This is a genomic window from Pseudomonas sp. FSL R10-0399 (assembly GCF_009600165.1).
Classification (GTDB): Bacteria; Pseudomonadota; Gammaproteobacteria; order Pseudomonadales; family Pseudomonadaceae; genus Aquipseudomonas; species Aquipseudomonas helleri.
Genome location: NZ_WIWK01000044.1, coordinates 1 through 42913, shown reverse-complemented (window position 1 = coordinate 42913; position 42913 = coordinate 1). Strand labels below are relative to the sequence as shown.

Annotated in this window: 44 protein-coding genes and 2 pseudogenes; 13 read left to right on the top strand and 33 right to left on the bottom strand. The window is 50.5% G+C overall.

Going from position 1 to position 42913, the window contains the following annotated elements; translation table 11 throughout:
- The 11 genes from GHO41_RS30105 to GHO41_RS14500 all read left to right on the top strand — a co-directional run.
- The coding region (locus GHO41_RS30105; protein ID WP_218580260.1) for a hypothetical protein at window positions 1-288 on the top strand (288 nt) is incomplete at its 5' end.
- A gap of 506 nt (window positions 289-794) precedes the next feature.
- Window positions 795-1085, top strand: coding sequence for a hypothetical protein (locus GHO41_RS14545; protein ID WP_178126517.1), 291 nt, complete (start codon window positions 795-797; stop codon window positions 1083-1085).
- On the top strand, window positions 1033-1377 hold the full coding sequence (locus tag GHO41_RS14540) for a hypothetical protein (RefSeq protein WP_153433956.1): 345 nt from the start codon (window positions 1033-1035) through the stop codon (window positions 1375-1377). Before GHO41_RS14545 ends, GHO41_RS14540 begins: the two co-directional genes overlap by 53 nt.
- Entirely contained in the window at window positions 1374-1826 is a 453-nt protein-coding gene (locus GHO41_RS14535; RefSeq protein ID WP_153433955.1) for a hypothetical protein, read from the top strand. The genes GHO41_RS14540 and GHO41_RS14535 overlap by 4 nt, the downstream gene beginning before the upstream one ends.
- 217 nt (window positions 1827-2043) lie before the next feature.
- On the top strand, window positions 2044-2295 hold the full coding sequence (locus GHO41_RS14530) for a hypothetical protein (protein WP_153433954.1): 252 nt from the start codon (window positions 2044-2046) through the stop codon (window positions 2293-2295).
- Window positions 2296-3127: 832 nt separating this feature from the next.
- A complete protein-coding gene (locus GHO41_RS14525; RefSeq protein WP_153433953.1) occupies window positions 3128-3388 on the top strand; it encodes a hypothetical protein in 261 nt (86 codons plus the stop codon).
- A 309-nt stretch (window positions 3389-3697) separates the two neighbouring features.
- Entirely contained in the window at window positions 3698-3940 is a 243-nt protein-coding gene (locus tag GHO41_RS14520) for a hypothetical protein (RefSeq protein WP_153433952.1), read from the top strand.
- Complete coding sequence (locus tag GHO41_RS14515; RefSeq protein WP_153433951.1) at window positions 3921-4889, top strand: hypothetical protein; 969 nt, start codon at window positions 3921-3923, stop codon at window positions 4887-4889. The genes GHO41_RS14520 and GHO41_RS14515 overlap by 20 nt, the downstream gene beginning before the upstream one ends.
- A gap of 473 nt (window positions 4890-5362) precedes the next feature.
- Entirely contained in the window at window positions 5363-5689 is a 327-nt protein-coding gene (locus tag GHO41_RS14510; protein ID WP_153433950.1) for a hypothetical protein, read from the top strand.
- A gap of 92 nt (window positions 5690-5781) precedes the next feature.
- Window positions 5782-5979 carry a hypothetical protein gene (locus tag GHO41_RS14505; protein ID WP_153433949.1) on the top strand — a complete coding sequence of 66 codons (198 nt, stop codon included), beginning with the start codon at window positions 5782-5784 and terminating at the stop codon, window positions 5977-5979.
- Between the two features lie 496 nt (window positions 5980-6475).
- On the top strand, window positions 6476-7504 hold the full coding sequence (locus tag GHO41_RS14500; RefSeq protein WP_017246483.1) for an IS30 family transposase: 1029 nt from the start codon (window positions 6476-6478) through the stop codon (window positions 7502-7504).
- A 28-nt stretch (window positions 7505-7532) separates the two neighbouring features.
- Here the strand turns inward: GHO41_RS14500 and GHO41_RS30755 are convergent, their stop codons facing one another.
- The 8 genes and pseudogenes from GHO41_RS30755 to GHO41_RS14465 all read right to left on the bottom strand — a co-directional run bounded on the left by GHO41_RS30755 (window position 7533) and on the right by GHO41_RS14465 (window position 14993).
- Complete coding sequence (locus GHO41_RS30755; protein ID WP_233971761.1) at window positions 7533-7982, bottom strand: methyl-accepting chemotaxis protein; 450 nt, start codon at window positions 7980-7982, stop codon at window positions 7533-7535.
- 81 nt (window positions 7983-8063) lie between these two features.
- Window positions 8064-8744, bottom strand: a pseudogene (locus GHO41_RS30750) (PAS domain-containing protein); the annotation flags it as partial.
- Between the two features lie 80 nt (window positions 8745-8824).
- Entirely contained in the window at window positions 8825-9082 is a 258-nt protein-coding gene (locus tag GHO41_RS14490; RefSeq protein WP_153433947.1) for an EAL domain-containing protein, read from the bottom strand.
- An 18-nt stretch (window positions 9083-9100) separates the two neighbouring features.
- Window positions 9101-9382 (bottom strand): hypothetical protein, encoded by a 282-nt coding sequence (locus GHO41_RS14485; protein ID WP_153433946.1) that lies wholly within the window; start codon window positions 9380-9382, stop codon window positions 9101-9103.
- Entirely contained in the window at window positions 9379-9552 is a 174-nt protein-coding gene (locus tag GHO41_RS14480) for a hypothetical protein (RefSeq protein ID WP_153433945.1), read from the bottom strand. Before GHO41_RS14480 ends, GHO41_RS14485 begins: the two co-directional genes overlap by 4 nt.
- A 1270-nt stretch (window positions 9553-10822) precedes the next feature.
- Window positions 10823-12631 carry a radical SAM protein gene (locus tag GHO41_RS14475; protein WP_256678774.1) on the bottom strand — a complete coding sequence of 603 codons (1809 nt, stop codon included), beginning with the start codon at window positions 12629-12631 and terminating at the stop codon, window positions 10823-10825.
- Window positions 12549-13610, bottom strand: a complete 1062-nt coding sequence (locus GHO41_RS14470) for a hypothetical protein (protein WP_153433944.1) — start codon at window positions 13608-13610, stop codon at window positions 12549-12551. The genes GHO41_RS14475 and GHO41_RS14470 overlap by 83 nt, the downstream gene beginning before the upstream one ends.
- 39 nt (window positions 13611-13649) lie before the next feature.
- On the bottom strand, window positions 13650-14993 hold the full coding sequence (locus GHO41_RS14465; protein ID WP_153433943.1) for a hypothetical protein: 1344 nt from the start codon (window positions 14991-14993) through the stop codon (window positions 13650-13652).
- A gap of 150 nt (window positions 14994-15143) precedes the next feature.
- On the opposite strand from GHO41_RS14465, the gene GHO41_RS30745 reads away from it, so the two are divergent.
- On the top strand, window positions 15144-15305 hold the full coding sequence (locus GHO41_RS30745) for a tetracycline resistance efflux system leader peptide (protein WP_153433942.1): 162 nt from the start codon (window positions 15144-15146) through the stop codon (window positions 15303-15305).
- 113 nt (window positions 15306-15418) lie between these two features.
- Here the strand turns inward: GHO41_RS30745 and GHO41_RS14455 are convergent, their stop codons facing one another.
- From GHO41_RS14455 to GHO41_RS14395, 13 genes are read right to left on the bottom strand one after another with little or no spacing between them, the layout of a single operon-like run.
- Window positions 15419-16537, bottom strand: coding sequence for a radical SAM protein (locus tag GHO41_RS14455; RefSeq protein ID WP_256678770.1), 1119 nt, complete (start codon window positions 16535-16537; stop codon window positions 15419-15421).
- Window positions 16534-17676 (bottom strand): radical SAM/SPASM domain-containing protein, encoded by a 1143-nt coding sequence (locus GHO41_RS14450; RefSeq protein ID WP_153433941.1) that lies wholly within the window; start codon window positions 17674-17676, stop codon window positions 16534-16536. The genes GHO41_RS14455 and GHO41_RS14450 overlap by 4 nt, the downstream gene beginning before the upstream one ends.
- Window positions 17676-18875: a radical SAM protein gene (locus GHO41_RS14445; RefSeq protein ID WP_153433940.1), complete on the bottom strand. Its 1200-nt coding sequence runs from the start codon at window positions 18873-18875 to the stop codon at window positions 17676-17678. Before GHO41_RS14445 ends, GHO41_RS14450 begins: the two co-directional genes overlap by 1 nt.
- Window positions 18876-18884: 9 nt before the next feature.
- Window positions 18885-19892 (bottom strand): Tfp pilus assembly protein FimT/FimU, encoded by a 1008-nt coding sequence (locus GHO41_RS14440; RefSeq protein ID WP_153433939.1) that lies wholly within the window; start codon window positions 19890-19892, stop codon window positions 18885-18887.
- Window positions 19893-19912: 20 nt separating this feature from the next.
- Window positions 19913-20437: a type II secretion system protein gene (locus tag GHO41_RS14435; protein ID WP_153433938.1), complete on the bottom strand. Its 525-nt coding sequence runs from the start codon at window positions 20435-20437 to the stop codon at window positions 19913-19915.
- Window positions 20437-21597, bottom strand: a complete 1161-nt coding sequence (locus GHO41_RS14430; RefSeq protein WP_153433937.1) for a type II secretion system F family protein — start codon at window positions 21595-21597, stop codon at window positions 20437-20439. Before GHO41_RS14430 ends, GHO41_RS14435 begins: the two co-directional genes overlap by 1 nt.
- A gap of 12 nt (window positions 21598-21609) precedes the next feature.
- Window positions 21610-22107 (bottom strand): type II secretion system protein, encoded by a 498-nt coding sequence (locus GHO41_RS14425; protein WP_153433936.1) that lies wholly within the window; start codon window positions 22105-22107, stop codon window positions 21610-21612.
- A 29-nt stretch (window positions 22108-22136) separates the two neighbouring features.
- Window positions 22137-23900: a GspE/PulE family protein gene (locus GHO41_RS14420; RefSeq protein ID WP_256678769.1), complete on the bottom strand. Its 1764-nt coding sequence runs from the start codon at window positions 23898-23900 to the stop codon at window positions 22137-22139.
- A 2-nt stretch (window positions 23901-23902) separates the two neighbouring features.
- Window positions 23903-24580 carry a hypothetical protein gene (locus GHO41_RS14415; RefSeq protein ID WP_153433934.1) on the bottom strand — a complete coding sequence of 226 codons (678 nt, stop codon included), beginning with the start codon at window positions 24578-24580 and terminating at the stop codon, window positions 23903-23905.
- A 2-nt stretch (window positions 24581-24582) separates the two neighbouring features.
- Window positions 24583-25047, bottom strand: a complete 465-nt coding sequence (locus GHO41_RS14410; protein WP_153433933.1) for a hypothetical protein — start codon at window positions 25045-25047, stop codon at window positions 24583-24585.
- On the bottom strand, window positions 25044-25994 hold the full coding sequence (locus GHO41_RS14405) for a hypothetical protein (protein WP_153433932.1): 951 nt from the start codon (window positions 25992-25994) through the stop codon (window positions 25044-25046). Before GHO41_RS14405 ends, GHO41_RS14410 begins: the two co-directional genes overlap by 4 nt.
- The gene (locus GHO41_RS14400) at window positions 25994-27646 is read right to left on the bottom strand and encodes a type II secretion system protein GspD (protein WP_153433931.1); all 1653 of its coding nucleotides are present in this window, start codon (window positions 27644-27646) and stop codon (window positions 25994-25996) included. Before GHO41_RS14400 ends, GHO41_RS14405 begins: the two co-directional genes overlap by 1 nt.
- Before the next feature lie 11 nt (window positions 27647-27657).
- Window positions 27658-28572, bottom strand: a complete 915-nt coding sequence (locus tag GHO41_RS14395; RefSeq protein ID WP_371928927.1) for a hypothetical protein — start codon at window positions 28570-28572, stop codon at window positions 27658-27660.
- Between the two features lie 131 nt (window positions 28573-28703).
- Between GHO41_RS14395 and GHO41_RS14390 the strand changes: the two genes are divergently transcribed.
- A complete protein-coding gene (locus GHO41_RS14390) occupies window positions 28704-30209 on the top strand; it encodes an HD domain-containing protein (RefSeq protein WP_153433930.1) in 1506 nt (501 codons plus the stop codon).
- A gap of 34 nt (window positions 30210-30243) precedes the next feature.
- Here GHO41_RS14390 and GHO41_RS14385 read toward each other — a convergent pair whose 3' ends face one another.
- The 12 genes and pseudogenes from GHO41_RS14385 to GHO41_RS14335 all read right to left on the bottom strand — a co-directional run.
- Window positions 30244-30720 carry a hypothetical protein gene (locus GHO41_RS14385; RefSeq protein WP_153433929.1) on the bottom strand — a complete coding sequence of 159 codons (477 nt, stop codon included), beginning with the start codon at window positions 30718-30720 and terminating at the stop codon, window positions 30244-30246.
- 4 nt (window positions 30721-30724) lie between these two features.
- Window positions 30725-32077, bottom strand: a complete 1353-nt coding sequence (locus GHO41_RS14380) for a type IV secretion system DNA-binding domain-containing protein (protein WP_153433928.1) — start codon at window positions 32075-32077, stop codon at window positions 30725-30727.
- Between the two features lie 5 nt (window positions 32078-32082).
- Window positions 32083-32769: a hypothetical protein gene (locus GHO41_RS14375; protein ID WP_178126516.1), complete on the bottom strand. Its 687-nt coding sequence runs from the start codon at window positions 32767-32769 to the stop codon at window positions 32083-32085.
- Window positions 32770-33734: 965 nt separating this feature from the next.
- Entirely contained in the window at window positions 33735-34538 is an 804-nt protein-coding gene (locus GHO41_RS14370; protein WP_153433926.1) for a hypothetical protein, read from the bottom strand.
- A 590-nt stretch (window positions 34539-35128) separates the two neighbouring features.
- Window positions 35129-35698 (bottom strand): hypothetical protein, encoded by a 570-nt coding sequence (locus tag GHO41_RS14365; RefSeq protein ID WP_153433925.1) that lies wholly within the window; start codon window positions 35696-35698, stop codon window positions 35129-35131.
- Between the two features lie 90 nt (window positions 35699-35788).
- A complete protein-coding gene (locus GHO41_RS14360; RefSeq protein WP_153433924.1) occupies window positions 35789-36478 on the bottom strand; it encodes a hypothetical protein in 690 nt (229 codons plus the stop codon).
- Between the two features lie 75 nt (window positions 36479-36553).
- Window positions 36554-37777: a DUF3150 domain-containing protein gene (locus GHO41_RS14355; RefSeq protein WP_153433923.1), complete on the bottom strand. Its 1224-nt coding sequence runs from the start codon at window positions 37775-37777 to the stop codon at window positions 36554-36556.
- Between the two features lie 168 nt (window positions 37778-37945).
- On the bottom strand, window positions 37946-39994 hold the full coding sequence (locus GHO41_RS14350) for a hypothetical protein (RefSeq protein WP_153433922.1): 2049 nt from the start codon (window positions 39992-39994) through the stop codon (window positions 37946-37948).
- 110 nt (window positions 39995-40104) lie between these two features.
- The gene (locus GHO41_RS30100) at window positions 40105-40332 is read right to left on the bottom strand and encodes a hypothetical protein (protein ID WP_218580259.1); all 228 of its coding nucleotides are present in this window, start codon (window positions 40330-40332) and stop codon (window positions 40105-40107) included.
- A 156-nt stretch (window positions 40333-40488) separates the two neighbouring features.
- Entirely contained in the window at window positions 40489-41622 is a 1134-nt protein-coding gene (locus GHO41_RS14345; RefSeq protein WP_153433921.1) for an AAA family ATPase, read from the bottom strand.
- Window positions 41623-41945: 323 nt separating this feature from the next.
- Window positions 41946-42197, bottom strand: coding sequence for a hypothetical protein (locus GHO41_RS14340; protein ID WP_153433920.1), 252 nt, complete (start codon window positions 42195-42197; stop codon window positions 41946-41948).
- Window positions 42198-42335: 138 nt separating this feature from the next.
- Window positions 42336-42913 (bottom strand): annotated as a pseudogene (locus tag GHO41_RS14335) (hypothetical protein); the annotation flags it as partial.

The following is a 42913-nucleotide window of genomic DNA, read 5'->3' as shown; positions in this document are numbered from 1 at the left end:
TGTGAGAGCCTGGATTCTACCGGTGGCTGGCTCTCTGCCTCTCGTTTCAAGCGTTGCGCTTATTCTATGAATTCAGGTGTGATATTTCTTACTGGCCTAATGATGTATGTAATCGCGGCCATTTCGTTTTATCACGTTAAAAACGATAAGCTTGACGCAATAACGAGAGCGATAACCTCTACATCTACCATGACCTCACAAAATTTTGACGTGATACGTAAATACCCATCATGCACCAGCATTGAAAATAACGCTTCAGGAGATGGATCATCTGTAGCTGCGGACTGAGCGCTGGGTTTTTGACCATCTTGGGAATCACACAGGCGCTGAGATGAGGGCAGTATTTGGTGCCCCTGATCTGCTACTAGATGTAGTGGCATGAACACACACACACCTGCCTCTGATGAGGTGGGAAAAGTGGCGGCACTACATTTGGTTTCGCTGACCAGCTGATCGAAAACAACATGTAATGGTAGAGGAACACACCGATGAGCAATTTCAACGAAAAACAGCAAAAAATCCTCGATGCTTTCGGTGTTGGGAACGTCGCACGCGCAGCTGCTCCCAAAGAATAGAATCTGTCGCTCGGTAATAAAAACTGTCGCGGTCGCCGCTGATCACCGGTCGTTGGCCAGCGACAGCAGCCCACGGTCGAATCCTCTGCGGAGACAACGCCTGCTAAGCAGTGAGGGCTGCCATTATTTGCACCGGGTTGAATTGAAATGGAAACCGTCACCCATTACCTTGGATTGTTGGCTGCATGTCGGGCCACTTCATTTGCAAAAGGACCAGGTATGAACTCGTTAGCGGAACATTTCGAACGAAAATCCAAATTATGGAGCGTAGCCTTCAACGTCTGCGCGCTCTTGATCGCCTTCAATGCCGTGCTGTTTCTACTATACGTCTTCACCCCGATCAAAGGCCCCTTCACACTGGTATTTGGATTCTCCGCCTACAACCTTTGGATTAGCGTGGGCGCTGCAATGATCGTTGTCCTCGTGGCGTCCACTGCCTATACCAACGCGCATGGGTATGCGCGGCTATCAGGTTGGCGATTACGACTGGTTCGTCGCTACCTCTCCTGAGCAAGCGATGGAGCTGATGCGCGAAATCGGCGGCGATGAAGACTGGGATGCGAGCGACTATGAGGTCACGTTGTCCAGTGATGAGCTGCTTGATAAGCGGTTGCGTGAAGAAGACGTACCCGACAAAGACGCTGGCTCGCTGCGTGAGTGGCTGGCAGAGCCAAATCGCCGGGTTGGATCAACGGCATCGAGCCATGGGAAAAGATCAGCAATGAAGCCTAGCATCAGAGTAATTGCCAGCTACAAACCCTCGGGGTGGTTTTTCCTGACACTAAATAAGGCATTGCCATGAAGCCCAACATGTCCTCTTTGCTAAACACGAAAGCGCGTAGGAAACTGCTGGGCAGGATCAGGCTCCACGCTGTATTAAACTTTACCCGCGATTTGAGCCCGCGAACTATTTTGGCCATGTCAGCTGCGCTGATTGTTCTCATTGTCGTGGGTATTGTAGATGGGTTTGGTGGTCTATTCCTGTTCCTGCCTTGTGTTGCTTTTGTAGCTTGTTACTTGCTCGGCAGAGCGCCGTTGACTTGGAGTGAAGTTTTAGAAGCGGATTTAGCTGGTTATGAACCGCTTGATGTTGAAGCTTTCCGATATTTACAGGCTGATGTAGCAAACGTTGGGGGCATTGAACGGGACGCTTTTGACAGATGGTTTTCCTGTGAGCTAATCGCCCTTGAATCCGTTGAAGGTGCTGTTAAAAACTCACCGAGATATCGTTTTCTTGGCCGAAAATTCTGAGTAAAGCACGTGGGCTTTGGAACGATTACCAACTAGCGATGCGCGACTCCTGGGAAATGTGGGGCCGCGACGAACGAGCAGACAAGTAGGAAAAGTTGCGCTGCACCGGTATGTCAGACTTGCGGAGGGGATGGCTACATTGCCGAACCTCGAACTCCCGGTGTGGACTACCCTGCATGCACCTGACACTCCCAACCAGTAAACGGAAATGCGATTTATGCAGTATCACGCGCCAAGTAAACAATTCACAGTTTCACTGGATAACTTGCAAAGCAGCGCAGGCTGCATGCGTTTTGCAATCAAGATGATTCGGCTGTCCGCAGGTCTGTCGCTCGACGGTGGCGAGCGGCAAGGACCGATGACCAGCGCATGCCATGCTGAACAGGCGATTCTCGACGCATCCCGGATGCTTGGCATTGACCTAGGGGCGACACGGGCTGGCCTGCTGGATGTGCGAAGCACTGACTGACAAGGCACGCTGAAGGAAAATTGATCACGACCGTAGATGGTTTCTTGAGAGAATTTTAACTAAGGATAATTGGATATAGCAAAGGTTAAGAAGCTGGTGAGCCAAGTAATATAGTTTCTTTGCTTGATGTCCTGCCTTCAACCTCAAGTTCTCATATTTGAAATTTAAATAATGGTTGATATTCTCAGCCATGCACATCAAAGCCAAGATTAAGGCATAATTTATGCTCATTGCAGTTATTTTTTCTTAACAATTCTGTGTCTGTTTCTCATCCCAGGTGCTGCTTACGTCGCCGCGAACTACAGTATTGGGTGGGTGATCGCCTCAGCATTCATAGGGCTTTTTGTGTTGGGTTGGCGCAAATCTAAGCAGGCCGAGGACGTAAAAAATGAAATATACATGGACACCATTTATTGCATACATGATCTTCATAACCTTCTATGTTGCACTCCAGTTTTTCACCAGTCCTGATAGCCCTGCCTTGAGCCTGCTTTTCGCTTGGGGTGCATCAGCAGTTGTTGGCGTTATTGGGTGGGGTCTTTTTGCGTTGTACAAATCGAAAAAGCCCAGGCGCTAAAGAGCGAAATAGTATGGCATTGACTGGCGGTGGATATGCGGGCCAGACAGAAGGTGGCGCAAACGCTCGGGCAAAGGTGAAAGCCCGAGACGCTGTAAATGCAAAACTAGCGCCAGAAGCCCCGCTGACGACAACGAATTGATATAGGGAAATTGCCATGTTTATGAAGATAAAAGCTATCACCGACTACCGCGTATTGGCACTCAAAGCCCACTACGTACCGTAGCTAGGAAAATCGCCCGGAGGGCACACTCAATGATTGATGTTGAAAAGTTCGATCTGTCCCATCACCTGGAGGCAGCTGTTCAGGAACTGGATGCCGATTCAATTGGCCTGGCTCACAACATGTACGACGCCACGCTGGAACAGCTTCACGAAGTCGTGGCCTTCGCTGAGCGGTTGAAAGAGGCGGCTTTGGTAGAAATGTATGTGCGGGAGCGAAAGGCCAATGGCGTCGATGCTCGGCATCTGATTTTGCCCCCAAAGGACTATGCCGGATACAACCCCGAAAGTTGAGGGAAAGGAATGAATGTCACACTCAACAAAAAGCTGATTTCTACTTCGTGGCATGCGACAACATAGTTTGGCTCGTAACAACATAGTCTGGCACAAGAGCGGGGCCAAAACGCCCTGCTGGGATCAGCTCGTAGGCTGGAGCCCCCGGACTCACTTAAAGCTTGTGTCAAACTATGTTGTCGGCAACTCGCACCTGAATTAGCCTAAAATCAGATTCATGCCAATCTATGTTGTCTTTGGTTTCGAGATTGATCTCGGGAACCCCCAATGAATTGGGTATATTCGTGCCAAACTATGTTGTCAGCACCCATGAGCATTAATTCCCGGCTTGCAGCACTGAAAATGGTAATAACGGCCCTGGATGAGGTCCAAACTTTCAACGGAAATCTGCCTGCTTATGATGACGCTGGCGAAGGTGGTGGAGCAGCACCTGAAACGTTCATGGCACTGGTGAAGCAATACGCAGGTAATCGAGTAGAAGATTCCGAACTGGTTGAAGTGATTGACTCCATGGACGTACTGTTTCCTGAGTATGAATTTTCTTGGAAGTAATACACGCTGTCATGTAGTAAATCCCGACCTAGAAACACCCGAGGCGCAAGCCAAAAAAGAAACCCGAGTGGTAGAAGCCGCTAAGCACCAGGAAATTGTTTTGAACATTCATCATCTTGCATCATTGCTTTTGTGTACATCTGTTCTGTTATCCGCATGTGGAAATGTAGAAGACGCCAAGAAACAAGAAATCACTGCCCCAGTAAGTGCAGAGCCGGTTGAAGTCACAGTGTTGCCCGCTGAGCCAGTAGTTGAGCTAGCCCCTTTGACCTACGATCATAACTCTCTGTCAAACGTTTTTATTGGCTATGATGTTAAATCATTAGCTACTAAAGCCAAAGAGCTAGGCGTGTTGGAGAAAAAGGAATTTGAGAAAACAGAAGACTTTAAACTACGTAAAGCAGATTTTATTTCTTCTTACTTGAATCTGAATGGTAAACCGACACTTGGCTTCTTCGTGCCAACTATAAGTTTCGTGAAGTATGATGCAGACGCCGAAAAGTTTAATGTCCAGTTACAAACAGGGGGTAATTTTACTGACCTGAATTATACTCATTCCACAACGTTCCCTTTCGCAACAACCGTAAAATACGAAACGGATTATAGTCAGGAACGGCTCGGTTTAAAAGTCGAAGACAGCATAAGTTATAACGTCGCATTTAAAATCAAGGACACGGGAAGCTCATTTATAACTTTCTCGATACCTGTACCCATTGAGAAAGCTCAGCTTCTCAAGGATTCATTATCGGTCGCAGTTGTGGGGAGCATAGTAGACCCAATTGTAATGCACTGGCAGACTTCCAAAATAGAATACGACAAATTCGAACAGAGTACTCACTGGACCTTAACTTTGTCAGGCGTGCAATTCTGGCTATATGACAAGTCAACTCTTGAGGTTCTTGCAAAATTTGATCGCAATCTCAAGATTATCAACACCAAAAACAGGTAAGACACAGAACTCAATCAACCCCAAGGCTAATAGAATTCGAGCCCCAATACTGTACTTGCAGGGGCTCTGATTCAAATCAGGAGGAATCGAGTGGAGCGAAAACGACCACTCTATAGCTAAGGACTGGAGGTATTGATTGGAAATGCGACGCCCAAGTTACCGAAACATTGATAGATTGAATTGCAAATACAGCGTTAATACTGGCAAGCTCCAGGTTCACAATTTTGTAGGATAGTCCGATGCGATACATCCTCAGCGTTGCCAGGCATTATATGACCGGAAAACTCACTACAGAGCATGCGGTATATGCCCTGCGTATGCAGCCAGTGGCTGTCATAAGCAAAGGCAAAACATGGATCATCGATCCTGACTTCAAAGTCTGAAGAAAGTCAGATGCACCACCAGCCCGCAGAATCGCTGGTTTTGCAATTACTAGGGCGCGGCTCTCGCGCCCACAGAATGAGGATAAATCTGTGACGTTAACCCTGCTGGAGAAAACCCTGATCGATAACGCAAGAGCTCATCAGGCGGCGCTGGCCAACTATTATCCGAAGTATCAGGCTCGGCAATCGGAGGGCGACGATCACACTGAATACCTAAAACACTCAGGCGCTCTAACCGATCTGGTGTCACTTACACATCATGATAGTGGGCTAAGCGCGGTCGCTGCCGAACTACTGCGCGAGGTCGAAGCGCAAGACATTGCAGTGTTCAAACTTCATTTTCCGGTAGGCTCCGGTACGACTGAAAGCATCGATGAGCAAGCCAGCACCCAAATCATTCTCAAAGATGACCTTTAAGCCATCGAGCGATTTTGACAATAGCAACTACCTCAAAGAGTACCGTATGCAGCCGGAACAAATTCGCATCGAATTCTACGTAGCTGATTCTGATGACGCTCAAATATAATGGGAAGGCTATGACAATCAATCCTGAGATTTTTTGGTCAGTACTGGCAGCACTTATTGCTTACGGGATCAGTAAGCATGTTTTAGCTGTGGCTTTGGGGCAGCTGTGCGGCAAACGACCTCAAGCGGCAACAAATAACCTAACAGGAGAAATGCAGGACTGCCCATCCGAACACAAATGAATTCTTTGGAATTCATATGGGCATTCGCAGAGATTTAGGAGAAGTCGTCCAGCTTGACGATGAGACTGAGGGGCCGTTTAACCCTCGAATTCTCGCGCCTGATCAGGGGCCGGGGTACGACCAATGCGTGCAGCTGGTGCTGGAAAACTGCAAAGATTCAGCGTGTCGCGAATGGCGGCCGCTGGAGGAACTGCACGGTGAAATGACCCCCTCTGAAGAGCATGTTTATCACGTCTCCGAATGCGCGATCCGAGACGTATCAACCAACCTTACTTAGCTCAACAAGTGACTAATCAACTGCGCGATCTTGCCTAGGAATAATGGCCGAGCCACTGAGAGCACTGGGCATTCCAACTCAAGGAAGTGCCCAATCCTCATTTACTCTGTGTCCTCTGCCATGATCTGTAGTATCGAGGTGTATTTGTGCTCTGGAAATCCAGGGGCGGCCGCGAAAACTGAGTGCAACACCTGACCTTTCCGGTACGGTGCTGCCCCTATGTCCTATTCCGAACTCAGCGTTGAAGAGCGCGCGATCATTCAGCTCAGTCAAGCTCAAGGCTTCACCCTGCGCGGCATTGCTCGCCTGATTGACAGGTCGCCCTCGACCATCAGTCGAGAGCTGAAGCGCAATCGAGGCAGTAGTGGTGCTTACTCGGCCCGCTGCGCCCAGCGACAGATGAGCATTCGGCGCCAGGTTTGTCGCCCTAAGCGCAAGCTTCTGCCGGGCAGTGAGCGCTTCGAGTTGGTGACCCATATGTTGCGTGAGCGTTTGTCTCCTGAACAGATTGCCGGCAAGCTGCGCGGCATGAACATTCCCAGCCTCAGAGATGCCTACGTCTGTCGAGAGACGATCTACAACGCGATCTATGCCTTGCCGGTCGGCGAGCTGCGCAAGGAGCTGATCATCTGCCTGCGCCAAAGCAAGGCGACGCGCAGACCGCGCTCTGGCGGCGTGGATCGGCGCGGCCAGATTCCGGAGATGGTCAGCATTCACGTGCGCCCGCCAGAGATCGAAGACCGGCTGATGCCGGGGCATTGGGAGGGCGACCTGATCAAGGGTAAGGCCAACGCCTCGTCGGTAGGCACGTTGGTGGAGCGCACCAGTGGCTACCTGATGCTGGTGAAGATGAACGACGCAACGGCGACCTCGGCGATGGAGGGCTTCAGTGCAGCGCTCAACGGCATGCCGCTGGCGATGCGCAAGAGCATGACCTACGACCAAGGCCGGGAGATGGCGCGGCATGCTGAAATCACCCAGCAGACCGGGGTCGCTATTTATTTTTGTGATCCGCACAGCCCATGGCAGCGCGGCAGTAACGAAAACATCAACGGCCTGATCCGCCAGTACCTGCCCAAGGGGACTGACTTGTCGGTACACAGCCAGGAGCAACTGAATGCCATCGCCCTGCAACTGAATATGCGCCCCCGTAAGCGCTTCGATTTCAAATGCCCGATCGAAGTCATGGGAGAGGTGATGCAGGAAGCCTTGGCTATGCGGCATGATGCTCCGGCTTCAATTCAATAACCGTGTTGCACTCAGCTCCTGCAACCGCCTAGGGTTTCAATGCTTCAACCATTGACACGAGTTCACTGATACTCACATTCACACTCTCGATAGCTTTTTCGACATGCTCGATAGATTCATGACCTTTTTTCGCGATCACATTTATCTCTTTTAAACCGGTGTCAATTTTATCAATGAGCCCCGCGTTCTCCTTTACGACCTCCGCAATGTCGGAGGTTGCGGAAGCCGATCTGGCGGCAAGCTTTCTTACTTCGTCTGCAACAACTGCGAACCCTCTGCCGGAATCTCCGGCTCTTGCAGCTTCAATCGCCGCATTAAGTGCCAATAAGTTTGTCTGATCTGCAATAGAACGTATGGTGGTTACTATTTCCTGAATATTCTTTGATTTCAGATTTAGCTCTTGACCAACTTGTGCAGTATTTTCAACCTGTGATGCGATTTGAACACTGGTATTCACGCTGTTATCCAGCTCTCGCATTGCCATTGTTGTTAACGCCGATGTCTTTTCGGATGTTTGCGCCGCGAGGTTGACTGTATTAATGGCATTATTGACGCGCTCAGAAATATCTGACGCAAATTTTATCACTTTATAGACTTTACCTTGCCCATCAAGAATGGGGTTGTAAGTTGCTTCAAGCCAGACGCTCCTGCCAGACAGACTTCTTCTTAGAAATCGACCTGTCTGATAGTTACCGTTGGCCAAGTTGCGCCAGAAGTTTGGGTTATCACGATAAAAGTTTTCATCACAGAAAATGTTGTGCTGTTTACCCTTTATCTGTTCCAGTTTGCAATCCATAGCATTAAGAAAATTCTGGTTAGCATTGGTGATTGTGCCATCAGGGGTGAATTCAATTACAGCCTGTGAGCGGTTAAGTGCCGTAAAAACAGCATTCTGCGACGCAGATTCGTTATGCTGCGCGGTGACATCAAAAGCCAATTTAACAACACGATACACCTTACCTTGTTCATCCTTAATTGGCACATAACGTGCGCCGACAAAGATAATTTCTCTATTCTTCTTTATATATTTAAAGGTATCTCGCTGCGGTTTGTCCTCAAGGAGATTTCGCCAGAAGGTTGTATACTCGGGCCTCGATGTATAGGCAGTCTCAAACAAAATGCGGTGATGCTGGCCCAGAAGTTCCTGTTTACTGTACCCCATAAAGTCAGCAAACTTCTGACTCACTTCAAGTATTTCGCCTGAATGATTAAAAATCACCATCGCGGTAGCGTTTAACATGGCATTAAAGAGGAGTTTTTCATCAGAAACTTTTAGTGGTTCTGTTAAAGCGGGTGTTTTCTTTAGAAAGTCGAACATAATCAGTATTCTCTTTTATAGCTCAAAAGTAATTTTTCAAACTGCTCAACAGAGAGAGGTTTATCGAAGTAGTAACCTTGCCCCCAATCACAACCCAGTTCTGCCAGTAGCGTCGCAATTTCTTGAGTTTCAATTCCCTCAGCAAGAGTTTTCAAGCCAAAAATCTTTGCTGTTGAAATAATGGTTTTAACAATGGCGAGGTTTTTCTCATCTTCAAGTATTGACTTGATAAAGTGGGCGGTTGCAGGAGCTGAGTGCAACCGCCAGGCTTAAAAAGGCTATTTCAATTTTGATTTCAAAAGTGCTCTCATTGTATTTTTTGAACGCGCTATGAATTGGTCCTCGGTTTCTTGTTCGGTAGGATCACCAATGTCATCACTTAACTGTGCAAGAAACTCTTTATCACTTACAAGTGCAACAACCTCAACAGCGAACTCGCTGGCTTTTGTGTCCCCTAACGTAGCAACTGCTGCTAATTTTACAGCAGCATTTACACTTTTCAGCGTATTATCAAGAACTGGTACGCTAGCTCTAGTAGCCAAGTAATTTTTTATGCTCATGCCTTCTCACCACCCTTGCTTTCATCATTCTTTGATGACTTATATTGCTGACGAAATATATCTGTAAACATATCAACAATCGAATCTATAATTTTATCTTTAGTTTCCTCGGGGAGCTTTGTCCACATACCTATTAGTGACGCAAAAATGGCTAGTATTTTTTCCCACATAGTAGGTCTCCTTATTGAAATATCATTACCGACCAAGCTTTTTAAGGCTAAAGCATTAAAGTTATTCGGCAGCCAGTGCAAAAACTTTAGCCATTTACTTTGGACCCATCGAGGGTCCGCATGGCGCTCACTGGAATTCTGCTGCACCACTACCCAAGAGTCGCGTGCTGAACTCGATTTCACGACAAGGGCGGAACTGGAGCAATGCCGGACAGGCAACAGGTGCAGCCCGCTGCCGTGAGCTACACGAACTGCACCGAGTTGGATAACACGCAGCTCGATAAAATAGTAGATTGGGTTGGGCTTCAGTGAATGTGATCTGAACCCCTACACAGCCACCCTACACCTCGCCTTGACAACCGGGCTGGGCCAGTAGAAGAGGCTCGATTAAACTGAATCCATAAAAAGGGAAAGCTATGACAATCAATCCTGAGATTTTTTGTTCGGTGCTGGCAGCGCTTTTTGTTTACGGGATGAGTAAGCACGTTGTCAGTGTGGCTATGGGCCAACTCTGGGGTAAACGGCCTCAAGCGGCACCCAGCCACCTAACAGGTACTGAGCAGAGTCACAGCTTTGTCAATCAAAAGTGAACGAGTAAAAAATGATCAATCGCCAGCCAGCATATTCGCTGGCTTCTACATTAGGTTAGACGGCGTTACACGCCCGGCAGATTGGTAGCTTATATGTGAGAACAGGTAAACTGTACGTCAAAGCTTTGCATCTCCAAAATTTGAATTTAATCCACAACTATTGAAACCAACTACAAGGTATATATATGATTGATTTCTTACTCGCCAGCCTTAGTTTCATGGCGATAGTAGGCTTGAACTACATGGTTTACTACTACAAGCTCGGGGACTTTTTTGTCTTCTTGATAATACTACCCATACTTCTTTTTGCTAAAATTTTGCCAAGAGCTCACAAACTCCTATCAAGGATATTTCAACCTGAGCTTCTAATGTGCTCAGTTTGGCTTATTTCTCTAGATGCTTTCCTCTTCATATTAATGACCCCTAATGGCGAAGATGAAGCTACCTTTTTTGAAACAGTTGCTCAAAGTAGAATGTTCGATTGGCCCACGCCATATTGGCTAGTTCTTATAGCTGTCAGTATTTGTCTTTGGTCAATCATTGCTAGAACAAATAAACAGCGACGAGGTTAGTTGCTGTGCTACTGCTGACTTAATCATACCTAACCACCCCTGGTACTGCGGCGCGGTAATTCTCCCGCCCCACCCGCCGCAGTACTAATTCATCAAACACAGAAATAATCAGATTTTTGTATCACTCGAACTCAACAAGCGACGCGACATTCTGTCCTCGGATGATAACCGCAAAATCGTGGCACCTATAACCGGGTCGATAGCATCGAGACCAGTGTAGATTGCGTGGGCGCGTCTGTTTCGCAATACCCAGCGCAATAGCTCCGCGTTGTGGGAAGCAGTAATCAAATTGTCTTCCACTGCTCCGCTTTCAACATGGCTAGATCCTGACTCAAGCAGATCAGCCAGGGAATCGCCGGCATTCCTATCCACCCACCCCCACACCAGCGATTTGCATAGAGTCAGGTGGTAGAAGTCATCGAAGACCATGTGTTCGACCAGCATTCTTCTTTCCGAAGGGGTCAGGCATTCGAATCCATCAGCAGAAAGCTCACAAGACACTCCCACCGCTTGGTAGGCCCATAGACGCTGGATAACAGGCTTCTTGAAGCTGTTATCGATGGAAAGTCGAACACGCTTACCAGCGGCACGCTTGAGCCATTGATCGAACGCAAGGTTAATGCCTTCTTCCTCCGCGATGCACGAATCACTTTGGGCCTGCGACCCGCCCACAGTGCGTAGTCGGCTCAGAGCATCACGGTGAACTTGGACTGCTCGATCAAATGCCCCGTAGCTGTTCTTGATCTTGCTCCAGAGCTTCTTGTAGCCAGGGCAGTCACCACTGTCCCAAGCGCGAACATCCTCGGAGGCAGCGGTGCGATAGTGATACCACCCCCCGGCGCAGTGCGAATGGAACTCACACTGAAAACAGTAATCGTGATAGGCAGAGAGCTTGTTATCAAGCTCTTGGGTGTTGTCCGAAAGCACCTTCCACTTCCAGTCAGGGTCGTCAAGATAGATCAGCCCAGCTCCAAGCGAAGCCTCATCCGTAGTCTGGTTTGCGTTGAATGTGGTCAGACCATCAGGCTCAATCGCGAGGTCGTACCTAAAATTGCCAATGCATTGGTAGCTAGTTCCTCGAAAAACGGCGCTGCTCATTTCATCTGCTGGCGTGAAGGTAATACCTTTCGGCACGATTTCAAAAAGACGCGAGAGGTAACTACTCATGCGCTCAAACTCGATCATGTTCGGCTGCCAAAAGGTGCGCCCAGACCCATATGGACTGATCATTTTGATAGAGAAGTCCTTGATACCTAGTGGCAGAAACGTCTCCAGCAAGTATTCCGGGCCAAGCTCTACAACGGTACGAGTAAGGATCACATCTAGGATTTTTTGATCGACCTGGGCGTCTTTAACCGTTTCCTTCCAGCGTTCGAACAGGGCCATGTTTTTGCCGAAACGATTAGTTTCTGGCTCCCACGATGTGTAAAGGCACATTTCTGGTCGCCGACCGTACTTACCGAACAGATCGAGGTAGTCCCGACGCTTTCGCTCGTCCGAGAAGATCAAGTTTGACAACACGTTAATAGAGCCAGGGGTTTTCAATACACTATTGAAGTCGGCGCACTGGTCCAGGGCGTATGGAAGATTCTCTTGCCAATACTCAACCGGAAGGCTGGTTATTTCACCGCCAATCAACTCCCATTCGATTTCCTCAAGGCCCTGATCAAGCGCAAGCAACTCGCGCATGCGCGGAAAAATGGCTTTGAACGTTTCATGGCTCATGAACGAACGGTTGGCCAACTCTTTAGGGTCGATGTAGCAATGGGTGCATCTGCGGTTGCACCAGCGTGTCGCGGTGATACTGACGTTTGCCTGATTAAGCGTTCGAGCTTTATGCACAACTGGACTCCAGAAGCTGATCCCATAGCCCTCGCCCGCCAGCGCACTCACCTGAACCATCAGTAACTGGTACATGTGAAGGTCCGCCTTTACAGTAGCTGACATGCTCGCAGCGCCGGCAAGGAGCTACCCGCGTACGGTCGGCCATGATGCGTGACTTCCTACGATGGGAACTCAGGATAGGGTCCATGCCTGCCTCCAAAACATTACCTAGAAAGGTTCCTTGGAGGTCGGAATAGAGGGGATTGGTTGTGACGTTTCCGTCAGGATTCAAGGTGAGGAACCGGCTCTCACAGGCAACATTGAATTGATTGTTGGGTTGCCCGATCTTTTGCTGAAATGCACCTATCGCTATGCCGGCATCTTCGAATGCTTTCCCCCATCGGGATTGCAGCTCACGCAGAAACGACCAAGCCTCGTTATACGTAGCGGTCAACGGCAATGCAGGAACACTTTGGGCGCTGTATACAGGAGCAGCCAGGAAAGCATGGAAGTCTACTGAAACATCGAACTCCCATACCCTGCATTGGGATTTAAGAATGACCGCGGCGAGTGCATCGACTCCTGCTCGGATCGTCTCAACGTTCAATTCGACATTCACTGGGCATTCGATTCCCGCTGCCCAAAACTTGTCAAGCCCGGCCATGAATTTCCGCTGATAGTGATCCTCATCGCCGGCCAGAGAAGCCTTTCCAGCAAAGGCATAGGTTGTCTCGACTGAGCCCGCAAATTCCTCATGGGAAAGATCAATGAGCCAGTTAGGCACATTGAAGCAATTCGTCACCATGGTCTGATTCGCGTGCGGAAGAAGACTCCTAGCTGTATCGCAGTAAGTTTTCATCTGCCCATGGCCAACTAAAGTAGGCTCGCCACCCTCCCAGATGAGAGCCACTGGTCTCCCCTTCCAGAAGGTGGTGTCTAGGAAGGCTTCGAGGATTACTAATGGCAGGCGTTCTTTTGCGGCCCTGTGCGTCTCGGTAAGGTAGCAACGCTTGCAATCCACATTGCACTGCCGAGTGACATTGATAAAGCCAACGGCTTGTTTCGCTTCCATAACACCTCAGTGCGCACCTAGAAACGGTGCGCAACTCGATCAGCCGACAGCAATGATGACGTTGCTTCCCGCCCCGGCAGCTACAGGCTCGGGAACAGGCTTAGGGCGCTCAAGCCCAATCTCACTGATCGCGCCGCCAACCTTGAGGACTGAACCAATAATGCCGACAAACTCCGCAGCGGCGAGCGCGGCGACCTTGCCTTCAACGCCCAATGTCTCAGCGGCTCGCAGAGCTGCATCACTGGGCTCAACAACCCCACGGTCAATGTCTACTAGCTTGTTGAGTTGAGATTTGTTGCACAGGCTTTCCCAAGCCTCTACCAGTGCTTCTGGACTGCCAAAGCCACTAGCCAAAGTACCAACTAGATTCTTTGCAAACTCCTTCTGAGCGAGGCTTGGAGCATACTCATCGCCTTCTTCGCCATCAGCTTTGGGAAGGTACTTGTCGAGGACGGTATGGACAGCATTTTTCAACTCGTAGATGAAGCCGCACGCATCCACAAGAGAAAGACCAGTCATTTCTTTTGTAGCACGGACTAAATTGGGAACCGGCACACGAGAGTCCAATTCATCCTCAAGCATCTTGACGCGTGCAGCTCGCATTTCGGATTCTTTGAGTTGGATCGCACCACCGAGCTTTTGCATTTCAGCCACGAAGAATTCATCACCTCCCAACTCTTTCTGGATCACTACATCGAGGCGGGCCTTGATATGGTCCATTACCTCCAGGGGCACCTCATCAGTGAACAAAAGCTTCATTTCCTGATTGTTGGTTATGTCCTTTGGGGTGTGTCCAACTGCTACAGCGAATTTGTACTCAAGGTAGCCATCGAGTGGGGTCAAGCTGTAACCCGCATGCGAGTTCGAAAGCCAAAGCACTGAATAGCGTTCAAGACGCTCAATGTAAGCCTCCACCGACTCGATGGTGGTTGGGTCGTTTGGCAACATCAACCGAACGTTCAGAGTTTGCGCTTCGGCCTCATCGAGTACGACCTGCGGATCAACTGTGCAGTCTGCCCCAACGTCTATCGTGCTTCGACTCAGCGTGCCAGTGGCCAGCAGCAAGCTGAAAATGAAAGCCTCATCCAATTCAGTCGGGTCAACGTCGCTGGCACGGACTTTCAAGCCAAGCGACAACGCGTCCAACGGGATACGCTGTAATTCGGTATCACACTCGACCAAACCATAGTGAACATGGCGTACGAAATTCTTCGTCGGTTCTGCTGTTATTGCATCGGATTGGCTTTGAAAAATCGCGTCCAACTCTGATGCTTTTTTGCCAACAACAAAAATCTCGTCGGGCAGGCTTTCTTCAATGGTTTCTGGGAGCAACTGTGGGTCAAAGACCTGCACGTCTTGCTCGGTTTCGGCTGCTTTATCCATGGTTGATTATCTCCAACCACGCGAACCGTGGCATGCACCGTGGCAAGCACCGTGGCAAGCTGTATGGCAATAGCCCCAAGCGCCAATGTCAGTGGAGTCGCGGTCTTTCGCCGTGGCGGTCGCAGCCAGCAGTAGGTTGTCGATACCTTTGTGCTCTTGGCTTACAACCAACCCCTTGAGCGCATCCTGGAACTGATCAACCACGGGTTTGATAGGATTCAGCTCAAGCATGGTTCTGTATCGTTTGATTTCGCTGTCAGAACTCAACTCAGCAGCAGATTTGTCGAGCGTGATTCTCGTCGATGCCTGTGAGTGCTGCGCGAAAACAGCTGCACTAACAGCCAAGCCAACCAGAATTCGGTTCGCTGATTTGCCTTTCATACCTACCCCTACTCCAATTTTTATGTGGCCGTCAGGCCATCAGTTCACCCTGCGACTGCGATCAGACTGGGACTTTCAGCGGACGCTATACACGCATTCAAAAGTTTGAAAGCCTGGAAGCCACCAGCACATTCCCCCGACTCATCGGTCTTAGGTGTAGCCATGCAACCGCTTGAGCAGATTGGCTTGTATCGGCAGTCCTGACAGGAAATCTGGCGCTCTTGCCTCACTTCTACCAATACCGTGGCCTCAACGACTGAACCCCCCACAGCATTCCGATTACTAACCTCGGAAGTCAGGGCGGTACATGCCGAGTAGTACCCGGTCTGATCAAACGTGTGAAAACGTGTGTCGCATTTGCCTGACAAACATCCGTACCCACCAGCTTTGCCATTTCGGAGGCGATGAACGCTGTCGATAAGGCCATCAAGCGGCGAAATGTTAATTGGCTGCAACCCGGCCCTTTCCTCACGGATAAAGCGCATATAGGCCACAGCAAATCTACCAATCCACGTACTGTATTCTCGGTTCGATACCCCAATCCAATCCCAATTGGTAATGGCGTAACCGGTCTTCGTCAGCCGCTCGAAATGCACCAAGCTGATGCCTTTCTCAAGGAGGAAGTCAATCAGGTCGCGAGGGTTCCTGAACTGCTCAATAAGCGGCTTGGTCGTCGTAATGACCATGTAAGGGGAAATCCCTATTCGTTGCAACTCAACTACGTGCGTCCAGAACACCCTCTCGAATTCTGCGTTTGTTTCAGGGCGGCCTTTACGCATCATTCGGATGCCGGGGTCCCATGAAACCCCAACCTGCGAATCGAAGAATTCGCGGTAGAGCTCTGCCCAACGCAAGTCAAAATTGACCAAGTTCGTTTGGATGCTGAACCTCACTGTGAAGTCATCAAGTGACTCACGGAGAAACACGCAAACCCGGCGCATGAACTCCACGCCAACAAGCGTAGGTTCACCACCATGGAATTGGAAAAGCAGCACCTGACCTGGAGCAGCAAAACTGCGCACGCGGGACGGGATCGCTTCAATGTCTGACCACCGCATCCGCTTAGGGTTGTTTGGGATGAAGCAATGAGCGCAATGGAGATTGCAAGCCTCGATCACGCGGACGTAAATCATGTGATCAAAGTCTTTTTCTGAATCGCTCAATTGATGCGCTCCAGACCGTACGTATAGGGGTCAAAAGCTTTGTGACCTGCGGCAGTCAGGTAAGCCGACGCATGCTGACGGCCAATCGGCGAATCCACGTAGGCATGGACATGGTGTAGATGAGAACGATAGCCGGCGCATTCACCACTTCCTGTGTGGACCTGATGTTCAGTGATTGGGCAGCCACTCTTACAGAAACTCCTGAACTGGCAGGTCTTACAGTGGTTAGCAACATGATCAATCATCTGGACCTTGATCCAGTTCTTGCGCACCGGGCTCGACTGGAAAGCGTCAATACCATCCTGAGCCTTTGGCCAATCATTCTGCTCGTACTCGATCCGGTCAGGACAGGTGTTGAGCGACCCATCGGGATTGACTACAAGGAAATCACGCTGGCACTTTCCACCCCACCGCTCGCCGGGCTGGCCATGAAGAACGCCACTAATGGAAGCAGCAACAGCGTTATTGGCAACGAATGGACGCCCAGCCGCAAGATCGGCCATGCCTAGGTCAAACAGCGCTTTCAAAAACTCACTATGCTGCTTGTTGTCCGGCCTGTCTGAGCCTGCTCCATAAGCGTTGTATCGCTCAATGTTGAAGTAGTCGAAGCCGTGGTCCTTGAACCATTCATAGACCCTTGCCGGATCAGCCGTCTCGTTGGTCGTGGGCACCATAATCGGACCAACTGTGATGCCATTAGCGCGTGCCAATGACACCTTTTTGAGCCACAAATCCACATACTTCTCGTTGGAACCATTGAGGGTGCGCCCGGTGAAATCCAGAGAGGAACCAACAAAAGAGTCACATCGCTCCTGTATGAACTTCACGTGACCTTCCCTGAGTGGGATCAGGCTAGTCTGAACTGTCTCTTGGATTTCATACCGCGATAGACCAGAGCGAACCCGATCCGAATACCAGAACAAAGTCTCAGGGTTCAAACTCAATGGTTCGCCGCCGTGATATAGGATCGCAATACGTTCGTGGCCCTCGCGCAAAGCGAGTTGATTTATCAACTCAAGCGTAGCGTCAAGTGTCTCAGGGGTCATACGGCTTTTATTAGCTCGAACGTCCTCTGGCAGATAGCAGAAGTCGCAACCCACGTTACAAAAATTGGTCGGCTTCAAATATACAGTCAGCATCAGGCAGCCCCGCGACTTGCTTCGACGCGGTAACGAGCCGAAACAGGGTCGATACCAAGGCGGTACAAGAAAGGATCAGCTTCGCCGGTCACTACTGACTCCTTGAGTCGGTCGAACACCATTTTCCAAGATTGGCAATAAGCGAACTTCCCCCCCATGCCTCGCTCGAACAATACGGCATCCCGTGCGCATCCCCCCTGGCACTCTTCAAAATGGCGGCATGTCTTACAGTCTGGTGGAACGTTTCGATTGCGCCCGATGATTTCACGGGATGCAGGGGAAGAAGCTAGAGCTGGAACAACGTCAGCTCCAGTATAGAATTTGACCTCTACTGGCTGTGCGGAAACCTGCACTCCCCCGGTCAGTATGTTGCCGAAACGATGGGCAGGGTCGGCGAGGTCACTGAACTCAGAGCAGTTAAAGACACTACCATCTGGGTCTATAGTCAAGAATTTTCCACCGCAGGATTTAGTCCATGGGCAGAGCAATGTGCGGAACCCTGCAACCTTGCTTAGCATCTGGTCCAGCGGCGTAATGTTGAAGCTCGGGACCTCTTTGAGCCATCTGTCGTAGAGGTCGATCAGCATTTTCCCGTATGTCTGCGGCTGGATGAGCATGCCTGACTCACGCGCCCTGCCCGCTGGGTACGCGTAGTTGAATCGAATATCGAACCCATAATTACCGTAGGCCTTTGCTCGGTCAAAAATGTTCATCGCTCGGTCAGCTGCACCCTCGTCGTAGACGCCAATAACAAGAGGTCTGAATCCATCGGCGATCACGTCATCCATTGCCCGCCAGAACATTCGGTCATAGGTGTCAGCCTTGCCCTTTATTGTGCGGTACTTCTTATAGGGGTCGAAGCTGGTACTGATCCGGCCTTCGAACACATTTTCGAACACGTCGCGCCAGCGAGCGGAGTTGTACCCGAGCAGGTTTGTCTGTATCGCAAAGTTCAACTTCACGCCCTGGGATTCTGCATATTCCGCGCATGCGCGGAAAAACTCTGGCCCCATCAGCATTGGCTCTCCACCGTGCCAAATCCAATCGACCTTCGGGGTGAGATTGCCTTTCAGACGGTTCAAGATGATTTTGAAGTCATCAAGCGACCACTTATCAGCACCATCAGGTGGCGCAGAGCAATAAGAGCAATCCGCATTGCAGTTCTTGGTTGGTTTGGCAATGACTACTGAATAAGGCATATGCAGGCCTCAGTCCGTGTAGTAACAAAAAACATCGACAAGCGAGTCGAGGTCTTGATAGTCAGCTGAGTATCCATCGGCAACAGCAGTAACAATCCAGTAGCTCCCACTAGTGGTCAATTTGTAGTTGATACCATAACGACCAACGTAGTCAGGATCGTATGACCCAGCATAACCACCGCGCATAGCAGCAGGTCGCAACGCAGCCTTGGGCACACCACCAGAAGGACAGCTAGGCTGAGTCACAAGCCAACCATCGCGAACAATGTAGGTGCCGATCTGAACGAAATTGGGCATCCCGCTGGAAACTGGACGGTTGTTGCGACTGCGGATAATTACGTCATCAACCGTGAGCGTCTGACCCGCTGGAATGATGATCTGTCCGTCTTGAGCACTCAGGGTTAGGCTGCCAGATTGAGCGGTCAACTTAGGGTTAGCCTGAGAGAAATTTATGTCCCCGGCCTCGTTCACCTGATTACCATCCATGTACAAGGTGGTCTTCATGCGGTTGTCTTCGGGGTCGCCAGTAGCAATACGACTCAGCTTGTTTCGCAAGCCCGGTTCACTGCCTGGAATGCCAATCCTGGACGTAATCTGAAAAGAGCCAGCATTGGTAATTTCTGTCCCGGCTATGGTGTTGGTCAGGTAGCCATCCCAGTCTTTAACCGCTTGCTGCTCGACGTTGAACATCTTCGCATCGCAACTTGTCTTGATTGCGTTGTTGTAGCGGTTAGTCGTACTGACGGCAGAAAGATAGCCTTCCGTTTTGAGAACAGTGATCGCGTTCGAACAATTGGTTGCCCCGCCCGGCCAAGCAGCGTGGTTGCTGACTCGGTAACTGCGAGCAGCATCCATAATCGCGGTAGTATCCTCAGCCGTCAGGTTGGCTCTGCGGACGTTCAAATCCTCCATGAATTTCGGCGTTGTAATGGCCGCGAGGATGCCCATGATTGCCAGGACAACCATCAATTCTATGAGGGTAAAGCCGCGCTGGTTGCCGGCAATTAGATTGTTCATTCTGAACTTCACTCTTTAAATTACCTGATGATTTCGCCGGACAAAAATCTGTTCTGTTGCTGGACCCATCCAGGCCCTGCCATCTTTCTAACTGACGTGCCAACGACTATCCGTGTTCTGGTGCCAACTGTTTCAAGCTCATAACCCTCCCAGCCGTCTATCAATTCGTCTAACTCAACCGCGACGGAACATGAGCGTTCAGACATTTTGAAATAATAAGGCCGGCCAAATGGGTTTACGGTAGGCACCGCATAATCTGTCGAAAGCTGGGCCTTGATAACAGTGGCATCAGTCCAACTTGGGTAAAGGGGGCCGTATACCTTTGTGACTTTTTGACTACTAGGATCACGACTCGTTGAAACTGGAGTGACACGCACCAGATCGCAAGCCGCCACTACTTCTTTAGCTTGGCCAACAGCCCCCCTTATCTTGGCTTCGTGAATAGGTTGCCAAATGTTCGGAACCAAGAACCAAGTAAGAATAGCGATTACTGCCAACGTGATAGTCAGCTCGATCAATGTAAATCCAGCTTGACGCTTTGCCATTACATGACCATCCGCATCGTGACCATAGGCATGTAAAAACCAAGCGCAAACATCAGGAGCGAACAGACAAGAGTTAGCATGGAGATACGGCCCAAGTTATCTGAAATAGACTCAGAATACTGAACAAACATTTCAGTCAGCGCATCGGAAAGGTTCGTTAGAATTCGCGACCGCCCATCAAGATTTTGTTTCTCAAACCCTTTGAGGTTCTGTGAAATAATTTTAGGCCAGTCTTCTGTTTCCAAAACTGCACCAAGCTCACGTCCTTCCGAAGTCTGAGACATGGCATCTGAATATATCTCACGCTGCCTCCCTTTCGACCGTTCGAACAAGAACTGTAAGACCTGAGGGTTTGTAAAGCCTGACTGCGTGAGAAGCTGATAGGTCTGTACAAATTCGAGCGCTCGCTTGCAGCGATTCCGGTCATCAAATTTGTTGAACAGTGGCCACCTACGTATTGCGTTCCACAATCGGGCTCGAAGAACAAAAGCCACGACTAATAAGACAATAGCCAGTGGCCACACCGTAGTGTAGAAATGCTGGAGCGCCATTAGTACGTCGCTCATTGAATTTTTGGTAATCGGAAATTTTTGCTTATTAATAAATTCGTCGAGCATGCCTCCACCAAATAATGGGAAACCAATACCTGCTGAGGTGCCGACAATGAAGTTTACGACAGCCTTTTTCATAGGCTTCGCAAACTCCTTCTTGGTTTTATTACGCTCGCGAATAACATCAGCTGCACGCTTAAGAGAATCAGACAGATTCCCCGCCCTGTCGCCAGCGTCAGCCAAAAGAATGGCTGTTTCATCAAAGCGCAAGAGTTTCAAGAAATCACAAGCTCGCTCACAACCAGCCAAATCAGCCGGAGTGAGGTCGAGTTTTTTAAGATCGACTGATTCAACAATTGCGCGCCCAGGCGTCATGCCGGCTTCTAACTTAGAGGCGATGGTCACAAGCGTGACCACCTGCTCACTTTCAGGAAGGCGCTTTTCAGTCAGCGAAGCCCTGATTGCCCCAAAGTGATCAACTTCTACACTCTCAATATTCCGAGCATTGAACCCAGACTTGGAAATGGCTTCATCCCTAGTTAATGCCTCTATCGGCTTTGAAAGAATACCGCCTTCTGGGCCGACGAATTTAATTACGAAGTAAGCCATTTCCTAACCCTTTTAGTTGCAGCGGTACGCGACGACGATCTGTGCGGCGGTGGAGGTCACAGACTTGACGTTTGGAGCGCCGGTAAGAGCGGTTTTCAAATCAGTGGCAAGAGCTGGGTCATCAAGGTCGAGTGGGTAAGTAACGGTAGCCGTGTTGCCACCGGCTGTGGTTACGGTCCATTTCTGCCCGAACACGGTTTCAGGTTGCATCCCGCGCTCAACCAGCTTGTCGTAAGTAATAGTCGTGTTGGTGCACTTGTTGGTCATCGTTACCAAACGAGTAATGCCGCCTGGGAAATCCTTGAGCAACTGGGTTTTCACGCCTTGAATCTTGGCATCTTCTTTAGACTGAAAGAGGCCAGGCATAAGGACGAACATCAGGATTGCAATAACGGCCATAACGATGATCAGTTCGACCAACGTGAAACCCTTCTGCTTACGTGCGCCTTTCTTCCCCATTTTCATTTTTGGGGTTTGTGATGTTGGCAGGTCAGATACTGCTTTTTGCATTGTTACTCTCCAGGTTTGTAAAACAAGTTTCAGAGCGCCGCGAGGCTATTGGATTCTTGCCTGATCGGTATCGGTTGAGCGGTTTGGACAGGTACTGAAACAGCTTGTCCTGAACCGAGGGTTGAGTTCATCCCAACTCGTTCCATTTGGTAGGGCTTAAGAACAGCCTCCAGCTGATCGAACGCGATGGTGCCTTCTGCAACCAGTCGCAGTCCGTCATCCCAGAGGTCTTCGAAGGTGCCGTTCGCAATATGCTCAAGGCGCAGAATCGAGGGATTTGCTCCCTTCAAAAGCTCTAGCTGAATCTGAGGCGTAAACTCCAGAATCTCGATGATTCCGTGCCGACCTTTCTGCCCGGTTTTTCCGCAATGGTCACAGCCACCAGGGCTTATCCTGTACAGCTTGGTTTCACCCATAGCTGGTAAAAACGCCTTGTTCTGGCCATATTCCCGCAAACGCTTGGCATCGTCCTGCAAACGGTATTCAACCTTGCAGTGCTTACAGAGGCAGCGGACTAGGCGTTGTGCCAGCACCGCCGTAATGTTCGACACGATCAGGTCGATGCCGATGCCCATGTTCATCAAGCGGCCAATAGATTCGTGCGAGTTATTGGTGTGAAGCGTCGATAAGACAAGGTGGCCAGTCATAGCAGCCTTGAACGCAAGGCCCGCAGTCTCGTCATCACGCATTTCACCCACAAGAATCACATCAGGATCTTGTCGGAGTAGAGCCCGCAGCGAGTCGGCAAAACTGAGGTTTCCGTTGACCTCCGTATGGCTCATGCCTGATTGCTGCATTTCGCAAGGGTCTTCGACCGTATGGAAGTTACGGTTGGGGTTCGCGTTCTGCATATCGATCAGCTCTGCGTAGAGCGTCGTCGTCTTACCGCTACCCGTTGGCCCAGTCATGATGATCATGCCGTTCGGGAAGTTTCCGTAACGGACCATGCTGTTGTAGTTTTTTTCGGACAGGCCTTGGCGCTTTAGGTTAGCCAGTGCTGTATTGTTCCCGAGAAGTCGCAACACCATCTTGCAGGACGACTCAGACCTGCGAACTACCGGAAGCGTAGAGACACGAAGATTGATCGACTTGTTACCGTTGATTGCAAGCTCAAACTTACCGTCTTGTTGCTTGTTGATCTGATAAGCAACTCCACAACGACTCTCCATCACCGCACGAATCATTGCGTGGTAAACAGTAAGGTCCAGCTTCTTCTGAGTCTTCAAAACACCATCTATTCGGAATTGTAAATCCACCTTATCCGTCTGGGTCGGCACAAAGTGAACGTCACTCGCGTCAATACCTGCGGCTAGACGCACTATGTCGTCTACTTGCGCCAAGGCGCGCTCGTCGTTAACCTCTGAGCCGAATTGTTCTGTATCGTCACTGTGTACAGTTCTCAGCTGCGCAAGGTAGGTGTTCGAAATCACTCCTACCCACTGATATGGGATTTCATTTTTTCGCGCCCAAGCAGTCGCCTGATCCACCAACTCCTTGTCGAAAGGGTTGTTCACACAAAGATGGTCGCTGTAGGCCAGCCATCCATCCTTTGGGCCGGCACAGGTAATCAGTAAACCTTCTTCGGCATGTACAAGATGGAATAGCTTTGTGGCAGCAGCGGCTGCCTCTGCAACTGCGGTATCGTCTTTCGCAATTCGTATTGCGTCAGCCAAGATCGTGGCCATGGACTCCGAAACAGGCTGGCTTTCAGCAATCTGATGCGAGACGCGATTCTTGTCTACGAGGTACTTATAGACCATGGACTGGGCGATTTTGATTTGCTCATAACTCATGATCAGTCATCCGAGTAGCGAACAGATTTAGTCCAGTCGATACGCACGGTCCGACTCCCATCCTTACCTTTGAGCGTCACGCTATCGGCTCCAATGTGAGTGAGCTTTTGGTCATAAACGCTCTGCCCAACTGTCATTTCTTTGAAGCCATCATTGGTGAACATGGTCGCGCTATTACCGCGTAACTCGACCAGTCTCAGGACTTGCTTGCCTTTGGTTTTTTCGCTGTCGGTTGGCTTACCAACTACTTCAACCTTTCCTGGATTTGGTTCTTCCTTTGCAGGGGCCGCAGGCGCTGGAGCAGAACTAGGGAAACCAGCATCGCCAAACATTCCCTGGCCGGATGGCATAGGGATCACTGGTGCTGCACCCCCAAAAGGGTCAGACGGGTTCGTGCTAGCGTTAGCCTGCATACCCCCCCGATTGAGCATCTGAAGGGCAAGCACCTCCATGTCGCCACCAATGCCCATGGGAACGCCCTCTGCATCAACGAGGACACCGGCTTCTTTCATATCCTTATAGGACTTGGCCATGTCGGCCCGTAGCACCAGCTTCTCAGCTTTGAACTTCATGTCGCTGAGGACGCGATTCCGCTCCAGCAGATCATCGACACCATCCGCGTGTGCGCCAGTCGAAAGGGCAGCCCCCAAAGCGAAAGTGATACAACTCAGTTTGTTCATGATCAAATTCCCACGACTGACAAATACAACTTGAACTCCCCGTCAGCCATGCTGTAGTCGAGCAGGAAGACAGGATCGGTATGCTGAATCTTCTTTATTACGGCGAGCACCAGCTTGGCGTCTCCACTCACTGAGCCGCTCCAGTGTTTTAAAGGACCTTCGTAGGTACTGACACCACTACTCATGCTGCCGTCATCGGGTATAAGTTCGAGCCCGGCCAGTTCAAGAGTCGAGGAAACTTCTCGCCAAGAATCCTTTAACGGCGCAAGTACAGGAGCTGCTACCAAGTTCGAAATCAAAGCTTGGGATTCGGAAATATCCTTATCTAGGCGGTCAAAATCGCGTGGTAACTCGCGACCGCTCTGGAGCTTCAACGTACAGAACACGCTGAGCACAACAGTCGCTAAGACGGCAGCAATCATCCCGCTGCTTATTCCGCCCAAGATGCCAATATTTAACTTCTTCATTGCTGTGAGCCCTCATCTAGAGCTATCTGATCACTTTCCTCAGGCGGGCCAACTGTGACGAGATATGAGAGGTCAGGTTGCAACTCAGTCTGCAAGCCGGAAATAAACTTGGCCGGATCGACAGGCGACTTGTTGGGGGTGATGAGCATGTGTTGAGCCGTGAACCCAATCTTCAAGTCCTCCTTGACTGACGGGGTTATCGCTTTCGGATACATGTCAAACACCCTGAACAACTGGGAAAGCATCACCGAGTCGTCTGGTCGTTTAATCAGTCGTTCCCCTGACAGGGTTCTAACTCGACCATCCAACTCATCAATCAAGCTGCGCTTGGTGCTGTAGTCAGCCATACGACTTTTGTAGATCGTTTGAAGGCCATAGTTAACAGCTAATGCACCGACAGCCAGCAACCCACACAGCGCACTTACGACATACCAACGTCGCTTGTTCTCGGCCCTCATCTTTTGGGCGAGCTCGGAGCGTTTGTATGCCGGTTGGGGCGGAAGACGAAGCTCCATTAAATCCACGTCAATGACGGTGGATTTATTCAAGTCGAGCTCAAACTGACCAGGGACGAAACCGTTGACGTACTCGCCAGAGGACGCAATGTCAGCAGGCGAACTACTGGCAGCGGCGTCCTTCATCAGCAGGTATAGCCCCCGCTTTTCCTCCAGCGGGAATAGCGCCAGAGGCTCACCGAGCTGAACGACATTGTTGAAGAACAGCAGCTGCCAAAGGCCGTAAACCTTTATGCCCGGATAATCATCACGAAGCTTGTCGAGGTCATCTTCGGATACGTAGATTGCAGGTCGCCCATCTACCCCCCTGGGCTCAACAATGGAGTAAGTGTCAGTGCCTTTGTCAGTCTGCAACGAACCCAACACGTCCCGAACGACCACAATTTCTTGGCCACCGATAGTGATCGGTTTGCCAAGGCTGAATTTGGCCATTAGCGAGTACCCTCAACCACCGTCGGAGTAACCACAAGCACCAACTCGCGGCGTTCAAGCTGATTGTTCAGGTTCTGGAAGAACGGATTGATCACTGCCTTGGTGAAAGTGTTCTGCCATGGCAGACGCTCTAGAGCCTTCTCCAGCTTTTCGGTGATCAAGCCACCCAGATGCACCGACTCGCCGGAGTTGCAAATGAGCTGTGTGGAGAATTCTTTCAGCGCAATGCGCGGCGTTTCAAAGCTGTATTCGCCGATGGCAATGGTGTCGTAAGTATTGAGGTTGGAGATAACCGGGGTCACATCCACAAGCAGGCGCTCGTCATCGAGCACACGGACAGTCACAGCAAGGGTCACACCGACTTTGAGTCGGGCAAGCTTAGGTGTAACAGTGGTGTTACCGTTTTCGTCCTGACTTTGCTCCACATCGGAGATATAGGTCAGTTCTTCACCGGCATAAATCTGAGCAGGAACACCGTTTCGGACTGTCAGGTTAGGCTGGTCTTGCAGCTCTACACGACCAAACGTTTCAAGGAAGCTCAGGAACGCTTTGGCATTGCCGCGATCACCTTCGATCGTACCTGTCAGGTTCCAGAAACCACCACCCGAGAGGACCTGGGACGTGTTACTCAGGCCAACATTGAACAGGTTGCCGGAAATGCTTCCCAGCTTAAGGGCATCCCAGTTGATACCTTTCTGCTTACCGTTGTTAAGCACAACGTCATACGCCTGAACCTGGACGTTTACGATCTTGGTCGCATCGGCGACTGCTTTTTTTAGGTAGAGGTCGAGGATGCGCATTTGCGCAGGCTTGCCACCAGCGGTGACGACACCAACAGAGCGGATACCTTCGATGAAGGCTTGGCGACCATCGCTCAGCGGTTTTGCGACTTGCTCAACAGACGGGCCAAAGTTCAAGCCGACCATGGTGCTTCCGTCAGGCATGCGAGTGGCACCAGCAGGCATCCCACCAGCGCCAACCGATGTACTGTCAGCTGAGGCGCCGCTCTTTGATCGGCCCGCTTCATCTGGCTTTGGAGCACCGATGATGCGGCGAGCACCGTCCATGATTGTTTTCCATTCGTCTTCGCTCAGGTTGACTGCAATGGATGATCCAGTCGTCTGGCCTTCTTCCTCTTGCTGATCGTCACCCGCCTTCGCTCCCCGAGACTGCTTGGAAGTCACGATGCTGTTGATGTTGCGGGTAGTCGAAAACGCCGCGAGGTTCCACTGTTTGGTTTCAAAGTCGGAGACGTAAACGCGGCGCCCATCAAGCTGAATGCTGAGGTCGCGAGTGCCCTCCACGTACTCGATAAAGTCTTTGAGGCTCATGCCCTGAGAGGAAACGTCTATCGGGTCATTGAGGTTCACAGCCCCACGCGGAATGATCGCGTAACCGGGCAGCACTTCTTGGAGAACAGAACGCAAGGGCTTGTTCGGCGCCGTCAGAAAGATAGGGCGCTGCATAGCAAGGTCTTCGGTCTTAATTTCACGAACGAAGGTCGTGCCGCGTGCAGCCTGCATTTTGTTCTCACGACCCGGTGACATATCACCGTATTGGGTTTCAGGATCAATTTCGAACTGGTTAGCACAACCACTGAGTGCGCCAGCAAAAGCAATTGCCAAGCTGAGTCGAGATTTTTTCAAAATCATAATGTAGTCCCTTACTTGGCTCGGTCTGTGATCAGGAGCATTGGCGCGGGATTGCCGTTCGAATCGGTCAAATCCCAGAAATAGGCGAACCGAACGCGTGCGTCACGGACAGAAGCCGTCAACTTGCGCAATGCGAGGTCACGCGGGTCGGTTGAAATAAACTGGTAGCGGCGTTCAGCCAGTTCAGGCCGGTTGCTGAACTCCACCTGGATGCGCCAACCTTGAGGCATCATCCCGCTTGCGATTTCTTCCATCGTCGCGGACTGGTACTCAGCCTTTACAGGCTCATTGAGCACCACAGTTGGGTCGATCCGTTCCATCTGGACACGCTTTTTAGCAGCGGTTTCGATTGCCACTGCGCTGCTTTCAGCCATCATCAGGATTTGCTGACTTTCCTGTTTGATGAGTGCGACTTGATTGGCCCCTTCGGTCTTCATCATCGAAGCCTCGACCATCGCTGAGTCGTTCAAAGCAAGCGCTTGATTGATCCTCACCTCTTGCTTCTTGATTTGAGCTAGTTGGCCCTCGATAGAGGTCCGTTGCGATTCAAGGAGATTCACGCGCTGGTTCGCTTTTGCCAGTACCTCGGCATGTGCGGATTGAACAACACGCTCAGCCTCGGCACGGGCAGCGTCCAGTCGCACGCGGTTCTTATCCAAGTCAGCGAGTACGTCGCGATACTTACGTTCGGTAGCTGTTTCTTCAACAGATACGACCGGAGCATCCAGAGACAAATCAATGACCGCTGCCGGCGTGGGTTGGGTCTGCTGGAACTTCACGGTGCCGGTGACGCTCTGCGCCTTGCCGGCCTCGTACACGCGGTCGAACACAGAAAGCCCTTCGGTGCTCGCCATCGCCGCATCGCTGTATGCGTGTGCGTTGGCCGCAGTGAGAGCGATGGCTAGGCCGATTAGAGTTTTCTTCACAACTACCTCGAATTAGTTTCTGGGGTGTATATCTTCTAGTGCGCACGGGGAGCCCCCAAAACGGCAGGTAGTTGAGTGGAATCTAAAAAATATTTTCACCACCATGGGCTCATGAGATTTCAGGAGGCTCCATGGCTACCAAACCAACGGTTCAACAAAACACAGGTCTGTTTGCAGCAGCGTTCTGCTGCGTTGCGCTTGTGCTTGGCTACACCTACTACCTCACACACACCAATCAGCAGCTTGATATTCAGGCGATAGCCCTTGCCCAGAATTGGTATCAGATCAAACCACTGTGGGCTCGCCAGCTAATCTCGGCAGGCGGATATGTAGGTACGCTTTGCGCGGTGATCCTTCTGATGTGTCATGGCCTGCTCTACTGCGTTGTTGCTTTCGGCGCTGCCTACTTCGGCATCAAGCACTTCACCGAGAAGCCAGAACCCAAAGGCATAGATAGAAACCCTCAAGCCAAGGCGGCGAAAGGCGTTAACAATGCTGAAATCCCAGGGTCGGTATTGATGGTCATGCTTCCCAAGTATCCGGGCGCAGCTAGAGGGGAGTTGAAAGGTGGCAACATTGACAAGAATCCATATCAGCAGGACTTCTACCGGATCGAGCAGGCACCCGTCCCAGTAAAAGAAGGGGTTGAAATGACCCCTTTAAAGCGGCTCTACATTGCTGTCTACGGCATGCTCAAAGCGCACCCGGATGTACCAGCAAGTATTGGTGGCCATCACGCAGACGCCCCGCTGTTTGAACATTCGCTTTCAGTTTCGAAAAAGGTCCAGAGTTACTACCAAGATCGTGGCCGCCGCGAACCACTCGCCACAATTGCAGGCCTTGCTCACGACCTGGACAAGCTCCTTGCATACAAGCAAAGCGGAGACCAGTGGGTGAAAAACGTATCTGCCACACACCACAACAAATACGCTGCCTACATCGTTTCCACGCAACCAGAATTCCGTGAGTTAGCAGAGGATGATCGAAATACCTTGGTGCTAGCTCTGCGCTACTACCACGACCCTGAGAACCTGCCCATCGGTGCCAGCAATCGGACAGAAGCCCTTATTCAAGCGCTTCGCATGTGTGACGGCTTTGCGATCAAGGAAGAAAAAGCAGCAGGCGTTCAGAAACTCGATGAGGAACAGCTTGAGTCCATCGAGAAGGCTCTACTCGACACAATCTCAGAGCTAAACATCAACGGCTACCTAAGCAAGAACGGCCATGCTGGGGGCTGGACCACTCCTGCACTTGAGTACGTGATAACCCCAATGTCCACAGTGCTAGAGTTGATGGGCAAACATCTGTCTGCTGACCTGAACCGCAAGCTGCAACTTGATCATGAAACCCGCACATTCAAGCACCCGGCTGTGAAGCTGGTCAGCGAGCGTCTTCAAAAGCTTGGTTTGCTGATGATTACCTACAAGACGTACTCATCAGATATTGGCCTGTACGACTGCCGCATAGGCACCGCCCGGTTCACTTCGGTGTTAATGCTCAGCAAGCAGGAGTTGGAAAAACTCTTGCCTGGGCTTCAAGAAAAATGGGGCACGGCTGCTTACCGAATCCGCATTATTAAAGGGACAGGCGACAATTCGGTTCAGGGTGAGAATGACTTGGAAGATAGCGAGGAATAGCATCCATGAAAAAGGAGGCCAATTGGCCTCCTTGTCAGTCCTTAAGAATGCGCAGCGCGCTTTCAGTTCGAACCGTCCGCCTCGCCCTGTCCACATCGCCGAGTTCGTTCCAGCAATTGTAGGCCTTCTCATAGACGGCATTACGCTCTGCAAGCCGGCACAGCATTACATCCCGCTCATAACCTCCCAGATAGCGCTTGGCGAAGCTCTCAAGCGTACCGTCACGCCCTGTGTCCCAAAGCATCAGAGCTACCGTATCAACCGCCTTCTTTTTCGCGTCACTACTGACACCCAATGACCGGAATCTAAGCTCGCCGTTTTTGTCTCTATACATGTAGGGCGCAAGCAGTTTTTCCGCGCTATCAAAACGCCCCCCCTTTACTGATTGAAACGCTACATCTATCTGCGCCTCGCGCTGCTCTCTGGTTTGTACTGGAGGCGTGGCGAATGGCTGGCTCGTACAACCTACGACACCGATGGCCAGTACGATGGCTATGCAACCCAGCTTCATTGGCCTAGTCCTCTTTGAATTGGCGAACGCAAACGTATTTTCCACCTGCGCTGTATTGACAGTTTTCCCTGAACTCAAGCTGCTTAAGCTGGTTCGGTTTCAGGCCAAACATTCGCTGCATTTCTTTGCTGCTCGACTCTGGTGTCTTGAGCAAGAAGTAGAACGCAAAGTTGCGCAACTGGTCCTGCGTCACCTGATCAGGCTGCTGGACTCCCATCCATACCCCTACACCGAAACCGCGCCCTTCGGTAGCAATTCGGTTCACCGGGCTCAGAGGTTGCTTGGAAATTGCCTTGGCATGCTTACCTTCGTCGCAGACCAGAATGTGGCTCGCAAATTTAGGGTCAATGTTGCCCGTCTTCTTGGTGTTCAGGACGCTCATTGCGAAAGTACGCCGGGCAATGATTTCCATCATGATCTGCTGATGAGCACTGGAAATATTGGTCATGTCGTATACGTTGATCTTGGATTGAGCGACCTTGGACATTTCGCCAGTAAACAACCGGCTTTCAACCATCTGATTGATAGTGTCCCGCAACGAATAAACTGTTTCTTTCGACCAGTGCTCCCATTCCTCTCCCGTACCGTTGCGCTCAAGGTTTTCGAAAGTGAGTTGGCTTTTAACGATCCCAGCAATCACGTCTGAGGCTTCGGCAGCTGTCTCCTGGCAGCCTAAGGAAATCGAGTTTACGTCCTGACCCTCTTCGCGAGCCTTGCGAATTCCTGCAATTGTCTTGCGCTTTGCACGGCCAATCTCGTTCATGATCGAACCAACTGAGCCAGAATCAAGACCGCTCGCTATGCACTGGTAAATCAACGTCAGCTTGTCGTATACGTCCGCAAAGGTTGGGGCCTTATTGACCCAAGTGGACTCATCTTCGTGATCAATGTTGAAGTCGGAATAGACAGACTTGAGGACTTCGCCCAAGTAACTGATCTGCTTAGGCCCGAGCTTCTTGTTGAACATGTACACCAACTCTTTGGCGTTCTCGATGGTCATCACAACGCCACCGCCCTCTTGGCTGCGGGGCACTTGAAGGGGGTTAAGTGACGATCCGCCCTCAAAGTAAGAGAAACTAATGATGTTGAAATCGTCTTCCGAAACGTAGTTTGAAAGCCCGGTTTGAGTGAAGTTTTCTGGCATAAAGTCGCCCTTCACATCGAGGATGTGGAAGGTCGAGCCACGGCGGTAAACCCTTGCAATCATCTGCCTGAGGGTCCAGGTTTTACCCGATCCAGATGTACCCATGTAAAGGCCATTGAAATTATTTAGTCGAGGTGAGCACCAGCTAACAACCTCGCCCTGTGCGTCATAGCCGATCAGAATTTCTTCGTCGAATGGAACGTATGCAGTCATCAAACTTACCTGGAGAGCTGTGCGTGGTGGATTTTGAAGCCCATCACACCTTCGTAAAAAGTAGTAGCAGCGGCTAACTCGGAAGGCAGCTGCTCTTTGGAAATTCTGCGGTACGCCGATTGGCATTCCTGGCAGGTCAGTTCCTCGTTTTTGAGCTTCATGATCGTCGTAGGCGTGTTCGCGACAACCACGAAAGCGGACAGGTCATCGCAATCGCATTCGCAAGCAATGCCGCCTTTTTGGAGTTTGATTGGGCGCTCGTCGAATTCACCTTTCACTTTCGCGGCAGGTTCGGCGTCGGGGTTGAGGTCAAGCACAAGGTCCACCCACTCATCGCCGTGCCCCTTCTCGACACTCACGCCGCGCTCTGCGCAGCGGAGCTCTAGTAAGACATGGGCAATTTCATGCGGGATCACCTCTTTGAAAAAGGTGTCGAAGTCTTGCCAGATGAACAGGCCCTGGAAACGAATTTCAGCGATGCCGTGCTGCTCGCCGTTGATCTCCAATAGCGTGACCTTGGAGGCCGAGTGATCAGCCATGCCATAGTCAAACCGAACGTCTACCCAGACTCGCTTGCAGGGGAAAAGACGCAGCCGCAATATGCGATCTACCTCACGGACAATCTCTGCCTCACGGTTGATCTGAGCGTTGTGCTGCTTAATGGTGGCCGCAATAATTTCAATGGTATCCATACCTACTAGTGGGCCAGCGAAGGGCATCAAATCAAGGGTTCCCTGAAATGAAATTTCCAACTGACTAGCTTAGATACGCATCCCACTCGCGGAAATCACCGCGATTCCCACTGTCTATGAGCCGCTGTAGGTGTACAGCATCATCTAGCTTTTGGATTGACTGGAGTGCCGGAACCATCATGGATGGCCACTTCTTGTTACCAATGGCCCATATCGCTTTATGGAGGCGAACAATTTGAGGGCTGAAAGTTGGTGCTAGTCCAGAGTTCGCTGTGGAGTGGAGTGCTGATTCCCGTGACGAACCACCTGTCTCAGCAGTAGCCGGTGTCTCCCTAGACATTTGATCTGTCGGTGATTTTTCCGCGCATGCGCGGAAATATGGCGACGGATTGGATAACAAGCTCTGTACGGCGGCGTCACTCAATGACGGGTAGAGCAGCCTCCCATAGGCTAAACAATGTGCTGCCAAAGCAATTGCAGCAGCGCGATCTAGCTCCACCTCAATCGCATTCAGATGACCATTTAAGTATGTAGAAGCACTCAACGCGATCACCCGCCTACCATCACGAAAAGTTGCGGTCCCTGTAATCGCCTTCGGAGACTTCCCGGACCGAACAGCACGGTAGCTAGTGCTGTCGTAGTGGCCGACCGCCAAACCATAAAGATCGCCGGCAACGCCTAGGTCCAAATGAAACCCTATGCGAGCTTGGTCGCTGACTAGCAGGTACTTCCCCTGCTCCTTTCTACTGAACAAAAGGAACAAACAGTGGTTTACCCCCACACAATTGCCCACTGCATCAACGGTGTTGTAGATACTCAACGCTATCTGTAACGCGTGATTACTGAATACCTGATGACTGCTCGCATAGAACCCTTTGCGTGGCTCACGGTCATTCGTCGGTGTGTACCGCCAGCTGCCATCCTGTGACCAGCCAACGAAATAGGTTCTGTGCACCGTCTCAAAATCAATCAGCACGGGAGGCCCTTCTAGCAAAGCGGATGCGATGGAATGCAATCAATGATAACGCCCCGAGCAGCCAAACACTGTGAGCTACGCATGCCAGCATATAGAACAAATCACGCACCTTAGAATGTATCCGAAGGCCAGTTTTACTATCAGCGACCACGCGAACGTCAGCACCTGCTTGGTGATACAAAACCACGGACACGCCGTCCTGGCCTAGGTCATCGAAAACGCCAAATCCGTGCCCTACTTCTCCTTCTGGCTTGTGATCTTGGTAGAAACGATACAGCCCATCGATCTGCTGTGATAAAGCAACTGGTAGTGTGCCAGCTGCAACCTGACTCCCATCCCAACAGGTCAGCCCTGCCGATGTACACGCTTCCTGGAACCCAGCGTTGGGGACTGGCAAAACATAGCTATTACCCCAAGCTGCATCCTTAGCCCAAGCGGGTAAAACCTGCTGGACCAGAACGTAGTGGAACAGGGCAAATGTGATGAGAACGCTCACAGCTGAGCCACACACCATCAAGCGGTCCAGCGTACGCCACCGCTTGAACAGCACCAATGTACTCATTATCACTGTCGTGACGAGCATCAAAGCTACAGTTGCGATTTGAGGATTCTTTCCTCTGGGTAGGAATACCTCGCCTAGCCAGAAGTGACCGTCCAGCATGATAAATAAACAGGCACAGACAAGCGCACCGAGCGCTACGCGAGCGTTCAGAGTTCGTTTGAACATCAGGAAAATACAGAGGAATACAGAGAAGAAAATGAGGGTGTGATCGATTTCGGCGAAAGGTATCAAAAGAAAGGCTCCTGTGTGTAATCACAGACTGCCGTGCCCTCCATCCGCGCTGCAACCGAACTACATGCAGAAACGCTAGGGAGCTTGGTGCTTACCCAACCAAACTCCCCTTCGACGTGCCCAGGCGCACGCACAGCGACCTTAGGCGACCATTAGGCCAGCTCAGATAGGTACGCTACCGCTTCTATAATCATCGTAGAACTCTCTATCAGCGAACAACACAAATTCATGGTCGCCGCTGGAGTCGCACTCCACAGGAGGACAATTACCATAGTAACCGCACCCACTGTAAGTCGCTCTCAGGTTGCTGTTCAACTTGGCAATGATGGAGTCGAGTTGATCCAAATCATACTCCGCCGAGTAGAACAGCCGGGGAAGGTCGTAACGCGCAAGCACGCCAACGGCCCCACCGAGAAAGGACGGGAGAAACGTCACACCGATTCCTCGGAGTTGATCTACGTCTAGTTTTACATTCGGTGTCATAGGAGCCTCGCTTACTGTGTGTGTCACCCCAAAGCCGAGTCTTAGGACTGAGCTTTGGGGTGACACACACAGGCCGAAGCTTGTGGTGTCACCGAATGCTAGAAGAATTAGCCAATCATTGAGCCGACCCAGCCAGAGGCTGTGGTGACTACAGCGAACAGCAAGCTACCAATCAGCATGTACCAACCCAGCGCACGGCTGTTACGGCTAGATACAGAGCGATCTTGGTACATCAGGTAGAACTCTCGGTCAGCGGTGTTAGCCAACATAACCTGGAGCTCAATTTCTTGGGCTTGAATAACTCCCAACTCCAATTCAGCGTCGTAATCGAGGCCGAGTTCGTTAAACCGGATTTTCAGCTCGCCAGCACCATGTGCGAAACGAAACACGAATTTCCCGTTTGAAGGGTTGAAAATCTTCAATAGATCACCGCGCTTAGCAAGAAATTTCTCCCCAGCCTTCATGCGGTTGTTGTTGATTCGGCAAACGTGGTCAATAGCGTCTTGAGTCGATACAGAATGTAGCTTGTTGATCGAAGCACCATCGACGTTGACCTTAGCGGCAAAGTAGCGCTGGACCCATTGAGGATCGAGCAACCGCAGAGCACGCCATACAAAGCCTATTAGCTTAACAATGGCTTTTTCGGCGATGTTCATTTGCATAGTTTGAGCTTTCAATTTGTCTCTCCAAAGGCTCTCGGTCGCCTCGTTAATGCACACACGAAGGTGGCTTTGACCCTGCCGCCGAGCGAGGCAGGGTTTTGCTTTTTAGGCAGTTTTAAGTACAGGTTCATCAAAAAAGCTTTCGTCATCAGCGGAATCAGCATCGGTAGCAATTGCTGCCCGAGCCTCAGCACGCTTCTTCTGCATATGCAGACGCTTGGTAACACGCCTCAACGATTCGCCCTTGCGGGATGCATCGAGGAAGTCCTGTTGCGTCATAACAGCAGTAAAAGCTTTCAATAGTTCATACGGGTCTTCTGTTGGCCCAGCCTTGCGGAGGCGATAGCAGAACAACCAATAGGCCCACCGTGGCAACCATGCCCCGGTGTCATCGTAAGATTCGTCCAGTACCTTTTGGGCGCTGGCCTTAATCATGACTTCGGTGCAGTCATGCAACAAAGTGCCCTTATCACCAAATGCACGCGGCCCGATTAGAGGCTTTGTGATCCGGTATTCGTAGAACGAACCATCTTCGACCCATATCTCATTCCTGATCACAGGTGTCATGAAAAGCGCCTGTTCCAATCTGTCGATGGTGGCGTTTTCCGTGAACGATTCCGTGGTGTGGATAGAGGTATCGTCATCATCCAGGGTGGTGAGGTATCCACCTTCGCCCCACATTTTTCGACGGTCCAGCATGACCTTTGCGCGTGGCTTAGGAATAACTGGAGCTTTGGGTTTGGAGATTTTTGGGGTTTCGACAATATCGCCGAACAGATCAAATGCAGCTTGCATAGCGGAGGCCTCTTTCGGGGCGCACCACTCCCCCGTAGGGGCGTGGTGTGCCCATACGGGGTTGAAGGTTGTGGGTTACTCGAACAGCGATGAGCCAGTAAAACCGAAGCCCATGAATGTCGAGCCGCCCACAGGCGTTGCTTCAACTTCAACCTCGTTCGAGGCATCAATATCAGCTACGTCGAGAACTACCGGATCGGCAGCTACGACAGGGGTGGCTACAGCAGCAATACTTGCGACGGCCTGAGCAGCTGGAGCAGCTGGAGCAGCTGGAGCAGTTGCAACAGGTGCCACTTGCGCACCACCATTTGCCACCAGAATCGGAGGCATTTGGCTTACAACAACCAAGGGTTGCTTGTCGCGCAGTCGGGCCAGCAATTCATGCTGGTCAGACATAGCTTCAAGGCAAGCCAGAAGATTGAGGAACTGCGAGGATTGCATTCCTAAGTCTTGCTCCACGCTTTTAGGCATGAAACCCAGCGCATCATCGATGACAGTTGCCAAAGGACGAATTTGCTGGTGAACAAAGGCAAGGCCATGAAGCTTCTCAGTGATCGCACCGATACGAGCGACCGTCCGGTAGTTGATGGAGTACACACCGTGGTGCATCTTTTTCCGATTCAACACTTTCAGGATTTCACCGCTCTCACGGGCGAGGTAGTGAATAAGCCCCCCAAACACACCTTCACGCAATGCAACAATTCCGTCACGCTGAGCCTGAAAAAGAATCGGGTCAAAATCTGCCTTATCTTCATCTAGTTCGAGCTTGAGAGGAATCGAGCTATAAGCGAAGTTCATACGGCTCTTAAAATCATCCCAAGTAGGCTGACGTTTACGGAGCGTATCAACTAGCGAGTTAACAACCTCAATCGAAACACCTTCTTTGAAAGCCTCACTTGCAATAAACGCAATCCGTTTGTTGCATGTATCGTCGTAAGTCAAACTATCGCGGTCCAGCATTGCAGCCCATTCCGCTTTAATGTCATTGAGGTCATTGATTTTTGCTACAGCCTCGATACGACTGCTGATAGTGCCCATATCCAGTTGTACAGCAGCACCGCGACCGAGAACAGCATTAGCTCGGTCACGAAGGCGGCTGTAATTATTGAGAAATTCCTTTGGAAAGATTTTCTCCTGGACAAGCTTCCGAGACGCGCTCGGCAGCGAAGCAACATCAATACCCATCTTGGTGAGGTCAAGCTGACGCTCGGCACTCATGCAAGTGATCATCAGGTTAAAAACGACAACTTGATCATCATTGATTGCAGTACGTACTTTCGAAACATAAGTCTGAGTCATGGTATTTCTCTCACCTGCCGCTACAGGGATAGTTTTGTATCGTCCGGTGGCGGAAGCCGGACGAATCGAGTTGCAATGAACTCAAGAAACATCCGGCGTGGGCCGAATGTTTGTTCAGCCCACTGAGGGAAACTGCCCCCTAATTAATAGGGGGCTGATACTCACTTCTTACTTTAGGAATTCAGCCATCTTGTCAACCATGGCTGGCACAACTCCTTCGGCGTTTTCTGCATAGGCAAATTTTATGTTTGCCTCTTTCAACCAAGTGCAAGAAGAGTCGGCGCCAATAACTAGATAGATGACTTCAACCCCGCTCCTAAGAACGGTGTTGGTCATTTCAACAGCCTGGGCTTTGTCATCGGGTATTCCATCAGTCACTACCAGCAGCAGCTTACGTTGCGCTTCGTATGACATGAGGCGGGCGCCCGCTTGCATCACGGCAGAACCAATAGGGGTGCATCCACCACCTACCAGCTTGTGCAGACCAGCAATACGATCCAGAGCAACACGGTGGTCGTCCTGAAAGGACTTGACCATGCAGTTCATTTCGCCAGATTCCGGCGCGAAGCCAAGAATCTCGCGAGGGGTGCCGATCTGATGCAGTACCTTTTCAATAATGGTCAGGGCAACACGAATCTGCTCTGCCACCGTAGTTCCAGCAACACTACCGAAATTGGTAGAAGCTGAAAGGTCAGCGGTGATAGAGACAGCAGCAGTTTCCTCAACTCGCTCATCTGCTTTCGCAAATATGCGTGAATCGTTGAGGGCAAACCGATGAAGATTCCGTTCGCACAAACGCCCGGTACGGGCGCTGTACTCATCAGTTTCTTCGCGGTTGGCCAATAGTGCTCGTAGACGGTTTCCCATCACATTCGCTTTGCGACCTGAAACGGCTTGAATAGCAACCGCCATTGCACGATCCGGCTCAACTACAGGCATACCATCGACAAAGCCTTCGGCCTCACCAGTATCCTTTGAGTAGTCGAAAACCAAACCAGTGATCAGCGGCAGGTCTTTGTATGCTTCGTTGGCACCGCTAGCGATGCCTTGAGCTAGTTCCTTGATTTCTGCACCCTTGTCGAAGACTTCCTGGTCGCCCAGTTCCTCATTCAACATTTCATCAACGAGTTGAGACAGCGACTTACCAGAGTCAGCCTGAGCATTGGAACCATTCTGGCTTTCGCCATCCTGATCTTGTTCGCCCTGGTCATCACCAGCTTTGTCACCTTTACCACCCTTCGAGCCAGCATCCTTAGAGTCGCCATGACCATCCCCCTCACCTTTCGGCTCGGAGTTTGATTCATCAGCTTTACCTTCGCCCTGGGGTTCACCGTCATGCTTAGGATCAGTCTCACCAGCACCGCTTTCACCGTTCTCGTCACCTTTCGGATCGGATTCGGTATCGTCGGAGTTGCCAGTACCTTCGCAATTAGGTTCAGCATTGTCGTCATCACCGTCGGACTGGTTTTTGCCAGTGCCGCTGGAGTCATCAGACGAGCTTGGTTCGGATTCTTCGGAGCCTTCGTCATCATCGCCATCGTCACCACTCTCAGGAGAGGGCTCAGGCTGGGATTGATCTTGTTCGGCAAGCGATTTCATCAGGTCAATAATTTTGAGTGTTACATCACCGCCATCCTCTGTAGAAGAAACGGTCGGGAACTCAACATCCAACAGGTTGCGCAGCTCTGGAATCACCTTGTCCGCGTGCTGTGCCAAGTGCTTGCGCAAATTGACTTCAACACGGGTCGTGGCAATCCCTACTGATGGCCAGCGTTTAGTAGTCAGATACGCAAGGCAGTAGCACGCTACAGCCTCGCCCAGACCTGCTGAACCATCACGGAAACGGTTTCGCTTGATCAACAACATCGTCGAATCCAGCAGATACCGCCCCGCAGTCCTTTTCCAAGCAGCCTGACGGCCTTCCATGAACACGTCATCTAACGCATTAAGAAGAAATCCGGCGAACGAGCCATGCTCTTTGCCGAACGCTTGGAAGAACTTGATGTTACTACGCTGGATATGCCCGACTTCGTGATAGCCGTCACCCTTGAACAACACCAAATCATCAGGTGTTAGTTCAGCAGGCAATGCTGGCAACCACATGGTTTTACCGTCAGTGGCAGGATTGCCACCAATTACAACCTTAAGTCCAGCATCACGGGCCAAAGACCGAATGAAAGGAATCCAACCTGCTGGTGAAGTTTTAGCGTTACGCATTTCTGTCTCCTTACCCATTGCTGGGTTGTTATGCCCAGCACGGGCAGTCCCCACTTCGTAAAGCGGGAATCGAGCCTAGGGCTGATTCCAGCCCTAGGAGAGGATTAGATTTAGATGGTATTCAACTTGTCTGTAGCCAACTGCAAAGCGAGTTGATTAGCCCGAAGGCTGTAACAGACGCTTTCACGTTTCAAGGCGTCGCGGACTGGATGCAACTTTTTCAAGCGAACTACCATTACCGTGTACACAACTACTGAACGGGCAATCTCTAATCGGCACTGAGCCGATTGGATGGCTTTGCTGAACATCATCTTTGCGTTGCTAATAAAATTTTTCATGGCTATCTCTCACACGCCGCGTCGTGGATATAAAATATCTTCCAGGTGCGGAGGCCGGAAGGTTTGAGCTGTGTGCTCGGAAATCCTTCCAGCGTGAGCTGGGAGGAATTTCCCAACTCACTGGAGAAACCTCCCCTCAGGGGAGGCTTTAAAGCTTTATGCAGCTACGTCAGTTACACCCCAATCAATATCACCGTTATCCAACCCATCAAGGAATGACTGAGCTGTTTCGGAGTACTCGTTTGGAAGCTCAAGCTCAATTCCAAACACCAGTTCGTAAAACTCACGAACAACATCTTGGTCGGTTTCTTCCATCCCCGTGTAAACCGCATCAACAAACGCTTTCGCGCAGTCGGGTACGAATAGAGGGTTGCTACCGGCCATAACGTTAGTTTCCTGGGCTCCGTACATCAGGGCCTTACGACCCCAACGACGAAGTTCACGGAAGGACAGGGTGTCAGTCATGTCGCCTTGTTCGAACGAAGCGCGAACGCGAATCGCCAACTCGACCATGAACTTCGCTACTTCAACTGGCAAAGCACCATTCGTTGACCCGATCAGAGCTTTAAGCTCTAGAGCGGGTTTCATGAAGGACATTTTGAAGCAAGTGAAGCGCGAACGAACTGCACTATTTTGTGTATTAACGCCGCTAAAACGAGGATCGCGAGTCATCTTGCCACCGGTGTTGTCGGTGGCGAACAGACGGAAACGCTTGTGACGTTTGATGGTCATCGAACCCTCTAGCGCTGCAAGAGCGTCAGGGGTCATGGTTGGGTCGAGGCCATGGTGCTTCAAAGTGATTACATCATCACCGTTTGTCACATCATTGATGGATACAAGCACGCCCGGCTTGATTGCAGCAATCTCGTCGATCAAAACAGCAATCCCGTGACGCAAGCAATAGCTGAGTACTCCATCTACAGCCTTAACACTACCATCCTCGATTGTTTTAGAACCCATAAGGTAAGTCTCATCCAAGCCAGGACCGCCTGTGATGGTCATTAGAGGGATGTTCAGTCGCGCACAGAATTGCTGCACGAAAGAAGACTTACCAGTACCTTTTTCGCCGTTGAACATCATGTTTTCGCGAGCTCCATAAGAGCGAAGCACACGAGCAACCATGTCTGGCTGAAACACATATTCAGGATCAATTTTAGGTACGAATGGGGACGGAACAGCGTCAATCTGAATAAGCTGTTCGAAGCCGGGAATTGGTTCAGCGAAGCCAAAGGCAACGTGAACGTAGATCGACTTCTGGCTTGGTTTTTTTTCTGCGTTTACTTTAGTCATTTTAATTACTCAGCAACTGCCGCGAACAGTGCAAATTGGTTTAATGCCTAGGTCGCGGGGACTAGGCATGGAATTGAGAACTCCAGAAAAACACCTAACCCAGAGGGCCAAGTGGTTTTCTTGTAGCCCTCTATTACAGAGTAACCCTCCCCAGCGCTACGCTAGAGAGGGATGATTTAACGCGACAATCGTACCGGCTATTCCAGCCGCTTCGCATACAGCCACAATGAAGTGCCTACACCGAGCGCCAGGATTACAACGATATTTACGATTAAGTCGTGCATGGTTTTCACCTTTAAAGAGTTTAAAAAAAATCGAGGATATTACTTTCTCTTTTTTCTCTTTTTTCTTTTCGGTGGTCTTCTCCTTCTAGAAACAACCTCGATGGCTTTTCCTTTAGGCTTCGCTTTTTTGTAGCTACCTATAAGGTCAGACAAGAACATCACCAGCAGTATAATAGCGGTGATGATCGACAGAGATTTGCTCCAAGAAACTGGGATAATCCAGCCGCCAGTAAGCCCGAGGACAAAGGAGTTGATAGTGTAGGCCGCAGCCTTGATTTTGTTATGTTTCATTTTGATCACCATAGATTAATGTCGGCTAAATAAAACCAACGCGCAGGTGATCCCGGCGACGTTGGAAACCGTCGCCGGTAAGGTTTTTTGGTTGACAATAAGTCAGTTATTGAACACTACGAGTACTTTTCTGCGGATCTAGTTAGCGGCCCGAATCTCTAGAGCCTTACGCTTTAAAAACACAGCCGAATCAGAAACACCTATTGCTTTCGCAACTTTCAAATCTGACATTGTTCCAATCAGATCAATCATTTGCTTGGTCCAATTGATAAATTTGAAAGGCTTTATTCCTAGCGACAGACGTTTACAAAGTACTGATTTTATGGAAAAGCCAGTTCGCTCTGCCACTTCAGAATCAAACATAGTTCCTAGCAGAGAAATATTTTCCTCTGTCCAAATAGAGCCAAAACGAGAAATATGTAAACTAAGCCGCTTTTTTTGAACGATTCCGCTCGGCTTACCGGTGGCAAGTCCAACCTCAACATCTGTTAAAGTCCCAAGCAGATTTATTTCCCATTCTGACCACTTATAAGCTTTTTGAGTAACAAAGGCTGAAATAGACAGTTCGACGCGTCGATTCAATACACTTGTTCGAGCTATTTTCAACATGCTCGCAAGCTTAGAGTCAGGCATGGTCCCCCCTGAATTCAACACATAAGTGCAACGCTCACCCCTGTATGCACTTCGTACGGCGTCTTCCAGCCCAAGCGCTTGCG

What these genes read in the sequence shown, in the direction of transcription:
- GHO41_RS14430 (WP_153433937.1), bottom strand. Translation starts at nt 21,597, where the DNA reads ATGGCTTACTTCGTAATTAAATTCGTCGGCCCAGAAGGCGGTATTCTT.
- GHO41_RS14485 (WP_153433946.1), bottom strand. Translation starts at nt 9,382, where the DNA reads ATGAGCATAAAAAATTACTTGGCTACTAGAGCTAGCGTACCAGTTCTT.
- GHO41_RS14535 (WP_153433955.1), top strand. Translation starts at nt 1,374, where the DNA reads ATGAAGCCCAACATGTCCTCTTTGCTAAACACGAAAGCGCGTAGGAAA.
- GHO41_RS14405 (WP_153433932.1), bottom strand. Translation starts at nt 25,994, where the DNA reads ATGGCCAAATTCAGCCTTGGCAAACCGATCACTATCGGTGGCCAAGAA.
- GHO41_RS14390 (WP_153433930.1), top strand. Translation starts at nt 28,704, where the DNA reads ATGGCTACCAAACCAACGGTTCAACAAAACACAGGTCTGTTTGCAGCA.
- GHO41_RS14445 (WP_153433940.1), bottom strand. Translation starts at nt 18,875, where the DNA reads ATGCCTTATTCAGTAGTCATTGCCAAACCAACCAAGAACTGCAATGCG.
- GHO41_RS14435 (WP_153433938.1), bottom strand. Translation starts at nt 20,437, where the DNA reads ATGGCAAAGCGTCAAGCTGGATTTACATTGATCGAGCTGACTATCACG.
- GHO41_RS14415 (WP_153433934.1), bottom strand. Translation starts at nt 24,580, where the DNA reads ATGAACAAACTGAGTTGTATCACTTTCGCTTTGGGGGCTGCCCTTTCG.
- GHO41_RS14380 (WP_153433928.1), bottom strand. Translation starts at nt 32,077, where the DNA reads ATGACTGCATACGTTCCATTCGACGAAGAAATTCTGATCGGCTATGAC.
- GHO41_RS14350 (WP_153433922.1), bottom strand. Translation starts at nt 39,994, where the DNA reads ATGCGTAACGCTAAAACTTCACCAGCAGGTTGGATTCCTTTCATTCGG.
- GHO41_RS30755 (WP_233971761.1), bottom strand. Translation starts at nt 7,982, where the DNA reads ATGCGAGAGCTGGATAACAGCGTGAATACCAGTGTTCAAATCGCATCA.
- GHO41_RS14470 (WP_153433944.1), bottom strand. Translation starts at nt 13,610, where the DNA reads ATGGAAGCGAAACAAGCCGTTGGCTTTATCAATGTCACTCGGCAGTGC.
- GHO41_RS14520 (WP_153433952.1), top strand. Translation starts at nt 3,698, where the DNA reads ATGAGCATTAATTCCCGGCTTGCAGCACTGAAAATGGTAATAACGGCC.
- GHO41_RS14505 (WP_153433949.1), top strand. Translation starts at nt 5,782, where the DNA reads ATGACGCTCAAATATAATGGGAAGGCTATGACAATCAATCCTGAGATT.
- GHO41_RS14525 (WP_153433953.1), top strand. Translation starts at nt 3,128, where the DNA reads ATGATTGATGTTGAAAAGTTCGATCTGTCCCATCACCTGGAGGCAGCT.
- GHO41_RS14480 (WP_153433945.1), bottom strand. Translation starts at nt 9,552, where the DNA reads ATGTGGGAAAAAATACTAGCCATTTTTGCGTCACTAATAGGTATGTGG.
- GHO41_RS14345 (WP_153433921.1), bottom strand. Translation starts at nt 41,622, where the DNA reads ATGACTAAAGTAAACGCAGAAAAAAAACCAAGCCAGAAGTCGATCTAC.
- GHO41_RS14500 (WP_017246483.1), top strand. Translation starts at nt 6,476, where the DNA reads ATGTCCTATTCCGAACTCAGCGTTGAAGAGCGCGCGATCATTCAGCTC.
- GHO41_RS14385 (WP_153433929.1), bottom strand. Translation starts at nt 30,720, where the DNA reads ATGAAGCTGGGTTGCATAGCCATCGTACTGGCCATCGGTGTCGTAGGT.
- GHO41_RS14420 (WP_256678769.1), bottom strand. Translation starts at nt 23,900, where the DNA reads ATGAGTTATGAGCAAATCAAAATCGCCCAGTCCATGGTCTATAAGTAC.
- GHO41_RS14355 (WP_153433923.1), bottom strand. Translation starts at nt 37,777, where the DNA reads ATGACTCAGACTTATGTTTCGAAAGTACGTACTGCAATCAATGATGAT.
- GHO41_RS14530 (WP_153433954.1), top strand. Translation starts at nt 2,044, where the DNA reads ATGCAGTATCACGCGCCAAGTAAACAATTCACAGTTTCACTGGATAAC.
- GHO41_RS14425 (WP_153433936.1), bottom strand. Translation starts at nt 22,107, where the DNA reads ATGCAAAAAGCAGTATCTGACCTGCCAACATCACAAACCCCAAAAATG.
- GHO41_RS14540 (WP_153433956.1), top strand. Translation starts at nt 1,033, where the DNA reads ATGCGCGGCTATCAGGTTGGCGATTACGACTGGTTCGTCGCTACCTCT.
- GHO41_RS14465 (WP_153433943.1), bottom strand. Translation starts at nt 14,993, where the DNA reads ATGGATAAAGCAGCCGAAACCGAGCAAGACGTGCAGGTCTTTGACCCA.
- GHO41_RS14360 (WP_153433924.1), bottom strand. Translation starts at nt 36,478, where the DNA reads ATGCAAGCTGCATTTGATCTGTTCGGCGATATTGTCGAAACCCCAAAA.
- GHO41_RS14400 (WP_153433931.1), bottom strand. Translation starts at nt 27,646, where the DNA reads ATGATTTTGAAAAAATCTCGACTCAGCTTGGCAATTGCTTTTGCTGGC.
- GHO41_RS14475 (WP_256678774.1), bottom strand. Translation starts at nt 12,631, where the DNA reads ATGTACCAGTTACTGATGGTTCAGGTGAGTGCGCTGGCGGGCGAGGGC.
- GHO41_RS14450 (WP_153433941.1), bottom strand. Translation starts at nt 17,676, where the DNA reads ATGCTGACTGTATATTTGAAGCCGACCAATTTTTGTAACGTGGGTTGC.
- GHO41_RS14545 (WP_178126517.1), top strand. Translation starts at nt 795, where the DNA reads ATGAACTCGTTAGCGGAACATTTCGAACGAAAATCCAAATTATGGAGC.
- GHO41_RS30100 (WP_218580259.1), bottom strand. Translation starts at nt 40,332, where the DNA reads ATGAAAAATTTTATTAGCAACGCAAAGATGATGTTCAGCAAAGCCATC.
- GHO41_RS14340 (WP_153433920.1), bottom strand. Translation starts at nt 42,197, where the DNA reads ATGAAACATAACAAAATCAAGGCTGCGGCCTACACTATCAACTCCTTT.
- GHO41_RS14410 (WP_153433933.1), bottom strand. Translation starts at nt 25,047, where the DNA reads ATGAAGAAGTTAAATATTGGCATCTTGGGCGGAATAAGCAGCGGGATG.
- GHO41_RS14515 (WP_153433951.1), top strand. Translation starts at nt 3,921, where the DNA reads ATGAATTTTCTTGGAAGTAATACACGCTGTCATGTAGTAAATCCCGAC.
- GHO41_RS14440 (WP_153433939.1), bottom strand. Translation starts at nt 19,892, where the DNA reads ATGAACAATCTAATTGCCGGCAACCAGCGCGGCTTTACCCTCATAGAA.
- GHO41_RS14375 (WP_178126516.1), bottom strand. Translation starts at nt 32,769, where the DNA reads ATGGATACCATTGAAATTATTGCGGCCACCATTAAGCAGCACAACGCT.